The organism is Micromonospora sp. NPDC000442 (assembly GCF_042898635.1).
Lineage (GTDB): Bacteria > Actinomycetota > Actinomycetes > Mycobacteriales > Micromonosporaceae > Micromonospora.
This window is the reverse complement of record NZ_JBIAYZ010000002.1, coordinates 226,221-283,891: the sequence shown is the minus strand read 5'-3', so window position 1 is coordinate 283,891 and position 57,671 is coordinate 226,221. Positions and strand designations below refer to the sequence as shown.

Annotated in this window: 45 protein-coding genes (1 of these 45 only partly in view); 16 read left to right on the top strand and 29 right to left on the bottom strand. The window is 70.5% G+C overall.

Annotated features, from left to right (window positions below):
* Nucleotides 1–1,062: the 5' portion of a heparinase II/III family protein gene (locus ACFY2A_RS04010; RefSeq protein WP_387168096.1), read on the bottom strand. The gene continues 942 nt to the left of window position 1, outside the view; 1,062 of the gene's 2,004 nt are visible here — the first part of the coding sequence; its start codon is at nucleotides 1,060–1,062; its stop codon lies off the left edge, out of view.
* A 518-nt stretch (nucleotides 1,063–1,580) separates the two neighbouring features.
* Here ACFY2A_RS04010 and ACFY2A_RS04005 point away from each other — a divergent pair.
* Nucleotides 1,581–3,038, top strand: coding sequence for a hypothetical protein (locus ACFY2A_RS04005; RefSeq protein WP_387168093.1), 1,458 nt, complete (start codon nucleotides 1,581–1,583; stop codon nucleotides 3,036–3,038).
* 97 nt (nucleotides 3,039–3,135) lie between these two features.
* Here ACFY2A_RS04005 and ACFY2A_RS04000 read toward each other — a convergent pair whose 3' ends face one another.
* Both ACFY2A_RS04000 and ACFY2A_RS03995 read right to left on the bottom strand, forming a co-directional pair.
* On the bottom strand, nucleotides 3,136–3,981 hold the full coding sequence (locus tag ACFY2A_RS04000; protein WP_387168090.1) for a glycosyltransferase: 846 nt from the start codon (nucleotides 3,979–3,981) through the stop codon (nucleotides 3,136–3,138).
* A 352-nt stretch (nucleotides 3,982–4,333) separates the two neighbouring features.
* The gene (locus ACFY2A_RS03995) at nucleotides 4,334–5,809 is read right to left on the bottom strand and encodes a lipopolysaccharide biosynthesis protein (RefSeq protein WP_387168087.1); all 1,476 of its coding nucleotides are present in this window, start codon (nucleotides 5,807–5,809) and stop codon (nucleotides 4,334–4,336) included.
* 404 nt (nucleotides 5,810–6,213) lie between these two features.
* Between ACFY2A_RS03995 and ACFY2A_RS03990 the strand changes: the two genes are divergently transcribed.
* The 3 genes from ACFY2A_RS03990 to wecB are packed head-to-tail and all read left to right on the top strand — an operon-like array spanning nucleotide 6,214 to nucleotide 9,543.
* Complete coding sequence (locus ACFY2A_RS03990; RefSeq protein ID WP_387168084.1) at nucleotides 6,214–7,254, top strand: polysaccharide biosynthesis protein; 1,041 nt, start codon at nucleotides 6,214–6,216, stop codon at nucleotides 7,252–7,254.
* A complete protein-coding gene (locus tag ACFY2A_RS03985; protein WP_387168081.1) occupies nucleotides 7,248–8,375 on the top strand; it encodes an NAD-dependent epimerase/dehydratase family protein in 1,128 nt (375 codons plus the stop codon). The genes ACFY2A_RS03990 and ACFY2A_RS03985 overlap by 7 nt, the downstream gene beginning before the upstream one ends.
* A gap of 43 nt (nucleotides 8,376–8,418) precedes the next feature.
* Nucleotides 8,419–9,543: a non-hydrolyzing UDP-N-acetylglucosamine 2-epimerase gene (wecB, locus tag ACFY2A_RS03980; RefSeq protein ID WP_387168078.1), complete on the top strand. Its 1,125-nt coding sequence runs from the start codon at nucleotides 8,419–8,421 to the stop codon at nucleotides 9,541–9,543.
* A 73-nt stretch (nucleotides 9,544–9,616) separates the two neighbouring features.
* On the opposite strand, the gene ACFY2A_RS03975 is transcribed toward wecB, so the two are convergent.
* The 6 genes from ACFY2A_RS03975 to ACFY2A_RS03950 form a co-directional block, all read right to left on the bottom strand.
* On the bottom strand, nucleotides 9,617–11,488 hold the full coding sequence (locus ACFY2A_RS03975) for a polysaccharide biosynthesis protein (RefSeq protein WP_387168075.1): 1,872 nt from the start codon (nucleotides 11,486–11,488) through the stop codon (nucleotides 9,617–9,619).
* A gap of 171 nt (nucleotides 11,489–11,659) precedes the next feature.
* Nucleotides 11,660–12,304, bottom strand: a complete 645-nt coding sequence (locus ACFY2A_RS03970) for a NeuD/PglB/VioB family sugar acetyltransferase (RefSeq protein WP_387168073.1) — start codon at nucleotides 12,302–12,304, stop codon at nucleotides 11,660–11,662.
* Nucleotides 12,301–13,449, bottom strand: coding sequence for an aminotransferase class I/II-fold pyridoxal phosphate-dependent enzyme (locus ACFY2A_RS03965; protein WP_387168070.1), 1,149 nt, complete (start codon nucleotides 13,447–13,449; stop codon nucleotides 12,301–12,303). Before ACFY2A_RS03965 ends, ACFY2A_RS03970 begins: the two co-directional genes overlap by 4 nt.
* Nucleotides 13,446–14,099: a sugar transferase gene (locus ACFY2A_RS03960; protein ID WP_387168067.1), complete on the bottom strand. Its 654-nt coding sequence runs from the start codon at nucleotides 14,097–14,099 to the stop codon at nucleotides 13,446–13,448. The genes ACFY2A_RS03965 and ACFY2A_RS03960 overlap by 4 nt, the downstream gene beginning before the upstream one ends.
* 182 nt (nucleotides 14,100–14,281) lie before the next feature.
* Nucleotides 14,282–14,716 (bottom strand): hypothetical protein, encoded by a 435-nt coding sequence (locus ACFY2A_RS03955; protein ID WP_387168064.1) that lies wholly within the window; start codon nucleotides 14,714–14,716, stop codon nucleotides 14,282–14,284.
* Nucleotides 14,717–15,082: 366 nt separating this feature from the next.
* Nucleotides 15,083–17,506, bottom strand: coding sequence for a Tex family protein (locus ACFY2A_RS03950; protein WP_387168061.1), 2,424 nt, complete (start codon nucleotides 17,504–17,506; stop codon nucleotides 15,083–15,085).
* A gap of 62 nt (nucleotides 17,507–17,568) precedes the next feature.
* On the opposite strand from ACFY2A_RS03950, the gene ACFY2A_RS03945 reads away from it, so the two are divergent.
* Nucleotides 17,569–19,080, top strand: coding sequence for a deoxyguanosinetriphosphate triphosphohydrolase family protein (locus ACFY2A_RS03945; protein WP_387168059.1), 1,512 nt, complete (start codon nucleotides 17,569–17,571; stop codon nucleotides 19,078–19,080).
* Nucleotides 19,081–19,114: 34 nt separating this feature from the next.
* On the opposite strand, the gene ACFY2A_RS03940 is transcribed toward ACFY2A_RS03945, so the two are convergent.
* The 6 genes from ACFY2A_RS03940 to ACFY2A_RS03915 form a co-directional block, all read right to left on the bottom strand.
* Complete coding sequence (locus ACFY2A_RS03940; protein WP_387168057.1) at nucleotides 19,115–20,266, bottom strand: MBL fold metallo-hydrolase; 1,152 nt, start codon at nucleotides 20,264–20,266, stop codon at nucleotides 19,115–19,117.
* A gap of 52 nt (nucleotides 20,267–20,318) precedes the next feature.
* Nucleotides 20,319–21,329: a serine hydrolase gene (locus ACFY2A_RS03935; protein WP_387168054.1), complete on the bottom strand. Its 1,011-nt coding sequence runs from the start codon at nucleotides 21,327–21,329 to the stop codon at nucleotides 20,319–20,321.
* Between the two features lie 93 nt (nucleotides 21,330–21,422).
* The gene (locus ACFY2A_RS03930; RefSeq protein ID WP_387168051.1) at nucleotides 21,423–22,604 is read right to left on the bottom strand and encodes a zinc-dependent alcohol dehydrogenase; all 1,182 of its coding nucleotides are present in this window, start codon (nucleotides 22,602–22,604) and stop codon (nucleotides 21,423–21,425) included.
* Between the two features lie 165 nt (nucleotides 22,605–22,769).
* Nucleotides 22,770–23,531 (bottom strand): succinate dehydrogenase/fumarate reductase iron-sulfur subunit, encoded by a 762-nt coding sequence (locus ACFY2A_RS03925; protein ID WP_357588946.1) that lies wholly within the window; start codon nucleotides 23,529–23,531, stop codon nucleotides 22,770–22,772.
* Complete coding sequence (locus ACFY2A_RS03920) at nucleotides 23,528–25,465, bottom strand: fumarate reductase/succinate dehydrogenase flavoprotein subunit (RefSeq protein WP_387168048.1); 1,938 nt, start codon at nucleotides 25,463–25,465, stop codon at nucleotides 23,528–23,530. Before ACFY2A_RS03920 ends, ACFY2A_RS03925 begins: the two co-directional genes overlap by 4 nt.
* A gap of 2 nt (nucleotides 25,466–25,467) precedes the next feature.
* Nucleotides 25,468–26,160: a succinate dehydrogenase cytochrome b subunit gene (locus ACFY2A_RS03915; protein ID WP_363919005.1), complete on the bottom strand. Its 693-nt coding sequence runs from the start codon at nucleotides 26,158–26,160 to the stop codon at nucleotides 25,468–25,470.
* Nucleotides 26,161–26,237: 77 nt separating this feature from the next.
* Here ACFY2A_RS03915 and ACFY2A_RS03910 point away from each other — a divergent pair, with 77 nt between their 5' ends.
* Complete coding sequence (locus ACFY2A_RS03910) at nucleotides 26,238–27,170, top strand: LysR family transcriptional regulator (protein ID WP_387168044.1); 933 nt, start codon at nucleotides 26,238–26,240, stop codon at nucleotides 27,168–27,170.
* A 35-nt stretch (nucleotides 27,171–27,205) separates the two neighbouring features.
* On the opposite strand, the gene hrpA is transcribed toward ACFY2A_RS03910, so the two are convergent.
* A complete protein-coding gene (gene hrpA / locus ACFY2A_RS03905; protein ID WP_387168041.1) occupies nucleotides 27,206–31,264 on the bottom strand; it encodes an ATP-dependent RNA helicase HrpA in 4,059 nt (1,352 codons plus the stop codon).
* Nucleotides 31,265–31,620: 356 nt separating this feature from the next.
* Between hrpA and ACFY2A_RS03900 the strand changes: the two genes are divergently transcribed.
* On the top strand, nucleotides 31,621–32,028 hold the full coding sequence (locus ACFY2A_RS03900; RefSeq protein ID WP_363918997.1) for a cytidine deaminase: 408 nt from the start codon (nucleotides 31,621–31,623) through the stop codon (nucleotides 32,026–32,028).
* A 211-nt stretch (nucleotides 32,029–32,239) separates the two neighbouring features.
* Here the strand turns inward: ACFY2A_RS03900 and ACFY2A_RS03895 are convergent, their stop codons facing one another.
* The 3 genes from ACFY2A_RS03895 to trmB form a co-directional block, all read right to left on the bottom strand.
* Nucleotides 32,240–32,884 carry a hypothetical protein gene (locus ACFY2A_RS03895; RefSeq protein ID WP_387168038.1) on the bottom strand — a complete coding sequence of 215 codons (645 nt, stop codon included), beginning with the start codon at nucleotides 32,882–32,884 and terminating at the stop codon, nucleotides 32,240–32,242.
* Nucleotides 32,885–33,004: 120 nt separating this feature from the next.
* Complete coding sequence (locus ACFY2A_RS03890; protein WP_387168035.1) at nucleotides 33,005–35,509, bottom strand: DEAD/DEAH box helicase; 2,505 nt, start codon at nucleotides 35,507–35,509, stop codon at nucleotides 33,005–33,007.
* Between the two features lie 127 nt (nucleotides 35,510–35,636).
* Entirely contained in the window at nucleotides 35,637–36,344 is a 708-nt protein-coding gene (gene trmB / locus ACFY2A_RS03885) for a tRNA (guanosine(46)-N7)-methyltransferase TrmB (RefSeq protein ID WP_387168033.1), read from the bottom strand.
* A gap of 136 nt (nucleotides 36,345–36,480) precedes the next feature.
* Between trmB and ACFY2A_RS03880 the strand changes: the two genes are divergently transcribed.
* Together ACFY2A_RS03880 and ACFY2A_RS03875 are read left to right on the top strand one after the other, a co-directional pair.
* Nucleotides 36,481–37,104 carry a hypothetical protein gene (locus tag ACFY2A_RS03880; protein WP_387168030.1) on the top strand — a complete coding sequence of 208 codons (624 nt, stop codon included), beginning with the start codon at nucleotides 36,481–36,483 and terminating at the stop codon, nucleotides 37,102–37,104.
* Between the two features lie 237 nt (nucleotides 37,105–37,341).
* Nucleotides 37,342–38,136, top strand: a complete 795-nt coding sequence (locus ACFY2A_RS03875) for a class F sortase (protein WP_387168563.1) — start codon at nucleotides 37,342–37,344, stop codon at nucleotides 38,134–38,136.
* A 49-nt stretch (nucleotides 38,137–38,185) separates the two neighbouring features.
* Here ACFY2A_RS03875 and ACFY2A_RS03870 read toward each other — a convergent pair whose 3' ends face one another.
* From ACFY2A_RS03870 to ACFY2A_RS03855, 4 genes are all read right to left on the bottom strand, one after another.
* Complete coding sequence (locus tag ACFY2A_RS03870; protein WP_387168027.1) at nucleotides 38,186–38,497, bottom strand: antibiotic biosynthesis monooxygenase family protein; 312 nt, start codon at nucleotides 38,495–38,497, stop codon at nucleotides 38,186–38,188.
* Between the two features lie 150 nt (nucleotides 38,498–38,647).
* On the bottom strand, nucleotides 38,648–39,826 hold the full coding sequence (locus tag ACFY2A_RS03865) for a PASTA domain-containing protein (RefSeq protein ID WP_387168024.1): 1,179 nt from the start codon (nucleotides 39,824–39,826) through the stop codon (nucleotides 38,648–38,650).
* Nucleotides 39,827–39,974: 148 nt separating this feature from the next.
* A complete protein-coding gene (locus ACFY2A_RS03860; RefSeq protein WP_387168021.1) occupies nucleotides 39,975–40,772 on the bottom strand; it encodes an exodeoxyribonuclease III in 798 nt (265 codons plus the stop codon).
* 74 nt (nucleotides 40,773–40,846) lie between these two features.
* Nucleotides 40,847–41,770 carry a proteasome assembly chaperone family protein gene (locus ACFY2A_RS03855; RefSeq protein WP_387168018.1) on the bottom strand — a complete coding sequence of 308 codons (924 nt, stop codon included), beginning with the start codon at nucleotides 41,768–41,770 and terminating at the stop codon, nucleotides 40,847–40,849.
* Nucleotides 41,771–41,962: 192 nt separating this feature from the next.
* Between ACFY2A_RS03855 and ACFY2A_RS03850 the strand changes: the two genes are divergently transcribed.
* On the top strand, nucleotides 41,963–42,727 hold the full coding sequence (locus tag ACFY2A_RS03850) for an EcsC family protein (protein ID WP_387168015.1): 765 nt from the start codon (nucleotides 41,963–41,965) through the stop codon (nucleotides 42,725–42,727).
* On the opposite strand, the gene ACFY2A_RS03845 is transcribed toward ACFY2A_RS03850, so the two are convergent.
* Nucleotides 42,715–43,566 (bottom strand): GDSL-type esterase/lipase family protein, encoded by an 852-nt coding sequence (locus tag ACFY2A_RS03845; RefSeq protein WP_387168012.1) that lies wholly within the window; start codon nucleotides 43,564–43,566, stop codon nucleotides 42,715–42,717. The genes ACFY2A_RS03850 and ACFY2A_RS03845 overlap by 13 nt on opposite strands.
* Nucleotides 43,567–43,706: 140 nt before the next feature.
* Nucleotides 43,707–44,303 (bottom strand): antibiotic biosynthesis monooxygenase, encoded by a 597-nt coding sequence (locus ACFY2A_RS03840; RefSeq protein WP_363918981.1) that lies wholly within the window; start codon nucleotides 44,301–44,303, stop codon nucleotides 43,707–43,709.
* Nucleotides 44,304–44,483: 180 nt separating this feature from the next.
* On the opposite strand from ACFY2A_RS03840, the gene ACFY2A_RS03835 reads away from it, so the two are divergent.
* From ACFY2A_RS03835 to ACFY2A_RS03820, 4 genes are all read left to right on the top strand, one after another.
* Nucleotides 44,484–45,305, top strand: a complete 822-nt coding sequence (locus ACFY2A_RS03835) for an NAD(P)H-binding protein (protein ID WP_387168008.1) — start codon at nucleotides 44,484–44,486, stop codon at nucleotides 45,303–45,305.
* 89 nt (nucleotides 45,306–45,394) lie between these two features.
* Nucleotides 45,395–45,658: a DUF6343 family protein gene (locus tag ACFY2A_RS03830; RefSeq protein WP_210935265.1), complete on the top strand. Its 264-nt coding sequence runs from the start codon at nucleotides 45,395–45,397 to the stop codon at nucleotides 45,656–45,658.
* A gap of 14 nt (nucleotides 45,659–45,672) precedes the next feature.
* Entirely contained in the window at nucleotides 45,673–47,085 is a 1,413-nt protein-coding gene (locus ACFY2A_RS03825) for an NADP-dependent succinic semialdehyde dehydrogenase (protein ID WP_387168005.1), read from the top strand.
* Nucleotides 47,086–47,127: 42 nt separating this feature from the next.
* Complete coding sequence (locus ACFY2A_RS03820; RefSeq protein WP_363918974.1) at nucleotides 47,128–48,087, top strand: TIGR03885 family FMN-dependent LLM class oxidoreductase; 960 nt, start codon at nucleotides 47,128–47,130, stop codon at nucleotides 48,085–48,087.
* 81 nt (nucleotides 48,088–48,168) lie between these two features.
* Here the strand turns inward: ACFY2A_RS03820 and ACFY2A_RS03815 are convergent, their stop codons facing one another.
* Nucleotides 48,169–48,711: a GNAT family N-acetyltransferase gene (locus ACFY2A_RS03815; protein ID WP_387168002.1), complete on the bottom strand. Its 543-nt coding sequence runs from the start codon at nucleotides 48,709–48,711 to the stop codon at nucleotides 48,169–48,171.
* A 160-nt stretch (nucleotides 48,712–48,871) separates the two neighbouring features.
* Entirely contained in the window at nucleotides 48,872–51,481 is a 2,610-nt protein-coding gene (locus ACFY2A_RS03810) for a glycoside hydrolase family 9 protein (protein ID WP_387167999.1), read from the bottom strand.
* A gap of 220 nt (nucleotides 51,482–51,701) precedes the next feature.
* On the opposite strand from ACFY2A_RS03810, the gene ACFY2A_RS03805 reads away from it, so the two are divergent.
* The gene (locus ACFY2A_RS03805; RefSeq protein WP_363918968.1) at nucleotides 51,702–52,430 is read left to right on the top strand and encodes a protein phosphatase 2C domain-containing protein; all 729 of its coding nucleotides are present in this window, start codon (nucleotides 51,702–51,704) and stop codon (nucleotides 52,428–52,430) included.
* A 4-nt stretch (nucleotides 52,431–52,434) separates the two neighbouring features.
* On the opposite strand, the gene hrpB is transcribed toward ACFY2A_RS03805, so the two are convergent.
* Both hrpB and ACFY2A_RS03795 read right to left on the bottom strand, forming a co-directional pair.
* Nucleotides 52,435–55,032, bottom strand: coding sequence for an ATP-dependent helicase HrpB (gene hrpB / locus ACFY2A_RS03800; protein ID WP_387168560.1), 2,598 nt, complete (start codon nucleotides 55,030–55,032; stop codon nucleotides 52,435–52,437).
* Between the two features lie 453 nt (nucleotides 55,033–55,485).
* Complete coding sequence (locus tag ACFY2A_RS03795) at nucleotides 55,486–55,806, bottom strand: peptidase inhibitor family I36 protein (RefSeq protein WP_387167996.1); 321 nt, start codon at nucleotides 55,804–55,806, stop codon at nucleotides 55,486–55,488.
* Nucleotides 55,807–56,069: 263 nt separating this feature from the next.
* On the opposite strand from ACFY2A_RS03795, the gene ACFY2A_RS03790 reads away from it, so the two are divergent.
* On the top strand, nucleotides 56,070–57,527 hold the full coding sequence (locus ACFY2A_RS03790; RefSeq protein WP_387167993.1) for a PLP-dependent aminotransferase family protein: 1,458 nt from the start codon (nucleotides 56,070–56,072) through the stop codon (nucleotides 57,525–57,527).
* Nucleotides 57,528–57,671: the final 144 nt, after the last annotated feature.

The following is a 57,671-nucleotide window of genomic DNA, read 5'->3' as shown; positions in this document are numbered from 1 at the left end:
CGCGACGGAGCCAGCCACGTCGAGCGCGTCACCGGAAGACGCCAACACGCGCCCCTCGTCCCAGTCGCCGTACTGGGGAATGTCGCCGTCAAACACGCCCAACCTAGCCAGGTGATGGCTGGCGGCGTACAGGCCACGCTGCACGTCGGCCGGCGCGTTCCCCAGCATTGCGCGCACGATGAGCATTTCCAGCACGAAACGGTGGTACGACAAAGAGTCCTCCACCATGCGGCCGTCGGACTCGATGTGCCGCTGCCACTGCGCCGCGAACATCTTCTCGCCGGTGCGCGCCCACCAGGCGGCTCGCCGAGCGGTGGGGAACATGCGCGACAGCAGGATCAGCCCGAGTGCGTCGCCGAGCATGTGGTTGTTGCGCATGCTGCTCAACGTGTAGGGCAGCTCGATCACCAGGTGTCGGGCGCTGGCCAGTAGCAGCCGCTCCATGGCGACCACCAGGTCACCGGGGAGCCGGTCACCCGCCAGTGTCAGGATCTGGTTCCAGGCGATTGCCCGCAGCGCGAGTTCGAGGCTGGAGTACCAGTTCACACCCCGCTCCGGCGGTGCCTGCTCGCACCAGCTACGCAGCAGGTCGGTGAGCGTGTCCTGCCACGGTCCTGGCGGGTCGAGACGGGCAGCCCGGGCCAGCACGACAAGGTCCCGGTGGCGTGCTGCCTCCCAGACGTACTTCACGTCGGACAGCCGTGCCTCGGACCGGATGTCGATGCGCCACCACGGCTGCTGCGCCGGCCACTGCCGCCCCGTCAGCGGGTCGCTGCTCCAAGGCGCCGACACACCCGTCGACACTCGCCGCCCGAAGACACGTACGCCCTCGAGCAGCACGCGCTGGGCGTCGTCAAGGCACCGCCGCCGGGCCTCGTCGCCGGCCGGCGACATGTTGGTCAGCGGCACTGAGGTGGCCGGATGGTGCCGATGTGCCCCACCGCGGAACAGGACGAGATGGAAACCGCTGCGCTTCGATGCCTCGTACGCGGCGCGCATCGGCGCCGACAGACCCAGGGCGCGCGTGTCCGCGGCGATCGTGCGCAGTACCGTTTTTCCCATCCACTTCCCCTTGGCCGCGGCGACCGAGTCGATCTCGGTCTGTAGGGCTGACAGCTTCTCCGTCGATCTGTCTATCCGGTAAACCCGCCGGCTGGTCACGGCCCTGTCGGCAGACGCCCGACAATCACCGTAAAGAAGTGCCGGAGTTGGGGGAAAGATGAACGTGAAGCATTGTCGTTCATGTCGAACGCACCACGTGCGCAACTTCATGGGATGTTGATTCGTTGAATGTGCGCGCACTGGCATGTCGACAGGGGCTCAGATCGCCTTTTCTGCGAGGTTAGGTGCTCGCGCTGCAACTGGTGAGCATGCTCGCGCCTTTCAGCTCTGCGGCGTCGGCGTCTGATTGCTGTATTTCGGCGTGACTCCCGGCCGTGTCTGATACAAATTCTGCACAGGGAGGTTAGGTTGATCAGTGCGGAGGCGTCGCAAGTGAACTCACTCGATCACATCCGTCTCCGGGTGCGACGGTCGGTGGTGGTCCGTTCGGTAGAACAGCCATCCGGTAGCGGGCTCCAGTGACCGCCACCGACGGATTCATCGGTAAGCGACAGCCGGCGTCGTCATCCAGGGCGGCCACAGAGTCTGCGTTCCTGCCCTCCGGTCCTGGACGAGACGGACGTCAGGCGCAGGCGCCGATTCCCGCGCGGTCCAACCGCGCAGCGGTGGCGTGGCTCCCGCTTTGGGTGGCGCTGTTCTGGCTGCTCGGCACCTTCGGCGCCTTCTGGCTGACCGGGTTGGCCCGTTATGTCAAAAACCCGGACCAGCTCTGCCTCTTTGTCCTCGGCGCGACCACCCTATTCGCCGCAGGGTATGCAGTGCAGATCTCCCGCCGTCCGCCTTCCCGGGTCGTTGCCCCAACCGACCAGGGCAAGCGTCTCCGGCTTGTGCGATATCTGGTCCTCATCGCTGCGACCTACTACGCGGTGCGAAGTCTGGCCCGCCTGTGGGAGTTCGGCGCAACCGGCCCGGGAAGTGTCTGGGCAAGCCTTCAGAACCCCGCGACCGGTTATGCGAACAAGCTAGATCTGCTGGCCCAGGACGCAGGCGAAGTGAGCCCTTTGATGTGGCTGCTGGCGCTGGTCGGCGTGCTGGGCACCGCACTGGTGCCGTTGCTGGCGCTCTACTGGCGTAGCCTACCCGTGAGCGCCCGGATCGCGGGAATAGCGGGGATAGCTCTACATGTTGCGTTCTTCCTCTTCATCGGCACCATGAAAGGTCTGGGTGACCTTGTTCTCATGATGCTGGGCGGGCTACTGATAGCGCGGGCGACGATGAAACGTCGGCGCCGTGTCCGCTCCAAGCGCCGATCGGCTCTCATATTGATGAGCGGGGCGTTCGCGCTCTTTCTGCTGTATATGACATATATCCACGCGGCGCGGTCCGCTGAGTTCGGTGTCGGCGAGTACATTCGTCCGAGCCCGGCTGTCTCGGAGCTCGTGGGAGAACGTGCAGCGGAGGGCATCGCCAGTACCCTGTTCTACCCGACACATGGCTATCTAGGGCTCTCTCACAACCTCCAAACTCCGTTTGAATGGTCCTATGGCCTGGGCAGTTCACATTCTGCGTCGATGTTCGGCGAACAGGCTCTAGGTGTGGACCCGATGGACCATCCTGCCTATCCGTACCGCACAGAAGCACGAAGCGGGTGGCCAGCGCTCATGTACTGGGCCACCATCTATCCCTGGCTCGCCTCGGATCTGACATTCCCCGGAGCGGCGTTGTTTATGGGTTTCGTCGGATGGCTCTTTGCGCGTGCGTGGTCCGATGCCGTCTCGACCAGGCGGGTGCTGCCGACATTGGTCTTTACTCAACTCTGCCTTCTCATCGCCTACGTGCCTGCGAATAATCAGCTCGGGCTTTCTCCAGATGCTACTGCGGGGACGGCCACGCTCCTGGCACTGTACGCAGCCTCCTCCCTCTTCGGGAGGCGCCGTCCGGAGGTACAACCGCAGCCGGTTATCTACGCCCGCTAGGTGTTGAAGCCGGACGTCCACCCGGGCCGTTGCGCTTTATGGGCGCCGAGAGGTAGGTCGGGGATGAGTGCCCGCAGCGGGTGCAGTGGGTGGAGTGTCAATCCCATTGCCGGAGGAAAGCCCCGAGCGGCTCGGCGTAGGCCCGGTAGTCGAAAGATTCGAGCGCTCGGCTTCGCGCAGCCTGGCGCATGAGGCTGCGCTGTGCGGTGCTCAGTCGGACAGCAGCTCGGAATACCTCGGTGACTTCTGCCAAGGTATGGTCCCGGCAGACCAGACCCTCCAGGTTGTGATGCAGGTACTTGCCCAGGTCGCTGGTGAGGTTGGCGATCACCGGGGTGCCGCTGGCCAGGCTTTCGCAGAATTTGGTCGAGAAGCCGGCCTCCGTGGCCCGCTCTGACCGGCGAACGAGGACGGTGAAGTCTGCCTCCTGCAGGGCGTCCGCCACCTCGGGTTGCGGTAGGCGGCCAAGGCAGCGCACCCCTTTCGGCAGCGCCCGCCGACCCAGGAGGTGACGCACCTCGTCAACCGTCGGTCCGTAGATTCGCAGTTCGATGCTCGCCCCCTCATCCTCGACGCGCCGTACCGCCTCGATGACGGTCGCCAGGAGGTCCTTCTTGTTTCCGTGCGGATTGCCCGCGTAGGCAAGCGTGAGGCCGGACGAGTCACCTGTCCTGTGCCTGGCCTGGACCGTGAGGTTCTTGACGTCCAGGGTGGGCGGAACCCGTAGAACCGGCTTACCGGTGCGGCGGTAGTGGGACTCCAGGTAGGAGCTGATGGCGACGATTCCGTCGCAACGTGGGTAGTAGTAGTGCAGCGCGAGCTTCATGCTGACGTGCAGCGGGCCGAAGTAGCCGCCTCGCACGTAGCTCCCGTTGTACCAGTCGACCACATCAACGATCAGGGGTACATCATTGCGCCGGCACCACTGCTGGAGATGAATCATGTACTGCGCCTGGCCGCCGTGTACGAGAACGTGGGAAGGCCTCGTCGGTTGGGCGTCCAGCCACCGGACCGTCCGCCGACCCCAGCGCACCAACGTCTGGATGCTGCTCGTGACCAGCCCGGCTCCTCGGGGTGGTGCTTCACTCAACCCGATGTGGGATACCGCTCCCGGTCCGTCGAACTCATGTAGCGACGTCACGGTCAGCGGTTCATGCCCGCCGCTGGCGACCACCACGTCGCGCCCGGCGGCGGCCAGGGATGCTACGAGACCGAAGGCTCGTCGTGACCCCGCCTCTCCCCAGGGAAACGGAAACGGGCCTACGAAGGCAACCCATCTGGCTCGGCGTTTCATGTCACTCCTTGACATCTCTGGGCGAAGTTCCGACGAGTGTGCTTGGCGCCGCCGCGGCTGTGGTCGGCTGTGTCGCCAACACCCGCCGGTAGCCGTAGACGGCTGCAGGGGCCACGGTCAGGGCATAGACGGCGACGCCGATGTACGGCGTCGCGGATATCCCGAGCCGGTGTACGCCGTACAGCTTTCCGAGCACGGAAAGCGGGAGATACAGCGAATACCCCAGGAGTTGTGGACGGAGGAGTCCGGCTGCGTTCTGCACCATGAACCGGGGAGAGATTGCCGCCATCGTGATCCACCAACAGGCCAGCCCGAGCAGCAGCGAACGACTTCCCACCGGGACGGGTAGCCATGCCGCGAAGAGCCGGTCCCCGAACAGCACCAAAAAGGTCGATGGCAGCAGCGCGATGAGCACGGAGACGAACGTCATCCGGCGAACCGTCCTGCGTATCCAGGAAACGTCCCCACGAGCCAGCGCCTCGCCGTACATGGGCCATAGTGGCTGATTTACCAGCATCACCAGCGGTCCGAGTTGGGTCAGCAGCTTTGCCGGCACGGCATACGCAGTGACGCTCGCCAGGCCCAAGACATGTGCGATGATCAATGGATCGGCATTGTCTGCCAGAGTCATCACCAGTGTCGTGAGGAAGAACAGGCCACCGAGGTGTAGCAGGTCGCGTACAGTCCGCTGCCCGACGTACCGCAGGCGAGGTGCCAGCTGGGGCAGGCGCCAGCCGTACGTCCATAGAGTGTTGATCACGTTTACCAAGGGGGGGCACACAGCAACGGCGGCGATGACCGCGATGGGCGGCAGGTCGGCGAGCACCGCGCCCAGCGCGGCCAGCAGGGCGGCTACGCTCGCGGCAGCCTGCCAGGCGTTGCTGGCCACCACTTGGTGGTATGCGTACTGAACGCGGTATACCAAGTACAGCGGAATGTTCAGCAGCGCGGCGGTCAGGCAGACCAACGCGACGATCTGCCCATCTCGTGCAGTCGGCCCGCTGACGTTGAAGACCAACGACCACGGGATGACGCCCGCGAGGAGCCAGAGCAGCCCGCACAGGAAGAGAACCCCGGCCGACACGACCGCATAGGCGCTGGAGATGTACCGTCGGGCGGTATCCACGTCGTCGGAGACCCTGAGTGGTGCGAGCCGGGTCATCAGCCCGAGGCCGACCCCCAGGTCAGCGAACGCCATCATGGCGGTGATCGCGATGACCGCAGTCCACAACCCGTACAGTTCGGTGCCGAGGTGCGACAAGGTCACGGGGATCAGGGCGAGCGGGACAAGCGCGCTGACCGCCCGACTCAGCGTCGCGGTGGTTATCCAGGACAGCAGTTGACGACCGCGGCTTGGGCCGGGGCGTGCTGGGGTCGGTGGTACGGGACGTTCGACAGTTTCGACGGCCTGCTCGGATCCGTCCCATGCCGTTGCAGCCTGTTGGCCCCGCCCGAACTTGCTATCGGAAACCGGCATTTCCGGTCCTAATCGATCTGCGATGCGAAGGTGGCCCGGTCGCCCGCCGGGAGGAAGCTCGGCGTGGCCGGTGATTCCCCATGTTCACGACGTGAACGTAGGGTCGACGGTCAGTCACGCTCGCGTCTCCAGGAATTGGGTTCATAGGTGCGGTGCGGAGCCGCCGGGTCTGGGCAAGTTCCCCAAGAAGCGTTATATCAGACCTTCGTACTGACATCTGCGTTTTGCATGACTCATATAGATATTCTGCCCTATAGTCTGATGAGCATCACATCAACGTGTATGAGGATTTTTCGGGCGTTTCTTGGACGTGGGCGGGTTCGTTGCCCGTCACGTGGCCGGTCGGGACGACCCAATCAGGTCAACGCCGCCGCCACCCAAACGTGACGAAAAGGAGCTGACCCGTGGGATTCCTGCCTTCCGGCCGCCGGGTGCTGATTACCGGCGGCACCGGTTCGTTCGGCCAGACGATGGTTCGCCGGCTGCTCGACCGCGATGTCGGTGAGGTTCGGGTGCTGAGCCGGGACGAGGCCAAACAGGACGCGATGCGACGTGTGCTCGGCGACGACCGGGTGCGCTACTACGTCGGTGACGTGCGGGACTACGACACGGTGTTGCGCGCAACACGCGGTGTCGACTTCGTGTTCCACGCCGCCGCACTCAAGCAGGTGCCGTCGTGCGAGTTCTTCCCGTTGGAGGCGGTTCGTACCAACGTGTTGGGAAGCGCGAACGTTGTCGAGGCGGCCGAGCGCAACGCGGTGCGTTCGGTGGTCATGCTCGGCACCGACAAGGCCGTCTATCCGGTGAACGCGATGGGCATGTCCAAGGCGTTGATGGAGAAGGTGGCCCAGGCCCACTCGAGGAACAACCCCGGCAGCCCGACCACGATCTCCAGTGTCCGGTACGGCAATGTGATGTTCTCCCGTGGCTCGGTGATTCCACTGTTCATCGAGCAGATCAAGGCCGGCCGCGCGCCGACGGTCACCAACACGTCGATGACCCGGTTCCTGATGACTCTGCAGGACTCCGTGGACCTGGTGGAGCACGCCTTCCAGCACGCGCGCCCGGGCGACATCTTCATCCGCAAGGCGAGCGCGTGCACCATCGGGGACCTGGCGGTCGCGCTTTGTCAACTCTTCGACGTGCCGGCGAAGCTGGATCCCATCGGGGTACGGCACGGCGAAAAGTTGCACGAGACCCTTGCCAGCCGCGAGGAGTTGGCCCGAGCCGACGACTTCGGGGCTTTCTTCCGGGTGCCCGTTGACGACCGGGACCTCAACTATGCCCTTTACGTCACCGAAGGTGAGCTCGACGTCGCGCCCGACGACGACTTCAACTCCGCCAATGCACCGCAACTCGCCGTGCCGCAGATTATCGACCTGCTGCTCACCTTGCCTGAAGTGCGAGCGGAGTTGGCCCAGCGAGACCCGGTGCTGGCGTGCTGAGCCTCGCAATCACTGGTGGCAACGGCTTCCTTGGGTGGCACACCCGGGTACTGGCCCGAGCGCTCGGCTGGCCGGAGCCCGTTCTGCTCACCCGGGCTGATCTGGCCGATCCTGTGGTGCTGGCGGCGAAGGTCGCCGGGGTGGATCGGGTACTTCACCTGGCGGGGGTGAATCGTGGTGACCCGGTCGAGGTGGCTACCGGCAACGTGGAACTGGCTGCCGCCCTTGCCCGAGGGCTGAACCAGTGTCCAATGCCACCCCGGACCGTCGTCTTCGCGAATTCGGTACAGGCGGGCAACGGCACTCCCTATGGCGACGCCAAGGCGGTCGCGGCGGAGACTCTCGCCGGCACCGGCCTCGACTTCGTCGATGCCCGGCTGGCCAACCTGTACGGCGAACACGGGCGGCCCTTCTACAACTCGGTGACGGCGACGTTCTGCCGGGTGCTCGCCGAGGGCCGCCGTCCGGAGGTGCACGAAGACCGCGAGTTGCACCTGGTGCACGCCACCGACGCCGCTGCCCATCTGCTCGGGGTGGCTACGGGAGGCAGTTGGGATGCCGAGATGCCTCCGCTGCGTACCGGGGTGCGCGAGCTTGCTGACCGCCTGGCCGATTACGCCGCGCTCTACCGCCGTGGGGAGATACCTCCGTTGCCGGACCGGCACGCGGTGAGGCTGTTCAACGCCTACCGGTCGCACTGCTTCCCTGCGCACTACCCGCTTCCGCTGCCCCGACATGCTGACTCCCGGGGCGAGTTGACCGAGGTGGTGAAGTCCCACGGCGGACAGGGGCAGACCTTCAGCTCCACCTCACACCCGAAGGTCACCCGCGGACAGCACTTCCACCTGGCCAAGATGGAGCGCTTCGTCGTTCTTTGCGGCAGCGCCGAGATCAGCCTGCGACGCGTCGGTCACGGCGACGTTGTCCGATTTGCGGTCGACGGCGAAACCCCGATGGTGGTCGACATGCCGACGATGTGGGTTCACAAGATCACCAATACCGGGCCCGGGGAGTTGTTGACTCTCTTCTGGGTGAACGAGCTGTTCGATCCGGAGCGGCCCGACACGTACGCCGAGCCGGTCGAGAGCGGTCGGCGAGAACCGGTCAAGGCGCTGGCATGACCGGCGGCATGCCGGTCGAGCTGAGTGCGGAACGGAGGGACCGATGACCAAGGTGATGACCGTGGTCGGCACCCGACCAGAGATCATCCGTTTGTCCCGGGTGCTGGCCAGGCTGAATCGTACGGTCGATCATGTGTTGGTCCACACCGGGCAGAACTGGGACAGCACCCTATCGGACGTCTTCTTCAACGAACTGCGACTACGGCCGCCGGACCGTTTCCTGCGGGTGGACACGACCTCGCTGGGGCGGGTGCTGGGCGGCGTGCTCGTCGGGATCGAGGAGACGATTGCTGAGGTGCGGCCGGACGCGCTCCTCGTGCTCGGCGACACCAACAGCTGCATCGCCGCGTTGATGGCCCGAAGGATGCGGGTGCCGGTCTACCACATGGAGGCCGGTAACCGTTGCTTCGACCTGAACGTGCCGGAGGAGACGAACCGCCGGCTGGTTGACCACGTCGCCGACTTCAACCTCGTCTACACCGAGCATGCCCGACGCAACCTGCTCGCAGAGGGCCTGCATCCACGCCGCATCCTGCACACTGGCTCGCCGATGCGTGAGGTGCTCGAGCACTACCAGCCAGAAATCGACAGCTCTCAGATTCTCAACCAGCTCGACCTGACCCCGGGCCGCTACGTGATGGTGAGCGCGCACCGGGAGGAGAATGTCGACCAGCCGGCCCGGTTGCGGCGGCTACTCGATTGTCTCGCCGCCGTCCGGGACCGATGGGGCCACCCGGTGTTGGTCTCCACCCATCCGCGTACCCGCAAACGGCTTGAGGCCCTGGCGCCCGACGGCACGGTGCTGGACGGCATCGCGTTCCACGAACCATTCGGGCTGATCGACTACGTACACCTGCAGTCCCACGCCTTCTGCACCCTGTCGGACAGCGGGACCATAAGTGAGGAATCCGCGATCCTCGGCTTCCCGGCGGTCACGCTGCGGGAGTCGATTGAGCGTCCTGAGGCGCTGGACGCCGGCGGCATCATCATGACCGGGCTGGATCCGGCCGGCGTGGTCGAGGCCGTGGAAGTCACCGTTGCGCAGGTCGCCGCCGACGGAGTGCCTTGTCCTGCCGACTACCGGGTGCCGGACACCTCCCGGCGGGTGGTGGATTTCATCTTGTCCACAGTGCGACGGCACCACGAGTGGGCGGGCATCCGCCGCTAGACCGCGTTTCACAAGACTGGGGCCGGCGATCCGAATGGTCGCCGGCCCCTTTGGCATGCCGTCAGGTACCGGATCAGCGGGGCGCGGGTAGCCCGACAGCACCATCCTGGACCGGGCCGGCAGCCGGTTGGCCACAGAGGCGGGCCAGTTCGGCGATGACCTTCTCCGGGTCGTCGAACGGGTCGAGGCCGCTGATCTCCAGCGGGTCGAGTGGGGGCACCGCGACGTGCGACACCAGCGGGTGCAGCGGGCGGGCGTCGGTCTCGCCGGTGCCGAGCAGGTCTTCGTGCAGCTTCTCGCCCGGGCGCAGCCCGGTGTAGACGATCGGTACGTCGCTGCCGGCCTGTTCGGCCATCTGCCGGGCCAGGTCAGCGATGCGTACCGGCTCGCCCATGTCGAGCACCAGTGCTTCGCCGTCGCGGCCGATCTCGGCGGCCTGGAGCACCAGGTGCACCGCCTCCTGCATGGTCATCAGGTACCGGGTCACCTCGGGGTGGGTGACGGTGAGCGGGTTACCCGCCTCGATCTGCCGCTGGAAGGCGGTGACCACGGAACCACGGCTGCTCAGCACGTTGCCGAAGCGCACGCTGAGGAAGGTGCCGGGAAAGCGTGAGGCGGCGTGCGCGGTGAGCCGTTCGGTGATCCGCTTGGAGTAGCCCAGGACGCTGATCGGGTCGGCGGCCTTGTCGGTGGAGATGTTCACGAACTTCGCCACGTCCTGGCAGGCGTCGAGTACCGAGAGGGTGCCCCACACGTTGGTCTTGACCGCCTCGCCGGGGTGCCGTTCGAGCAGGGTGAGGTGCTTGAGCGCCGCAGCGTGGAAGATGATCTCCGGGCGGCGATCCCGGATGATCCGCCGGATCGCCTCGTCGTCGCGCAGGTCGGCCAGGATCAGCTCGGGTCCGTCCAGCATCGCCCGGCCGTTGAGCGACATCTGGAGGGCGTGCAGCGCCGATTCGTCGCGGTCGAGCATCATCAGCTCGCCCGGGTCGGCCTTCATCACCTGTCGGCACAGTTCGGAGCCGATCGAGCCGCCGGCGCCGGTGACCAGGATCCGTCGGCCGGTGAGGCCGTTGGTCCGTACCGCCATCTCGGCGACCACCTGCCGGCGGCCGAGCAGGTCGCTGATCCGCACGTCGCGTACGTCGGTCACGGTGATCCGGTGGTCGACCAGGTCGCGGACCGGGGGGAGCACCTTGAACGCCGCGCCGGTGTTCAGGGTGGCCTCCCGGATCTGCCGGATGAGCGCGGCGTCGGCGTTGGCGACCGAGAAGATCACCGTGGTGGCGCCGGTGCGGCGTACCGCCTCGGCGACGTCACCGCGCCCACCGAGCACCCGGACGCCGTCGACGCAGAGGTTGCGCTTGTCCGGATCGTCGTCGAGGGCCCCGACGGGCCGGTAGCGGCTGCGCGGGTCGGTGAGCAGCGCGCGGAGCAGCCCCTGGCCGGCGTCGCCCATCCCGAACAGCAGCACCGGGGCCGACGAGCGGACGTCCGGGCGTAGGGCCAGGTCGCGCCGGTGCCGGTAGACGAACCGGACGGCGAGCATGAACAGCAGGGCGAGCGCGCCGCCGACCAGCGGGGTGCTGGCCGGCACCGGTCGTTCCGGAGCCGGCAGTACGCCGAGCAGGACGATCGCGACGGTGGTGAGGGCGGTTCCGGCCAGCCCTCGAACCTCCTGGAGGCTGCCGAGCGGGTGACGTCCCGAGCGCACCCGGCGTGCCCCGGCCACCGCTACGTGCAGCCCGGCGGCGATCAGTCCACAGCCGGCGGCGCGGGTCAGTTGGGTGGTGGTCAGGGCGAACTCGTAGCGGGTCCAGGCGGCAGCGACGAATCCACCCACCCAGGCCGTGGCGTCGGCGGCGAGGAACGCCAGGGTGCGCCACCGGATCCTGCTCCGGCGCGCGGTCGGGTCCGGGTGCCGGCTGGTCTGTGTGTCCCGCATCTGCGGCTCCTGTGCTGTCGACCACTTCCGCCCGGGGCGAGCGGAAGGAGCAATGCGCTCTTGTCCTTGTTACATGCCGTATGAGTGTTTTGTAGGCTTTTCGGCGATTGATGGCGGATCGCTGCGGACCCGGTGACCGGCCGGATCATCGGTTCTGGCGACCGGGCCGGATCAGCGGGCCGGTACGCCCTTGACCACGACGCCGACGGGCACGTCACGAACCACGCAGGCACCTGCGCCGATGATGCTGTCCCGACCCACCCGCAACCCCTGCAACACGGCGGCGGTGGTGCCGACGAGTACGCCCTCCGCCAGCCGGCACTCCCCGGAGATAGCGGCCAGCGGGTTCACCGACACGTGGTCGGCCAACTCGCAGTCGTGCCCGACGGTGCAGTTCTGGTTGAGATGCACGTGCCGCCCGAGAGTCACGTTTGTGGTGACCCGAGCCCCGGCGAAGGCGACCAGACCGGGGCCGTGCCGCAGGTCGGAGCCGAGCGTGGCGTCGGGGTGCACGAGACTGGCCGCCGGTACCCCGTACCTGTCGATCCGTTCGGCGACCGCCCGTCGGACCCGCGGGTCACCGATGCCGATGACGTGATGGGTGTCGGCGGGTGCCTCGGAGAACCAGGACACCCCGCCGAGGTACGGCACGTCGAGTCGCTGCACCCGCTTGAGGTTCACCTCGTTCGGACGGTCGTCGACGAAGCCCAGCACCTGCCACCGGGGCAGAAGAGCGGCGGCGTTCACGGCACGGGCGATGGTCAGGACCTCCCGACCGTGCCCGCCGCAGCCGACGATGACCAGGGGTACCGTCACGCCGTCGGGACTCCGGTCCGCGCCGCCAGGAACTCGTCGATCGCCGAGAGCACGGCGGTGACCTGCGCTTCGGTGAGGGCGCTGCCGCTGGGCAGAGTCAACCCCTCGGCATAGAGACGCTCGGCGGCCCCGGTGAGCCGGCTCTCCGCGTCTGCGTACGCCGGTTGCAGGTGCATCGGCTTCCACACCGGACGGGTCTCGATGCTCCGGGCGGCCAGGTGGGCGGCCAGGTCCGCCGCGGTCCAGCCGGAGCGGCGCGGGTCGACCCGGATGCTGGTGAGCCAGCAGTTCGAACCGGCGTCCTCGGCACCGACCAGGTCGGCTCCCGGCACCGGGGCGAAGAGTTTGGCGTACCGGTCGCGCAGCCGCCGTCGGCGATCGATCATCCCGTCCAGCCGAACAAGCTGCGCCCGGCCCAACGCCGCGAGCAGGTTGCTCAACCGGTAGTTGTAACCGGTCTCCCGGTGCTCGTAGTGGGGGACCGGCTCGCGTGCCTGGGTGGACAGGTGCCGCGCCCGGTCGAGCAGCGTCACGTCGTCGCCGACGAGCATGCCACCACCGGAGGTGGTCATGATCTTGTTTCCGTTGAAGGAGAGGGCACCCACCCGGCCGAAGGAACCGGCCGGCCGGCCGAGGTGGGTGGCGCCGAGTGCCTCCGCGGCGTCCTCGATCACCGCAACGTCGGCGGCGGCGCAGATCGGCAGCAAGGCGGTGTAGTCGGCGCAGCTGCCGAACATGTCGACCGGGATCACCGCGCCGATCCGCTCCCCACGCGAGTGCAACTCCTGTAGCAGCCCAGCGACGAGGGCGACGTCGATGTTGCCCGTGCGCGGGTCGCAGTCGACGAAGACTGGTCGGGCCCCGGTGTAGCGGACCGCGTTGGCGGTGGCGACGAAGGTCAGCGTCGGAACCAGTACCACGTCGCCCGGGCCGACACCCAGCCCCAGCAGCGCCAGGTGCAGCGCGGCGGTGCCGGAGCTGACCGCCACCGCGCCCCGGGTGCCCACCCGGGCGGCGACCTCCCGTTCGAAGGCGTCGAGATCCGGGCCGACCGGCGCCACCCAGCCGGAGCGCAGCGCCGCGATCAGGTACGACTCCTCCAACGGGCCGATGTCCGGCGAGGACAGATGGATGGTGTCAGTCATCGCCGGCTCCCGAGGAACTCGGGCATGGTGGCGTTGCCGTCGGCCGAGATGCCGTCCCGGCGCAGCACCGTGCCGACGGTGGCGGCCAGGATCGACAGGTCGAGGCGGAGGCTGCGGCTGGTCACGTACTCCACGTCGAGCGAGAACTTGGCGTCCCAGTCGAGGCTGTTGCGCCCGCGTACCTGGGCCAGCCCGGTGATGCCCGGGCGGACCTCGTGCCGTCGCGCCTGGGTGGGGGAGTACCTGCTCAGATACTCCGGCAGCAGCGGTCGGGGACCGACGATGCTCATGTCACCCCGCAGCACGCACCAGAGTGTCGGCAGCTCGTCCAGGCTGGTGGCCCGTAGCCAACGGCCGAGCGGGGTGAGCCGGTCGGCGTCGGTCAGCAACCCCCGGGCCGGGTCAGGCGCCCGCATGGTGCGAAATTTGATCAACTCGAACGGTCGGTCGTTCCGCCCGATGCGGCACTGCCGGAAGAGCATCGGTCGGCCCAGCCGCACCGCGATCGCCGCCGCGACTGCCGCCATCAGCGGCGCGGTCAGCAGCAGCAGCGCGGTCGCGACGACCACGTCGAACAGCCGTTTGACCGGGTCGCCCGGCCGCGTGGGCCGGGGCGGGCGTATCGGCGCGGTCACCGAGGATACGGGCACCGTTCTGACCTCCGTACGTCAACCGGTCATAGCAGACAAACGGGTTGTATCAGACTGATCACTCGTGACATCGGAAAATAGCGACAGTCGACACGGATCCCGACACGTCAACCTGCGAGGACGCGCAAAAGACACGCGTCCCGGCGTGCCGCGTCACTCCGGGTGTGTCGCGTAGTCGCTGGTCAGAGGTCTGCGTCGACCGCGTCGAGCCGCCGCTGCAACATGATCCGCAGCGGTAGCGACTCGCCGTCCCGAGCGCCTTCGCCGACGATCAGCGGGGCCGGATCGGGCTGTGGGTCGGCGCCAAAAAGCCGGGCGCGCAGCGAGCGCGGCACGGTCAGCAGGTGAAAACGACCGTCCACGTCGACCGCCCGGCTGCGCGCCCGATCGATGTACCAGCCGTGCAGGCCGGTCCGGTAGCGGGCCCGGCCGTCATGTGACCGGGCGACAAGTCGGGTGGTGGCCAGGCCGCGCCGCCGCGCCTCGGCGACGAACGCGCTGACCAGCGCCGCCGCCTCCGCCTGCTCGGCCTCCCGGCGCCGCTGCGCGGCCGCCGCGTGTGCCAGCACCGCCTGCTGCCGCGTCTCCCGCCAGTCCGGGCCGCCGTCGCTCACCACGACCCGACGGTACGCCACCCGCTACCGCCCCTTGGCGCTCGCTCCCCGCTCGGCTGCCATCGGTGTACGGCTTCAACGGCGGTCTCCGGTGTACGGGCTCAGGCACCCGCGCTGGCTCAACAGCCGCATCCTTGAGGGTCGTCTCCCACCCACAGCGGTCCGTTTCGGCCGGGGGCCGGCGTATGCGGGTTGACGCCCTTTGCTCTGCTTCAACCCACGCACCAGCGGTGCGCCAAAACCGTTGCGTCCGTTGAAGCAGAGCAAAGGGCGCGAGGTGGTATATGCCTCGGCTGGTGCCAACGGCCGTGTCCAGCGGGACTGGGCACGCGTCCCGCCGGACGCGGCCGTTGGCGAGGGAGGCTCGCTCTAGAGCAGGCCGGCGCGGCGGAGCGCGTCGGCCATCGCACCGTCGGCGGGTGCTGCACCGCTGCGTCCCTGGCGCACCTGCCCGCCCTGCGCACCACGGCCCTGCCCGCCCTGACCGGCACGCCCCTGCCCACCCTGACCGGCCCTGCCCTGCCCGCCGTGGCCCTGGCTGCTCTGCCGGCCACGTCCCTGCTGGCCTGCGTCACCCCGGCCGCCGGCACGCCCTGCGCCGGGCTCCGCTTCGTCGTCGAGGCGGAGGGTCAGCGAGATCCGCTTGCGCGGCACGTCGACGTCCAGCACCTTGACCTTGACCACGTCGCCGGACTTGACCACGTCGCGGGGGTCCTTCACGAAGGTGCGGGACATCGCCGACACGTGCACCAGCCCGTCCTGGTGCACCCCGACGTCCACGAACGCGCCGAACGCCGCCACGTTGGTGACCACACCTTCCAGGACCATCCCCGGCGTCAGGTCACTGATCTTCTCCACGCCCTCGACGAAGGTCGCGGTTTTGAACTCCGGCCGTGGGTCGCGGCCCGGCTTCTCCAACTCGGCGAGGATGTCGGTGACCGTGGGCAGGCCGAACGTGTCGTCGACGAAGTCGGTGGCGCGCAGGCCCCGCAGGATGGTGCTCTTGCCGATGATGGACCGCAGATCCTGGCCGGTGCTGGCCAGGATCCGGCGCACCACCGGGTACGCCTCGGGGTGCACGCTTGAGGAGTCCAGCGGGTCGTCGCCGCCGGGGATGCGCAGGAAGCCGGCGCACTGCTCGAACGCCTTCGGGCCGAGTCGGGCCACCTTCTTCAGCTCGGCCCGGGTGCGGAACGGGCCGTTGGCGTCCCGGTGCAGCACGATGTTCTCGGCCAGCCCGGCGCCGATGCCGGAGACCCGGGTCAGCAGCGGCGCGGACGCCGTGTTGACGTCGACGCCGACGCCGTTGACGCAGTCCTCCACCACCGCGTCCAGCGACCGGGAGAGCTTCACCTCGGACAGGTCGTGCTGGTACTGCCCGACGCCGATGGAGCGCGGGTCGATCTTCACCAGTTCGGCGAGCGGGTCCTGCAGCCGGCGGGCGATGGAGACCGCGCCGCGCAGCGACACGTCCAGGCCCGGCAGTTCCTGGGCGGCGTACGCGGAGGCCGAGTAGACCGACGCGCCGGCCTCGGAGACCACCACCTTGGTCAGCTTCAGCTCCGGGTGCCGCTTGATCAGGTCACCGGCCAGCTTGTCGGTCTCCCGGCTGGCGGTGCCGTTGCCGATCGCGACCAGCTCGACCCTGTGCGCGGCGGCCAGCGTGGCGAGGGTGTGCAGGGACGCGTCCCACTGCCGGCGCGGCTCGTGCGGGTAGATCGTGTCGGTGGCGACCACCTTGCCGGTGGCGTCCACCACGGCCACCTTCACCCCGGTCCGCAGGCCCGGGTCCAACCCCATGGTGGGCCGGGCGCCGGCTGGCGCGGCCAGCAGCAGGTCCCGCAGGTTCGTGGCGAAGACCCGGACGGCCTCCTCCTCGGCCGCCTGCCAGAGTCGCATCCGCAGGTCGGCACCGAGGTGGATGAGGATCCGGGTACGCCACGCCCAGCGGACCGTGTCGGCGAGCCACCGGTCGGCGGGCCGCCCCTGGTCGCTCACCCCGAACCGGCCGGCGATGGCGGCCTCGTAACGGGTGGGCCCGGTGACCACCGCGTCGAGGTCGCCCTCGGTCTCCGGGTCCATGGTCAGGTCGAGCACGCCCTCCTTCTCGCCCCGGAACATGGCCAGGATGCGGTGCGAGGGCAGCTTCGGGTACGGCTCGGCGAAGTCGAAGTAGTCGGCGAACTTCGCTCCGGCGCTCTCCTGTCCTTCGCGTACCCGGGACACCAGCCGGCCCCGCGACCACATCTGCTCGCGCAGCGTGCCGATCAGGTCGGCGTCCTCGGCGAACCGCTCGATCAGGATGGCCCGCGCCCCGTCCAGCGCGGCGGCGGCGTCGGCCACGCCCTTGTCGGCGTCGACGAACGCCGCCGCCACCGTACGGGGATCCTGCGTCGGGTCGCCGAGCAGCGTGTCGGCGAGGGGCTCCAGCCCGGCCTCGCGGGCGATCTGCGCCCGGGTCCGCCGCTTCGGCTTGTACGGCAGGTAGATGTCCTCCAGGCGGGACTTCGAGTCGGCCGCCATGATCTGTGCTTCCAGGGCCTCGTCGAGCTTGCCCTGGGAGCGGATGGACTCCAGCACCGCCGCGCGCCGCTCGTCCAGCTCGCGCAGGTACCGCAGGCGCTCCTCCAGGGTGCGCAACTGGGTGTCGTCGAGCAGGCCGGTGGCCTCCTTCCGGTACCGCGCGATGAACGGCACGGTGGCACCACCGTCGAGCAGTTCCACGGCCGCGCGTACCTGGCGCTCGGCGACGCCGAGTTCCTCGGCGATGCGCTGATGAACAGAGAGGGTCACGATGTCGCTCCGCCTTCGGGTGTGGGTTCCGTGGTGCATTCTGCCGGGCTACCGTGGCGATCATGGAACCACCTGCGGACCCCCGGGCGCGCCGACTCTTCGGCGGCAGCGCGCGGACCCTCGGCGACCTGGCGACCAGCCCGTTCCGGGCCGACCGGGACCGCATCGTCGGCTCGCCGTTCTTCACCCGGCTCGGCGGCGTCACCCAGGTGGTCAGCCCGGGCGGGTCCGGGCTGCTGGTGCACAACCGGCTGACCCACAGCCTGAAGGTCGCCCAGGTGGCCCGGGCGATCGCCGAGCGGCTCACCGCCGACGACCACCAACGCGACCTGGTGGAGAAGCTCGGCGGCTGCGACCCGGACGTGGTGGAGGCCGCCGCGCTCGCCCACGATCTCGGGCATCCGCCCTTCGGGCATCTGGGGGAGCGGGTGCTGGACCGGCTGGCCCGGCACCGGCTCGGCCTGACCGACGGGTTCGAGGGCAACGCCCAGTCGTACCGGATCGTCACCTCGACCGAGATCCGGGGCGCGGCGACCACCGGCCTGGACCTGACCGCCGCGGTGCGGGCGGCGATGCTGAAGTACCCGTGGACCCGGCTGGACCACCCCGACCCGCACCCCCGGACGATGGATCCGCCGCCGCGCGGGGCGACCCCGCCGCCGGACGATCCGGACAGCGGCTCGCTGAAGTTTGGGGCGTACCGCACCGAACTGGACGACCTGCGGCAGGCCCGGGCACCGTTCGCCGGCCGGATCGCCGACTGGCAGCAGACCGTCGAGGCGTCGGTGATGGACACCGCCGACGACATCGCGTACGCCATCCACGACGTGGAGGATTTCTACCGGGTCGGTGTGCTCCAGCAGGGCGCGGTGGCCGCCGAGCTGATGGCCTGGCAGCGCGAGGGCGGCCATCTGCGGGCGATCACCGACTCCGCGCTGGCCACCTCGGCCCGTCGGCCCGGCTCGTCGATCGAGCGGCTGCGTCGCCAACTGCACCACAAGGACGCCTGGATCGCCGACGACGAGGCGTTCGCCGCCGCCGTCGAGCATGTCCGGGAGGAACTGGTCGAGGGGCTGCTCGCGTTGCCGTTCGACGGTTCGATCGAGGCGGAGCAGTACGTGGCCCGCTTCTCCGCCCGGTGGACCACCCGGTTCGTGGACGCGATCACCGTCGTCGAGCAGCCCGCCGTGCGCTCCGGGCACGTGCTGCTGGCCCCGGCGCAGTGGCACGAGGTGCAGGTGCTCAAGTTCGTGCACCACCGGTTCGTGCTGGCCCGTCCGGACCTGGCGTTGCACCAGCGTGGGCAGGCGCGGTTGCTCGACACCCTGGTCGAGGCGCTGCGGGAGTGGCTGCTGGATCCGGAGGAGGAGTCCCGGCTGCCCCGGCGGCTGCACGACCTGGTGGAACTGGCCGAGGCGGAACTGCATCCGCGTACCCCGGACCGGCTCGGCAAGGCGCGCGGCCGGGCCATCGTGGACTTCGTCGCCCAGCTCACCGACGGCCAGGCGGTGGCGATGCTGGATGCGCTCTCCGGCCGCTCCGGCGCCCTCTGGACCGACGCGTTCGTCCTCTGAGGCGGCGGCTCGGACCCGTCGGGTCACCGCCCGATCAGGCGATGGCCTGCCACCAGCCGTCGACCGGCGGCGGGTCGTCGACCACCACCCGCTCGCCGGGGCGCGGCACGGCCAGCCGCACGTCGCGGGCCTTCGCCTCGGCCCAGAGCCGGTCCACCGGCTCGGACCAGTCGTGCAGGGCGAGATTGAACGTGGCCCAGTGCACCGGCAGGAAGAGCCCGCCGCGCAGGTCCAGGTGGGCGGCGACCGCCTCCTCCGGGAACATGTGGATGCCCGGCCAGGCATGGTCGTACGCGCCGATCTGCATCAGCGTCACGTCGAACGGGCCGTGTGCGGCGCCGATCTCGGCGTACCCGCCGAAGTAGCCGGAGTCTCCGGTGTAGTAGACGCGGCGCTGCTGACCGGCCACCACCCAGGAACTCCACAGCGTGCCGTTGCGGCGCAGGCCCCGGCCGGAGAAGTGCTGGGCGGCGGTGCAGGTGATCTCCAGCTCGGCCACCCGGTGGGTCTGCGACCAGTCCAACTCGATGATCCGCTCCGCCGGTACGCCCCAGCGGTCGAGGTGGGCACCGACCCCGAGCGGCACCAGGAACGGTGCCGACTGCCGGGCGGTCAGCTCCCGCACCGTACCCATGTCGAGGTGGTCGTAGTGGTCGTGGGAGATCAGGATCGCGTCGAGGTGGGGCAGTTCGTCGAGGCGTACCGGCGGTTCGTGCAGCCGGCGCGGGCCGACCGCCGTCGAGGGGGAGCACCTGTCACTCCACACCGGGTCCAGCAGCACCCGTCGACCCTCGATCTCGATCAGGGCGGAGGCGTGGCCGTACCAGACGACGTTCAGCTCGCGCGCCGGGTCGATTCCGGTCTCGGCGGCCGGCCGCAGCAGCGGCACGGGTGCGCCCGGCCGACGCTTCTGCTTGCCGAAGAGCAGTTCCCGGAACAGGTTGCGGTCGCTGACGGGCACCATCGTGCGGGTGTCCGTCCGGTTGTGGAAGGTGCCGTCGCGGAACTGTGGTGACCGCGCCGCCCGTTCGGCGCGAGCGCCGGCCAGCCGGCCGCCGATCGCGGCCGGCACGTTCCGCGCGGCCCAGGCCGCTCCGGCGAGCCCGGCCAACGCGGCCAGGCCCGCCACCGACCCGGTGATCCGCCGACCGGTGGTACGTCCGCTCGGCTCGTTCGGCGCCCGCATGGTTCCCCCTTGGTTGATCCCCGAGGTCCACGGTAGCCGTCACCGGCAGGGTTCAGCCGCCGTTGCTGGGGCGGTACGTGTGCTTGCGGTGGGTGGTGCCGGTGCCGCCGAAACCGGCGGTGAGGTCCATGACCCGCCGGCCCCACCGGGCCCGTGCCTGCACGGCGGGGTGGGTGGCGCCGAAGTCGTCCGCGCCGGCCTGCCCGTCGGCGAAGAGGGCGTACGTCACAAGTGGCGCGCCGGCGGTGTCGAAGATCACGCCAGCTTCGTGTCGGGCGTCGACGAACCAGCCGGCCTTGGTGGCGACGCGGGCCCGTTCGGCGGAGGACATCTCGCGCCGTACGCCGTCGGTGAAGGCCACCGGCGAGCGCAGCAGCCGCAGCACCCGGTCGGTCGAGGCGGGGGAGAGCAGGGTGCCGGCGACAAGCGCCCGCAGCAGGTCGTGGGTCTCCCGTGGCGTGCTGGTACCCAGGAAGAAGCGGTTCGGGTTGGCCACCGGCTGCACCTGGGTGTTCGGGAAGCCCTTCGCGACCAGGATCTGGTTGACCTCGGCGGCCGGGCAGACCAGCCCGCAGAGCCGTACCGCGGTGTCGTCGGAGACGGTAAGCAGGTTCGCCAGGACGTGGCCGACGGTGACGAGGCTGGGGTAGGCGCCGTCCAGGCTGAAGATGCCGTCGCCACCAGGCACCACGATCGCCTCGGTCACCTCCACCTGGTGGTCGAGGGTGAGCAGACCCCGGTCGACCTTGTCCAGCACCGCGACCGCCACGGCGATCTTGTTGACGCTGTACGCCTCGATCCGCAGGTCCGCCGACTCGTCCACCGCCACCAGCGGCCCGTCCGGGCCGGCCAGGCTGACGTACGCCTGCCAGTTGCCGCCGGCCCGGCTGCTCTCCCGCTGGAAGACGGCGGCGATGCGGGCGGCGAACCGTTCGCGGTCGCCGCGCGGCACGCCTCCCGTGGTCGCCGCCGCTGCGGGGTCAGCGGCGGCGGGCACCGCGGTGCCGAACACGGTGCCGGCCGTCGCCACGGTGCCCAGGCCGAGCGCGGTCCTGCGGTCCATCCGGATGGCCACTCGTCTCTCCCGTCGGTCCCCTGGTGTGTCCACGACACACCCTAGGCCGAAGGATCGACGTGCGTGATCCCGTGGCCGGGCTCACGGGGTGAGGACGACCTTCACGCAGCCGTCCTGCTTCTTCTGGAACATCTCGTACGCCTGTGGCGCCTCCTCCAGCGGCAGCCGGTGGGTACGCAGGTCGGCCACGCCGAGCGGGTCGTCGTCGGTGAGCAGCGGGATGATCTCGTCGGTCCAGCGCCGCACGTGGCACTGACCCATCCGCACCTGGATGCCCCGGTCGAACATCTCCATCAGCGGCAACGGGTCGACCTCGCCGCCGTACACCCCGGAGATGGAGACGGTGCCGCCGCGTCGGACGGCCTTGAGTGCGGCCTTGAGCGCGACCAGCCGGTCCACCCCGATCTTGTCAATCATCGGCTGGGCAATCTTGTCCGGCAGCAGTCCGGCGGCGGCCTGAGCCATCTTGCCCAGCGGCGCGCCGTGCGACTCCATCCCGACCGCGTCGATCACGGCGTCCGGCCCGCGTCCGTCCACCAGGTCGATCAACGTGCCGGGCACGTCGTCGAGCTGGGAGATGTCGAGCACCTCCACACCGTGCCGGCGGGCCATCTCCAGCCGCTCCGGCACCACGTCGAGGCCGATCACCCGCTCGGCGCCGAGGTGGCGGCCGATGCGGGCGCAGAACTGGCCGACCGGCCCCAGCCCGAAGACCGCCAGGGTGCCGCCGCGCGGCGTGTCGGCGTACTTCACCGCCTGCCAGGCGGTCGGCAGAATGTCGGAGAGGTAGAGCCACCGCTCGTCCGGCCCGTCGGCCGGCACCTTGATCGGGCCGAACTCGGCGTGCGGGACGCGGAGGAGCTGGGCCTGCCCGCCGGGCACCGCGCCGTAGAGGGAGGTGTAGCCGAACAGGGCGGCGCCCTTGCCCTCGGCGGTGACCTGGGTGGTCTCGCACTGGGCGTAGAGCTGCCGCTGGCACATCCAGCAGGATCCGCAGGCGATGTTGAACGGCACCACCACCCGGTCGCCGGGCTTGAGGCGGGTCACCCCGCGCCCGACCTCCTCGACGATGCCCATCGGTTCGTGGCCGAGGATGTCACCCGGCTTGAGGTAGGGCCCCAGGACTTCGTACAGGTGCAGGTCGGAGCCGCAGATGGCGGTGGAGGTGATCCGCACGATCGCGTCGGTCGGGTCCTCGATCCTCGGGTCGGGCACCTCCTCGACCCGTACGTCCCGCTTGCCGTGCCAGGTAAGTGCCCGCATGCCGCCTCCTCCTCGCCGCCGTCCCCAACCCTCTACCCCCAAACCGACAAACCCCACCTCCCGATGTGTTGATCATGAGGTTGGCGGCAGTCGTTGATCTTCAAACTGCCGCCAACCTCATGATCAACGGAGGAGATGGGTGGGGGTGGGGGTGGGGTGGGTGGGTCAGGTGCCGGGGGTGTCGGCGTGGCGGGTGGTGGCGGCCAGGTAGTCGCGGTTGAGGCGGCCGATGGTGGTCAGCGGGATGCCCTTCGGGCAGACCACGGTGCACTCGCCGGCGTTGGTGCAGCCGCCGAAGCCGGCCTCGTCGTGCGCGTCGACCATGCCGATCACCCGGGTGTAGCGCTCCGGCTGGCCCTGCGGCAGCAGCGACAGCTGGGTGACCTTGGCGGCGGTGAACAGCATGCCGGAGCCGTTCGGGCAGGCCGCCACGCAGGCGCCGCAGCCGATGCAGGCGGCGGACTCGAAGGCCGAGTCGGCATCGGCCTTGGCCACCGGCACGGAGTGCGCCTCCGGGGCGCTGCCGGTCGGCGCGGTGACGTACCCACCGGCAGCGATGATCTTGTCGAAGGCGTTGCGGTTGACCACCAGGTCCTTGATGACCGGGAAGGCCCGGGCCCGCCACGGCTCGATGTCGATGGTGTCGCCGTCTTTGAACTGCCGCATGTGCAGCTGACAGGCGGTGGTGCCGCGCTGCGGGCCGTGCGCGTCCCCGTTGATCATGAGGCCGCACATGCCGCAGATGCCCTCACGGCAGTCGTGGTCGAAGGCCACCGGCTCCTCACCGGCGAGGATGAGCCGCTCGTTGAGCACGTCGAGCATCTCCAGGAACGACATGTCCGGGGAGACGTCGTCGACCTGGTACTTCACCATCCGACCCTTGTCCTGGGGGCCGGACTGGCGCCAGATGCGCAGGGTCAGGTTCACTTGTAGCTCCGCTGCGTGGGGTGGACGTATTCGAAGTTCAGGTTTTCCTTGTGCAGCACCGAGAGTTCGCCCGTGGCGGTGAACTCCCAGGCCGCGACGTACGCGAACCGCTCGTCGTCGCGCTGGGCCTCGCCCTCGGGAGTCTGGTGCTCGGCGCGGAAGTGGCCGCCGCAGGACTCCTCGCGGTGCAGGGCGTCGATGCACATCAGCTCGGCCAGCTCGAAGAAGTCGGCGACCCGGCCGGCCTTCTCCAGCGACTGGTTCAGCCCTTCGCCGTTGCCCGGCACCCGTACCCGCTGCCAGAACTGCTCACGCAGGGCACGGATCTCGTCGATGGCCTTGCGCAGCCCGGCCTCGGAGCGCTCCATGCCGCAGTGCTCCCACATGATCTGGCCCAGCTCACGGTGGAACGAGTCCACCGTGCGGTCACCGTTGATCGCGAGGAGACGCTGGATGCGGTCCTCCACGTCGCGACGGGCCTCGACGGCCGCCGGGTGGGTCGCGTCGACCTTCTCGAACGGACCGTCGGCGAGGTAGTTGGCGACCGTGTTGGGCAGCACGAAGTACCCGTCGGCCAGGCCCTGCATCAGCGCCGAGGCGCCGAGCCGGTTCGCGCCGTGGTCGGAGAAGTTCGCCTCACCGATGACGAACAGGCCGGGGATCGTCGACTGGAGGTCGTAATCGACCCAGAGGCCGCCCATCGTGTAGTGCACGGCGGGGTAGATCCGCATCGGGACCTCGTACGGGTCCTCGCCGGTGATCCGCTCGTACATCTCGAAGAGGTTGCCGTACTTGGCCTCGATGGCCTTGCGGCCCAGCCGGTCGATGGCGTCGGCGAAGTCGAGGTAGACCCCGAGCTTCGTCGGGCCCACGCCCCGGCCCTCGTCGCAGACGTTCTTCGCGGCGCGGGAGGCGATGTCGCGGGGCACCAGGTTGCCGAAGGACGGGTAGATGCGCTCCAGGTAGTAGTCGCGCTCGTCTTCGGGGATGTCGCGGGGGTCGCGGTCGTCGTCCTTGGCCTTCGGCACCCACACCCGGCCGTCGTTGCGCAGCGACTCGCTCATCAGGGTCAGCTTCGACTGGTGGTCGCCGGAAACCGGGATGCAGGTCGGGTGGATCTGGGTGTAGCAGGGGTTGGCGAAGTACGCGCCCTTGCGGTGCGCCCGCCAGGTGGCGGTGACGTTGCAGCCCTTCGCGTTTGTGGAGAGGTAGAAGACGTTGCCGTAGCCGCCGGAGGCGAGCACCACGGCGTCGGCGAACTCCGTGGTGATCTCGCCGGTGACCATGTCCCGGACCACGATGCCCCGGGCCTTGCCGTCGACGACGATCAGCTCCAGCATCTCGTGCCGGGAGTTCATCTCCACGTTGCCCAGGCCGATCTGCCGCTCCACCGCCTGGTACGCCCCGAGCAGCAGCTGCTGGCCCGTCTGGCCCCGGGCGTAGAAGGTGCGCTGCACCTGCGCGCCGCCGAACGACCGGGTGTCGAGCAGGCCGCCGTACTCGCGGGCGAACGGCACACCCTGGGCGACGCACTGGTCGATGATGTTGACCGAGACCTCGGCCAGCCGGTGCACGTTCGACTCGCGGGAGCGGAAGTCACCGCCCTTGACGGTGTCGTAGAAGAGCCGGTGCACCGAGTCGCCGTCGTTGCGGTAGTTCTTGGCGGCGTTGATGCCGCCCTGCGCGGCGATCGAGTGCGCCCGGCGGGGGCTGTCCTGGTAGCAGTAGGACTTGACCCGGTAGCCCTGTTCGGCGAGCGTGGCGGCGGCGGAGCCGCCGGCCAGGCCGGTGCCGACCACGATGACTGTCATCTTGCGGCGGTTGGCCGGGTTGACCAGCTTCGCCTCGAAGCGGCGACGTTCCCAGCGGGTCTCGATCGGTCCGTCGGGAGCCCTGGTGTCGGCGATCGGGTCGCCCTCGGTGAACAGATCCATGGTCAGGACACCAATCCGGTGAGTACGGCGAACGGGACCACGAGGTAGCCGGCACAGAGCACGACGGCGAAGACCAGCGCCACCGCCCGGGCCCGCTGCTCGCCGCTCGGGGTCTGCTGGCCGAGGCTGCGCAGCGCGCTGAACACGCCGTGCCGCAGGTGGAAGCCGAGCGCGACGACCGCCACGGCGTAGAAGAGCGTGACGTACCAGCGCTCCGGGGCGAAGTCGGCGACCACATTCGCGTACGGCCGAGACGGGTCACCGACCGGGTTCAGCGTGCCGGTGGTCAGGTCGAGGATGTGGTAGACCACGAAGAGCAGGATGATCACGCCGCCCCAGCGCATGGTGCGGGCCGCGTAGCTGCCCCGGACCTTCTTGCGGTGGGCGTAGCGCACCGGCCGGGCGGCCCGGGCGCGCAGCGCCAGGACCGTGGCGGCCCAGATGTGCAGCAGCACCGCCGCCAGCAGGCCGACCCGTTGGATCCACAGGAACCCGGCGCTGGGCAGCAGCGGGACGCCGAGTTCACGCAGCCAGTGCGCGTAGTGGTCGAACGATGTCGCGCCCGAGAAGATCTTCAGGTTGCCCAGCATGTGGGCGATGAGGAACAGCACCAGCAGGATGCCCGTCACCGCCATGACGGCCTTGAGGCCGACATTGGATCGGATGGGCGACCGGGTTCTCGTCGTGACTACCACTCGACCGACGCTAGGAGCACTTTGATCAGTCGTCCAATGCATCGACACCGCAGGCTTGATAGCCATAAGCTATGTAGATGCAGCTCCATCAGCTGAAGTACTTCGTCGCGGTGGCTGAAGTACGACATTTCACCCAGGCGGCCGACATCGTGGGCATCACCCAGCCCTCATTGAGTAAGCAAATTCACGCACTGGAGGACACCCTCGGTGCGCCCCTGTTCGAGCGGGTAAGGGGCAACATAACGCTCACCGCGGCGGGGGAGGTGCTGCTGCCGCTGGCCAAGCGGATCCTGGCCGACGTCGAGACCGCCACCCGGGAGGTGCAGGAACTGGTCGGCCTGCGGCGCGGCCGGGTACGCCTCGGTGCCACCCCCAGCCTCGCCACCTCGCTCGCCCCGCCGGTGCTCCGCCGGTTCCGCGACGCCCACCCCACCGTCGACCTGCGGATGGAGGAGGGCGGCTCGCAGGACCTCGTCCGTGACCTGCTCCGCGGCGACCTCGACCTGGCGCTGATCATCATGCCCGCCCAGGGCACCGACCCCGGCCTGCGAGCCGACCCGATCCTCACCGAGAGTCTGGTGGTCGCCTCGGTAGACCCGGTGCCCACCGCCACGCCCGGTGCCGACCTGCGCATCACCGACCTGCGCGACCAGCCGATGGTGATGTTCCGCGAGGGTTACGACCTGCGCGACGCCACCCTCCAGGCGTGCCGGGACGCCGGCTTCGAACCGACCCTGTCGGTGGACGGCGGTGAGATGGACGCAGTGCTCAGCTTCGTCGAGGCCGGGCTGGGCATCGCCGTGGTACCCGGCATGGTGGTGGCCCGCCGGGCCGGCATTCGCGTCACCCGGCTCGCCCCACCCGGCGTACGCCGGACCATCGCCGTGGCCCGTCGCCGGGACGCGGTGCCCACCCACGCTGGCCGCGAGCTACGCCGCATCCTGCTCGACTACGTCCACACCGCCACCGCCACCGCCCAACTCCCACCCGGCGTCGAACCCCTACCCTGACCCGCTCTCCACGATCTTGCGGGACAGGGGTGGGGTCAGTGGGCTTCGGCGTTGTCCATGGCGCGGTAGATGCGTTGTTCGGAGACGGGGTAGGGGGTGCCTAGGGCCTGGGCGAAGATGCTGACCCGTAGCTCCTCGATCATCCAGCGGATCTGGCGCACCGCCTGAGACGAGCGTCGCGCCGGGGGCAGCGCGGCCAGCAGCTCGTCGTACTCGCGCTGCACCACCGTGACGCGGTCCTGCTGCTGCTTGTCCCGCGCCGGGTTACCGGGCAGCCGGTCCAGCCGGCGCTCGATCGCGGTCAGGTAGCGCAGCAGGTCGGGCAGCCGGGCGTACCCGGCCTCGGTGATGAAACCGGCGTGCACGAGGCCGGTGAGCTGGTTGCGGATGTCGGCCAGGGCGGCCACCACGGCCAGGTTCCGCGTCGCGCCGAGGCGCTGCTGCACCGCGTACGCGATGGCGAGCACCGCCCGGACCCGGTCCATCACCGCCACCACCGTGTCGACCAGCTCGGCCCGGACCATTTCGCGCAGCGCGGCGAAACCCACCTCGTCCCAGGCCGGACCGCCCGCGTCGATGATCAGCTTGTCGATGGCCGCGCCGGCCGCGTCCTCGATCAACGCCTGCACCCCGCCGTGCGGGTTACGGGACAACGCCAGCTTCGCCTCGTTGGTCAGCCGCCCCTGAAGGAACTTCGCCGGCGACGGCACGGTCAGCCGCAGCAGCCGACGGGTGCCGGCCCAGTGCGCGGCCTCCTGCTCGGCCGGGGAGTCGAACACCTTCACCCCGACCGTGGCGCCCTCGTCCACAAGCGCCGGGTAGGCAGTCACCCCGTACCCGGCCCGTACCTGCTCGATGGTGCGCGGCAGCGTACCGATCTCCCAGCCGGTCAGCCCCGAACGGGACACCTCCGGCGCGGCGGCGGCCACCACCTGGCGTACCTCCGCCTTGAGTTGGCGTTGCAGGGCCGGCAGGTCCTTGCCCTCGGCGACCGGTTTGTCGTCGTCACCGAGCACCCGGAAGGTGACCCGCAGGTGCGGCGGCAGCTTGCCCAGATCCCAGGCGTCCCGGGGCACGGTGACCCCGGTCATCCGTCGCAACTGCCGGGTCAACGCGTCCAGCAGCGGCTCCTCTCCGGGGGTGATCGCGGCCAGCGCGGCGCGGGCGTAGTCGGGCACCGGCACGAAATTGCGCCGGATCGGCTTCGGCAGCGACCGGATCAGCGCGACGACCAGTTCCTCACGCAGCCCCGGCACCTGCCAGTCGAAGCTCTCGGCGGGCACCTGGTTGAGCAACGGCAACGGGATGTCCACCGTCACACCGTCGGTCGCCGTACCCGGGTCGAACGTGTACGTCAGCGGCAGCGCCACCCCGTCGGCCCGCCACTCGTCGGGGTAGTCGGCCTCGTCCAGCCCGCCCCGGCCCGCGTTGACAAGCAGCTCCCGGGTGAAGGTGAGTAGTTCTGGCCGCTCCCGCCGGGTCGTCTTCCACCAGCTGTCGAAGTGCCGCCCGGAGACCACCTCGGCCGGGATCCGCTCGTCGTAGAACTGGAAGATCGTTTCGTCGTCGACCAGGATGTCGCGTCGCCGGGCGCGGTTCTCCAACTCCTCGATCTCGGTCAGGAGCCGCTGGTTGTCCCGCCAGAACTGGTGGTGGGTGGACCAGTCGCCCTCCACCAGCGCGTGCCGGATGAACAGCTCCCGGCTCAGCGTCGGGTCGATCCGACCGAAGTTGACCTTCCGGGAGGTGACAAGCGGGACGCCGAAGAGGGTGACCTTCTCGTACGCCATCACCGCCGCCTGCCTCTTCTCCCAGTGCGGCTCGCTGTAGCTGCGCTTGACCAGGTGCTGGGCGAGCGGTTCGACCCACTCCGGTTCGATCCGCCCATTCACCCGCCCCCACAGCCGGGAGGTCTCCACCAGCTCGGCGGCCATCACCCAGCGGGGTGGCTTGCGGAACAGCGCCGAACCCGGGAACAGGGCGAACTTCGCCCCGCGCGCTCCCAGGTACTCGTGCTTCTGCGCGTCCTTGAGGCCGATGTGCGACAGCAGACCGGGCAGCAGCGACTGGTGCACCTTCGGTGTGTCGATCTCCTCAGGCAGGTCCGCGCCGGCCTGGCGTCGCCCGCCGCCGTCGGGCGCGCCGTCCGTGGCGCCCCGCCGGCCGCGTCCCCGGTTCTTGTCGTCAGGGGTACGCAGCACCTGCCGCAACTGACTGACGATGTCCTGCCACTCCCGGACCCGCAGGTAGTTGAGGTACTCGGCCCGACACATCCGGCGGAACGCGCTGGAGGAGAGCGCCCGCTGCTGCTCCCGCAGGTACCGCCACAGGTTGAGGTACGCGACGAAGTCGGACTCCTTGTCGGCGAACCGGGCGTGCGCCTGGTCGGCCTGGGCCTGCTTGTCCGCCGGCCGCTCACGCGGATCCTGGATCGACAGGGCCGCGGCGATCACCATCACCTCGCTGGCGCAGCCGTTGCGTTCGCCCTCCAGCACCATCCGGGCCAGCCGGGGGTCGACCGGCAACTGGGCCAGCCGCCGGCCGAGGGTGGTGAGCCGTTTCGCCGGCTCGGTTTCGGCCGGGTCGATCGCGCCCAACTCGTGCAGCAGGTTCACCCCGTCGGTGATGTTGCGACGGTCCGGCGGGTCGATGAACGGGAACGCGGCGATGTCGCCCAGGCCGATGGCGGTCATCTGGAGGATGACCGAGGCCAGGTTGGTCCGCAGGATCTCCGGGTCGGTGAACTCGGGACGGGAGTCGAAGTCCTGCTCGTCGTAGAGCCGGACGCAGATGCCGTCCGAGGTACGCCCGCAGCGGCCCTTGCGCTGGTTGGCGCTGGCCTGGGAGATCGCCTCGATCGGCAGCCGCTGCACCTTCAGCCGCTGCGAGTAGCGGGAGATCCGGGCGGTGCCGGGATCCACCACGTACTTGATGCCGGGTACGGTCAGCGAGGTCTCCGCCACGTTTGTGGCCAGCACCACCCGCCGCCCGCCGTGCGGGGCGAAGACCCGGTGCTGCTCGGCGACGCTGAGTCGGGCGTACAGCGGCAGGATCTCGGTGCCGAGCAGCGACCGCTTGTTCTGCACCAGCTTGCCCAGCGCCTCGGCGGTGTCCCGGATCTCCCGCTCACCGCTGAGGAAGACCAGGATGTCGCCCGGCCCCTCGGCGGCCAGCTCCTCGACGGCGTCGCCGATGGCCTGGATCTGATCGCGGACGTTCTCCTCGTCCGCGTCCTCCTCGTCGCCTTCGGCGACCTCGACCAGTGGCCGGTAGCGCACCTCGACCGGGTAGGTCCGGCCGGAGACCTCCACCACCGGTGCCGGCTCGCCGTCGGGATGCTCGGCGGTCGGTGGCCCGGCGAAGTGCCGCGCGAACCGGTCGGTCTCGATGGTCGCCGAGGTGATGATCATCTTGAGGTCGGGACGGCGCGGCAGGAGCTGCCTGAGGTACCCGAGAATGAAGTCGATGTTGAGGCTGCGCTCGTGCGCCTCGTCAATGATCAGCGTGTCGTACTGGCGCAGCATCCGGTCGGTCTGCAACTCGGCCAGCAGGATGCCGTCGGTCATCAGCTTGACCAGGCTGTTCTCGCTCACCTGATCGGTGAAGCGCACCTTGTAGCCGACCACGTCACCGAGTTCGGTCCCCAACTCCTCGGCGATCCGGTCGGCCACCGTACGCGCGGCCAGCCGCCGGGGCTGGGTGTGGCCGATCAACCCGTGCACCCCGCGCCCCAGCTCCAGGCAGATCTTCGGTAGCTGGGTGGTCTTGCCCGAGCCGGTCTCGCCTGCCACGATCACCACCTGGTGGTCGCGGATCGCGGCGGCGATGTCGTCCTTGCGCTCGCTGACCGGCAGACTGGCCGGGTAGACGATCTTCGGGACCGCGGCTTTCCGCCGCTCCAGCCGGCCCTCCGCCGCAGCCGTCTCGGCGACGATCTCCGCCAGCACCGACTCGCGTCGCTGCGGGTCGCGTAGCTTCCGCAACCCGTCGAGTCGACGGCGCAGGTGACGCTGGTCGCGGAACATCAGCGGAGAGAGGCGACGCTGCAACTCCCGAACGGGATCGGTCGCGGCGGGTGAGGCTGGATTCTGCATGTCGTGGCCAAGGATAGGCAGCCGCTGCCCGGTCCGCCTCCTGGTTACCCACGCCCTGCTCCGGCTTGCTCCGGCCGGGCTGCGCTGGCTGGGCCGGCCGGCCGGGCTGCGCTGGCTGGGCCGGCCGGGCTGGGTCGGCCTCGGGGAGGTCGGAGACCGGGCTGGTCGGGCGCGCGGTGGTGTCCGGCCTGAGGTTGACCCCTGTGCCCCCTTTGCTCTGCTTCACTCGGCGCAACGGTTGTGGCCTCGAACCGATGCGTGGGTTGAAGCAGAGCAAAGGGGGGCGGCGGTGTGGCACCAGCGCGGCGGAGGTCTATCGTTGAGCGCCGAGTTGGGAGCGGAACACGGGGACGCCGATGACGATGCGCGACACCGACCGGGCACTGGTGCAGGCCGCCAGCGCGGTGGCGAAGCTGCGTTGCCGCAGCGCAGCCCACACTCTCGCGACGGCGGCCCGTACCGCTGACGGCCGGGTGATCTCCGCCGTGAACGTGGCGCGCGCGACCGGCGGGGCCTGCCCCGAGGTGGTGGCTCTCGCGACCGCCGCCACCCAGGGCGTGGGGGAACTGGAGACCATCGTCACCGTCGGCGACCGGGGCAGGATCGTGGTCACCCCCTGCGACGCCTGCAGTCACCTGCTGCTCGACCACTTCCCCGCGTTACGCGTCATCGTCGGTCCGCCCGAGAACCCAAAGGTCCTGCCCCTCGCCGACCTGCCCCAGCACCCTGGACGAGCGGGGTCGGGCGTCGCTGCCCCTGGATAACTCCGGAACGCGGCGGGCCGGCCGGGGCGACGTGACCGCGCGGCGCGGTGGGCGGACCGGTGGTGGAGGGCTGCACCTGGGCCCGAGCGGGGGGTGGCTGGGCCCAGGTGCGGGCCGGGTGGCGGGGCCTAGAGCGGCCGGGTCGGGTCGAGAGCTCTGAATGGGACAGTCCCGCCTCGCCCACCGGACATCCGGCCGCGGCCGGTGGTCGCTAAGCGGCGGCGGACCAGATGGCGCGGAAGGCGGCGGCCTCGCCGGCGAGCCAGCGTTCGATCTCGTCGGGCCGGGCGTTGTCGGGCATCCGGTGGGTGATGCCTCGACGCACGTCGACCAGGACCGGCTCGGCGTGCGGGAGAACGGCGTCCATGTGACGGGTGGTCAGGTGCAGTGCCGCCAGTGTCGCCTCCTCGCTGGGCGGGGCCTCGTCGAAGTGCAGGCGCACCGCCTCGGCGCGACCGTCGGCGTACCGGATGCCGAAGTGGGGGTTGATCTTGATGGGGAGGTCGCCGAGCATGGCCAGTGCGTCGCGGGTCTGGGCCAGGTCGACCCCGGCAGGCTCGCCGAGCGAGTGCAGCCACGCCGTCGCGCCGGGCACGAGCGCCTGGTAGAGCGGGCGCCACCGGGGCTTGACCACGTCGACCACCTGCGCGAGGTGGGTGCCGCCGGTGTGGAAGGCGATGTCGGCCTTGAGGGCCTTGACGAACTGGCCGTGCGGGTTGAACCCGGAGCGGCTCGCCCGCTGCCGGCGCAGGCCGCCGACGAAGCTGGCCTTGGTCGGCCCGGTGCGGTCGACGTATCGGGTGAAACCGAGGAGGGTGGCGTACGGCGTGAGGGGGGCGGAGATGGGCGCGGTCACGAGCATCCTCCCAGGTCAGGAACTCGATTAGTACATACATTCTAATCGACGGTCCTGACATCGCCCAGGGTACGAAAGGGGCCGCCCGGGCATCCCGGACGGCCTCTCGTACGAAAAATTTCAGAGCTGGCCGACGTCGGTGATCCGCACGACGGCGGCGCCCGCCTCGTCGGAGGCGGCCAGGTCGACCTCGGCGCTGATGCCCCAGTCGTGGTCGCCCTCCGGGTCGTCCAGGATCTGCCGCACCGTCCAGCGCTCCCGACCCTGCTCGATCATCAGCAGCGCCGGGCCGCGGGCGTCCGGGCCCGTCCCGATGCCGTCGTACGACTCGAAGTAGGGCTCCAGCGCGTCGGCCCAGGCGTCGGCGGGCCAACCGGAGTCCGCGTCCAACTCGCCCAGCGCGTCCCAGTGCCGTAGCGCGGCCAACTCCACCCGCCGGAACAGGGCGTTGCGCACCAGTACCCGGAACGCCCGCAGGTTGCGGGTCACCGCCGCCGGGCGGTCGTCCAGTGCGGCGGCCACCTCGGGCAGGTCGGTCGGGTTGCGCAGCCGCTCCCACTCGTCGATGAGGCTGGAGTCGACCTGGCGGACGAGCTCACCCAACCATTCGATCAGGTCGACAAGTTCCTCGGTCTTGGCCTCCTCGGGCACCGTCTGCCGCAGCGTCTTGTACGCGTCGGCCAGGTAGCGCAGCACCAGGCCCTCCGAGCGGGTCAGCCCGTAGAACTGCACGAACTCGGTGAAGGTCATCGCCCGCTCGTACATGTCCCGCACGACCGACTTGGGGGAGAGCTGGTGATCGGCCACCCAGGGGTGCCCGCGCCGGTACATCTCGTAGGCGTTCTCCAGCAGCTCGGCGAGCGGCTTGGGCCAGGTCACCTCGTCGAGCAGTTCGAGCCGGGCCTCGTACTCGATGCCCTCGGCCTTCATCGCGGCGACCGCCTCGCCGCGGGCCTTGAACTGTTGGGCGGAGAGCACCTGGCGCGGGTCGTCGAGGATCGACTCGATCACCGACAGCACATCCAGGGCGTACGACGGTGACTCGCTGTCCAGCAGCTCGATGGTGGCCAGCGCGAGCGGTGACAGCGGCTGGTTGAGCGCGAAGTCGAGTTGCAGGTCGACGGTGAGCCGGACCCGGCGCCCGGTCTCGTCCGGCTCGGGCAGTTCCTCGACCACGCCGCCGGCCCGCAACGCCCGGTAGATGGCGATGGCCCGGCGGATGTGCCGGCGCTGCGCCGCCGCGTCCTCGTGGTTGTCGGTGAGCAGGTGCCGCATGGCCGCGAACGCGTCGCCGGGGCGGCCGATGACGTTGAGCAGCATCGAGTGGCTGACCTGGAAGCTGGAGGTGAGCGGCTCCGGTTCGGCCTCCACCAGGCGGTCGAAGGTGGGCTTGCCCCAGCCGATGGAGCCCTCCGGGGGCTTCTTGCGGACCACCTTGCGCCGCTTCTTCGGGTCGTCACCGGCCTTGGCGAGCGCCTTCTCGTTCTCGATGACGTGTTCGGGCGCCTGTACGACGACCCGGCCGATGGTGTCGAAGCCGGCTCGTCCGGCCCGGCCGGCGATCTGGTGGAACTCGCGGGCCTTGAGCAGCCGGGTGCGTACCCCGTCGTACTTGGACAGGCCGGTGAACAGCACCGTGCGGATCGGCACGTTGATGCCGACGCCGAGGGTGTCCGTACCGCAGATGACCTTGAGCAGCCCGGCCTGGGCGAGGGTCTCCACCAGCCGGCGGTACTTGGGCAGCATCCCGGCGTGGTGCACACCGATGCCGTGCCGGACCAGTCGGGACAGGGTCTTGCCGAAGCCGGAGGTGAACCGGAACCCACCGATGGCAGCCGCGATCATGTCCTTCTCGGCCCGGGTGCAGACGTTGACGCTCATCAGCGCCTGGGCGCGTTCCAGGGCGGCGGCCTGGGTGAAGTGCACGACGTACACCGGGGCCTGCTTGGTCTCCAGCAGCTCCTCAAGGGTCTCGTGCAGCGGAGTCATCGCGTACGAGAAGAGCAGCGGGACCGGCCGCTCGGCCGAGCGGACGACGGCGGTCGGCCGGCCGGTACGCCGGGCCAGATCGTCGACGAACCGGGTGGTGTCGCCAAGCGTGGCCGACATCAGCACGAACTGCGCCTGCGGCAGCTCGATCAGCGGCACCTGCCAGGCCCAGCCCCGGTCGGGTTCGGCGTAGAAGTGGAACTCGTCCATGACCACCTGACCGACGTCGGCCCGGCTGCCCTCGCGTAGCGCCAGGTTGGCCAGGATCTCCGCGGTACAGCAGATGATCGGGGCGTCGGCGTTGACGCTGGCGTCGCCGGTAAGCATGCCGACGTTCTCGGCGCCGAAGACCTCACAGAGTGCGAAGAACTTCTCCGACACCAGCGCCTTGATCGGCGCGGTGTAGAAGGTCGTCCGGCTGTCGGCCAGGGCGGCGAAGTGCGCGGCGATGGCGACCAGGCTCTTGCCCGAGCCGGTCGGCGTATTCATGATCACGTTTGCCCCGGAGACGATCTCGATGACCGCCTCCTCCTGGTGGGGGTAGAGGTCCAGGCCGCGCTCGGACGCCCAACTGGCGAACGCGTCGTAGAGGGTGTCGGGGTCGGCGGTCTTCGGCAGCGCGGCGGTGAGTGTCATGGCCGGTCCATGGTGCCTGGATCACGCGCCGGGACGCCAACCGGGGAGGCCGGGCACCGGTCGTGGACGCCGGCCGGGGAGGGTCTGGCAGCGGGCGCGGGGGCCGGCTTGCCGTCGTCGCGCCACCTCAGCGGCGGCGGTAGATCAGGTCGGCGACCGGGCGGCCGGCGCGCAGCGCCCGCCGCTCGAACCGGGTCACCGGCCGGTACGCGGGCCGGGGAGCGTACCCGTCGTAGGCGTTGACCAGGCCCGGGTCGGCGTCAAGCGTCGCCCGCATCGACTCGGCGTACTCCGCCCAGTCGGTGGCGCAGTGCAGCGTGCCGCCGACAGCCAACCGGGAACGCAACCGCGCCACATGCGTCGGCTGGATCAGCCGCCGCTTGTGGTGGCGGGACTTCGGCCACGGGTCCGGGAAGAAGACGTGTACCGCGTCCAGCGAGGCGGCTGGCAGCAGATCGAGCAACTCCACGGCGTCGCCCTCGACGATCCGGACATTGCCCAGGTCACGAAGGTGGACCAGGTCCAGCAGGTTCGCGATTCCCGGGGTGTGCACCTCGATCGCCAGATAATCTCGATCCGGGTCGGCGGCGGCCATCTCGGCGGTCGTGTCGCCCATGCCGGAGCCGATCTCGACCACCAGTGGGGCCCGGCGGCCGAACAGGCCGACGGGGTCGAACGGGTCGACGTCGGCGACGCGCAGCCCGTACCGGGGCCAGAGCTGTTCCAACGCCGCCACCTGCCGGCCGCTCATCCGGCCGCGACGCGGGTGGTAGGTGCGAATGGCCCGCGCCAGGTGCGGCGCGGCGACGGCGGGAGTCGGGTCGGTGGAGGTCACAACGCACCGAGCCTACGCGAGCACCGCGCCGGACCGGATGTGATGTACGCCCGGTGGTGAGACCATCATCGGGAAAGGCAGGACCGGGTGTCCGGCAGTGCCCGGCGACCGCACCGGCGCACCGGGAGGGGGCATCGTGTCAGCAGCGACCCAGACTCGTCCGGCCCTGTCCGCTGCTCCGCTGCGTACTCTCGTGGCCTTCGCTCCGCTGCTCGTGATCGCCCTGGCCACCCCGCTGCTGACGGCGGCACCGGCCGTGGCGGCGCCCGTCCGGGCCGTCGTCGCGCCGCTCGTCGCCGGGCAACCCGGCGGTGGGCAACCCGGTGCCCCCGCGGGCGCACCGCAGCCGGGCCCGACCGTGTTCGTGGAGGTCTCGCCGAGCATGGTGGAACCGGGCCATCTGGTCGGGCTCCGGGCCAGCTGCCACGACAACTCGGTGGGCGCCATCGTCGTCTCGGACGCGTTCGGCCGGGTCGCCGTGCAGCCGCAGCGTGGGCTGCTGACCGGCACGGCGATGGTCAAGGAGCGGGTGCTCCCCGGCAACTACCGGGTCAAGCTGGAATGCCGGGGCGGCGAGACCGCGTCCACCATGATCCAGGTCGTACGCCAGATGAAGCCCAGTCGAGGGCCGGCGACCGGATTCGGCGGTGGTGCCGGCAACATCAGCGCCAGTCTGCTGCTCCCCGGCGGTCTGGCGCTGACCGTCACCGGCATGGTCCTCTGGGTCACCGCGACCCGCCGTCGCGGCAGCCGACGGTGAGCCGCCATGACCGCCGCCCGCACACCTCGCCCCACAAACGTCACCGGTACGCCGGCACGCACCGGCTCCGGCCGGGCCACCCCGCGAACCGGCTCCGGCCTACCGGCCCGCCCCACCGGTAGCCCACCCCGCCCCAGCTATCGACCCGACCTGTTCGTACCCTCGGCGAGCCCGCCACCGGCCCCCGACGACCGTTCGGGCATGCCCCGGAACGACGACCGTTCGGGCCCCGGTTCCATGCCGCGTAACGGCGACCGTTCGGTGGGCCCCGACTCGATGCGGCCTCCGCAGGGTCGGGCGGCCGTGCCGGACACCACCTCCCGTCGCGCTCGTGCCGCGGCACCGTTCACCGATCGACGCCGTGCACCACGCAGTGCCGGCGGGTCCGGCCGCGCGGCGCACTCCGGGCGCAGTCCGTGGTCGCTGCCGCTCGCGGTGGTGCTCGTGCTGGCCGGCGTGTTCGCCACCGGTGCCGGCCTCGGGCACACCGTCGGAGGACCCCTCGACTGGACCGCCACCGGCGGTGAAGGTGGCTCCGGCGGAGCGTCGACGGTATCCGCCGGGCGTACCGCCGCGCGGCCGGTGAGCCTGTCCATCCCGTCGATCGACGTCTCGGCACCGGTGAAGCCGGTCGGCGACGCACCGGACGGCTCGATCGCCGTGCCGCCCCTGAGTCGGCACGAGGAAACCGGGTGGTACGACCGTGGACCGGTGCCGGGAGACCCGGGGCCGGCGGTCATCGTCGGACACGTGGACACCAGGAGCGGCCCGTCGGTCTTCTACAACCTGGGCAAACTGAAGGTGGGAGACACCGTCGAGGTGGCCCGGGAGGACGACTCGGTGGCCGTGTTCACCGTGAACTCGGTGGAACACTTCCCGAAGGAACGGCTGCCCGCCGACCGGGTCTACGGCCACGAGGGCCCGCCCGGCCTGCGGCTGATCACCTGCGGCGGCGAGTGGCTCGGCGGCGGCACCGGCTACGCCGACAACGTCATCGCCTTCGCCACCCTCACCACCACCCGTCCGTCCTGACCTGCCTGTCGCTACCGCTCCGAGCCAGCAGCGGTGAGCGGGCGGTCGGTCAGGGAACCTGCTGCACTACCTCGAATTCGAGGAGGCTGGCGCCGGAGGCGACGGGTGGCCGCCGCTCGGCTCCGGGCGGGGTGGCGTGGGCGGCTCGGGCGGGGCCGGCGGCCCAGTCCTGGTACGCCTGCTCGGTCTCCCACCGGGTGTAGACGAAGTAGCGGTTCTCGCCGGCCACCGGGCGCAGCAGTTCGAAGCCGAGGAAACCGGGGGAGTTCTCCACCGCGCGGGCGCGGGCGGCGAACCGCTTCTCCAACTCCTCGCCGGCACCGGGCGGGACGTCGATCGCGTTGATCTTCACGACTGCCATGGCTTCACCCTAGTACGGCGGCCACCGCCGGGAATCGTGGCCGCAGTACCGAGGCCGCGGGTGTGGCAGGGCCGTCACCTGCGAGGTGGCGGCCCTGCCACCCCACCGTCACCTGCCAGATAGCGGCCCTGCCCTGGCGGATCGGGCGGGTTACGGGAGTGGGCCGGCCTGCATCGTCATGGAGACCGTGCTGTTCGCGACCACCTTCGTCCCACCCGCTGGCGACTGGCTCGCCACCCACGCCGTCGGACTGGTCGACCCGGTGAAGACGGGCACCAGACCGGCGGCCCGTACGGCCTGGTCGGCCTGCTGGCGCAGCCTCTCGCGGACGTTCGGGACGGTCTTGTCCAGCGGCAGGTCCACCGTGAGGGCGACACTGCACGAGGAGGTGGCGTTGAAGGTGGACAGGCCGATGAGATGGCCGCCGGCGTAGAAGCCCTGATCCGGAGGAAGGTTCAGCGGCGGCGGGACGAGGTTGTTGGGGATGCGGCCGGGCAGATCGGGCCACAGCTCCGGCGGCAGGTACCTGGCGAAGAACATGACGAGCAGGTCGTCGGTGGCGATGCCGACGTGTGGGCAGAGCCCGCTGCTCGTCCGGCAGGGCACATTCTGGTTGTACGGGAAGTAGTCGTAGTGGTCGGCCCCGCTGTAGACGGCCCGGTGCCGGGGTTTGGCGATGGCGTTCCAGGTCGGGGCGTCGAGGGTGGCCTGGGGATCGTCGACTCCCCAGGTCAGCAGGCGGGGCACGGTGCCCTGGTGGATGGGCTTGGTGCCGTAGCCGGGCTGCCAGTCGTTCCACACCCCACTGAGCGAGGCGACGGCGGCGACCTGGATGCGGGTGGCGAGAATGCCGGCGTGCAACGCACCGTAGGAGTGGCCGGCGAGACCGGTCTTCGCGGCGGGAAGTAGCACGGACTTGCCGGGCCAGCCCTGTCGCATCCAGGTCACGGTGCTGGCGAGCACCTGCTGGGTGCCGGGGCTCTGCGCCGGGTGCACGTGGATGTTCGGCATCTCGGGTACGGCGACGATGTAACCGGACCGGGCCAGCGCCGCCGGGGTGCGCATCCAGCGCTGGTAGTGGTTGCTGTCCTGCTCGCAGTAGCCGTGGGCGAACACGATGAGCGGGTATTTGCCGCAGCCGCTGAGCAACTTCGCCGTGTTCGGGGTGGGATCGATGCTCGGATGGAACACCCGCACCCGGCTGGGCGCGCCGTCGGTCGGCCCGTATTCGTGCCAGCCCCAGAAGACGGGGGCCAGGGCGCTGGGCTGCCAGCCGAGGGCGCAACTGGACGGTGGGGTGAGGGCGGCGGGTCGGATCTCGTCGGTCACGGGGTACTCCTCGCCGTGCGGACGTTCTGTCAGCGGCATTTCACGCACCGCTCAACCCAGCGTATTGTCGCAGTTCAGGCCCTGTCGCCTGGGTTCCGCCGTTCTGCCGTCGATCCGACAGAGCACAGTGGTCGGGCGCGGCGTGCGCTCAGAAGGACTCGACGGTGGGGATGAGGTCCGCGTCGACGACGATGGGGGCGTGGTCCGAGGGGCCCTTGCCCTTGCGGGCCTCCCGATCCACGTACGCCGACCGGACGGTACGGGCCAGCGGGGCCGAGGCGTACACCAGGTCGATGCGCATGCCCTTGTTCTGGTGGAACATGCCGGCCCGGTAGTCCCAGTAGGTGAACGGGTGCGGGCCCTTCATCGGGGTGGGCACCACATCGGTGAGACCGAGGTCGCGCAGCGCCGCCAGGGCGGCCCGCTCGGGCGGCGTGACGTGGGTGGAGTTGACGAACAGCGCCGGATCCCACACGTCGTCGTCGGTGGGTGCCACGTTGAAGTCACCGCAGACGGCCAGCGGCGCCCGGTTGGTCAGTTCGGTGTCCAGCGCGTCCCGCAGCGCCGCCAACCAGGCCAACTTGTACGCGTAGTGCGGGTCGTCGGGCGTGCGGCCGTTCGGCACGTACACCGACCAGACCCGCAGCCCGCCGCAGGTGGCCGAGATCGCCCGGGCCTCCGGCTCGGGGAAGCCGGGCTCGCCGGGAAACCCGACGGTGACGTCGGCCAGACCGACCCGGGACAGGATGGCGACCCCGTTCCACCGGCCGTCGCTGTGGCTGGCCACCGTGTACCCCAGCTCACCCACATCGGTCGCCGGGAAGGCGCCGTCCGGGCACTTGGTCTCCTGGAGGCACACCACGTCCGGCCCGGTGCCGGCCAGCCAGTCGAGCAGCCGGGGCAGCCGGGCCTTCACCGAGTTCACGTTCCACGTCGCCAGGCGCATGACGCCAGCCTGCCCCATCCCGGCCCGACCCGCGCGGCAGCCACGCTGCCCGCCGCCGACCGGGAGGTCGGTTGTCAGCCGCCGGGGGTGTCGTTGTTCGGGCGGGTCTGCTCGGCGAGGAAACGCTCCAATTCGGCGCCGAGTTCCTCGGCCGTGGGCAGCGGACCGTTCTCCGTGGCGAGCAGGTTCTTCTCACCCCGACCCCGGGCGTACGCGTCGTACTGCTCCTCAAGGGCCTGGACCAGGGTGCTGGCCTCGTCGCTCTGCGCGACCTGTCGGTCGATCTCCACCCGTACCACCTCGGCGGCCGAGCGCAGCCCGTCCCGGGGCAGCAGCAGCCCGGTGCTGCGGGACACCGACGCCAGCAGCACCTCGGCGGCGGCCGGGTACTCGGCCTGCGCCACGTAGTGCGGCACGTGCGCGGCGAAGCCCAGCGCGTCGCGGCCCGCCTCGCCGAGGCGGAACTCCAGCAGGTGGCCGACGCTGCCGGGGACCTGCACCCGTTGCAGCCACGGTTCGTAGCCGGCGATCAGGTCACGCCGGGTGGCGTGCGCGGTCACGCCGGTCGGCCGGGTGTGCGGTACCGCCATCGGGATCGCGTTGAGCCCGACGGTAAGCCGTACGTCAAGCCGGGCGGCGAGCCCGGCGACGGCGGCGGTGAACCGTTCCCACTGCAGGTCGGGCTCCGGCCCGGTGAGCAGCAGGAAGGGGGTCTCGTCGTCGTCGTGGAGCAGGTGCAGCTCCAACTCCGGGTCGTCGTAGCTCTCCCAGTGGTCCTCGACGAAGGTCATCACCGGGCGGCGGGAGCGGTAGTCGAAGAGCTGGTCCAGGTCGAACCGGGCGATCGGGCGGGACTCCAGCGATGTGAGCAGCTGTTCGCGGGCGAGCCGGCTCGCGTTACCGGCGTCGACGAAACCGGTGAGCGCCTGGATCAGGACCGGCTGACCGAGGTCGGGCAGATCGTCGGTGAGTTCGTAGAGCTCGTGTGGGTCGAGCACCGGTGCGGCCTCCCTGCATGTGCGTAACGGGGCCACCGGATTGACGGTGCCCCGATCGCAGAACGTACCTGCCATCCTCGTGCATTCCTGTCGCGCCGGTCCGGCCGGCCCGGCGTCGCCGTGCGATCGGCCGACGGTACGCCGTTGCCCCGGCGGGGTACACATGGATGCGCGCCACCGAAAGGAGAGGTGATGAGCGATCCCGTGCCTGCCGAGGGCCAACCGGTCACCCCGGCCCCGTCGACGCCGGGCAGCCGGGTCGTCGAGGCGCCGCCGGCCACGCTGTGGGACCGGATGCGCCAGGATCCGCAGTACGCTCCCGAGCACCTCGCGCTCGAGGCGGTGCGCCGGCTCGGCCCGGAGGCAGCGCAGTGGGCGCAGCGGATCCGGGCCGCGCAGCCCGGGATCAGCGCCGAGACCCTGGCGGAGCAGGCGGTACGTCGGTTCGTCAACCAGGCCCGGCTCTCCGGGGCCGTCTCCGGTGCGGCCGGGCTGCCCGGTGCGGTGATCGACGTCGGCGTGCTGGCCTGGACCCAGTCCCGCATGGTCCTGCACGTGGCCGCCGCATACGGTGCTGACCCGACGCATTCCGACCGCGCCACCGACCTGCTGGTGCTCCAGAAGGTGCACAAGGCCGCTGCGAGCGCCCGGGTGGCGCTGGGGGTGGCGGCCGGGCGCGAGCGGGCGGGCGCGCTGTTCGGCGGGGGCGGGCAGGCACCGCTCGGCCGGGTGATGCTGCACCTCGGGGTCCGGCTCGCCCAGATGGCCGGGGTGCGCGCGGCGAAACGGCTCTTCGCCAAGGTGGTCCCCGGAGCGGCGATCATCCTCGGCACCTGGGCGAACTCCTCGGCCACCAAGAAACTGGCCGAGCGTTCCCGGGCGCTCTACCGCCAGCACGGCGACGCCCGGATCCCGTTGCCCCGTCATCCCGATGAGGCGGGCGATCAGTCGGCGTAGCCGGAGGCACGCCAGGTCACCTCGGCGAGGCGGGACTGACCGGCCGTGTTGGGGTGGAAGTAGTCCAGCGGGTTGACCAGGTCCAGGTCGAAGCGGACCCGGTGCGCGGCGCCGCCGTCGTAGCGGCATCGGGAGCCGTAGGCCCGGCAGGCCGCCTTCAGTTGACTGTTGTACGCGGCGACCCGTTCCCGGAACGCCGCCCGGCGGCTCCGATCCGCCGGTGCGGTCGACGTCGCCTCGGCCAGCAGCGCCGGACACACGCCCCGCCGCCAGGCGCGCACCGCCCGGGGCTCGTCGTGGCCGACCTCCCAGAGCCGGTACAGGTTCGGAATGCTGACGACCAGGACGCGGGCCTTCGGCCGCCCCTCGCGCAGCACCCGCAGCCCTCGGTTGATCTCGGCCCGGAAGTCGGCCACCGGGGTCATCGCGTCGATCGTGGTGCGGCAGGCGTCGTTGGCGCCGACCAGCACCGTGACGTAGTCGGCGCGGTCGCGTACCGCCGCCTCCGCCTGGCCGGCCAGCGCGGCGGCCCGAGCCCCCGCCCGGGCGTGGTTGTGCGCCTTGCCGCGCAGGCCCGGGTTCCGGTCGAGCAGCCGACGGTAGTGGCTGTCGACCCGCAGTCCGTCCCCCGTCGACCAGGAGTTGCGCTGGCACGAGGTGAGGACCAGGCAGGACCCGAAGCCGGTGGTGATCGAGTCACCGAGGGCGGCGACGACACGGGGAGAGCCGGGCTGGGCCGTGCCCCCCGACGGTCGCGGTGCCGCGTCCCCACCCGCCTCGCAGGCCAACGCGACGAGTGCGAGCAGGCAGACGGCGGCGGTGGTCCAACGTCCAGGCATTACTTCCCCAGCCTCACAGCGCAGAGCGATGGCACGATGACTCTACGCGCGTGGACTGGGCTGGTCCTGCGCTGCTGTCGGGGATGCGGCAGTGCCCTGTCGCGTCCCGGGCCGACATGCTAAGTGGGCTCGGCCGCCGCCTACCTGTGCCAGGGCGCCCGCTGGCCGTGCAGCCACCAGTGCAGCGCCCGGGTGATCCGCGGCAATACCAGGTAGGTCATCAGCGGGGTCAGGGTGAGCGTCATGACCAGCACCCGCGCCGGAGTCGGCAGCCCCGGCAGGAACTGGCCGGTCAGCAGCGTGGCGGTCAGGCTGAGCGGGAAGAACGCCAGCCAGATCGTCACCGCCTGCTTCCAGCGCGGGGGCGACGGCGGCACGGTCGGTTCCGCGTCCAGCGGCTCGACGGCCGCCGCGTGCGGCGGGTCGAACCAGCCCTCGATGCCGGTCCGCCGCTCGACGTGGGTGTGCTCCACGATGCCCTGCGCCGACGTCAGCCACCAGTGTCGCTGCGGCGATTCCTCCCAGCGGCGCAGGGTGTCCGGGTCGGCGAACCGGTACAGCATGTGCCAGTCGCCGGATCCGGGGGCGCGGCGCACCCAACCCGCGCCCAGGAAACCCGGGAACGCCTCGGCCAGCGCCGTGCCGGCCCGCATCCACGCCACCATCTCGTCGGTACGGGCGGGGTCGGCTCGGCGGGCGACGGCGACGGTCACCGGCTCGGCGTGGCTCACGGTCATGCGTCCATGGTCCCCGCCGACGCCCGGAAAGGCCGGGTCCGGCCTGACCGGTGTAACGCAACGCACGGCGGTGCCAAGAGGCGCGGCAGTTCCGCAATGCACGGGCCGTTCCGCAACCCGTGGTGTCGGGGCCTTGCTGGCCGGCCGGGCTTTGTCACAGGCGACTGCTCGACTGATCCCATGACGAACCAGGACATGATTCTTGTGCTCGGCGCCACCGGTACGACCGGTCGGCGGGTGGTCCGCCGGCTGCGGGACGCCGGTCACCCGGTCCGATCCGCCTCCCGCTCCGGGGAGCCGCGGTTCGACTGGACCGATCCGAGTTCCTGGCGCACCGCCGTGACCGGGGTCACCGCGATGTACCTGATGGCTCCGCACGACCGACCGATCGAGTCCGATTTCGTCCGGCTGGCGGTGGAGCAGGGAGTGCGCCGCCTGGTGCTGCTCTCCAGCCGGGCGATCGAGGCGATGGGTGACGAGCGACTGATGGCCGCGGAGGAGACGGTACGCACCAGCGGCGCGCAGTGGACGATCCTGCGCCCCGACTGGTTCGACCAGAACTTCGACGAGGGCTTCTTCCGGGAGGCCGTGCTCGCCGGGGAGATCGCCGTGCCGGTGGGCGACGCCCGCCAGTGCTTCGTCGACACGGACGACATCGCCGACGTCGCGGTCGCCGCCCTCACCGGTGCCGGACACGCCGGCCGGACGTACGAGATCACCGGCCCGGACGCGCTCTCCTTCGGCGAGGCTGCGGAGATCCTCACCGAGAGGGTCGGCCGGCCGGTGCGTCATCTCGGTACGGCCGACGACTACCGGGCGGTGATGCTCGCACTGGGTGTGCCGGCCGAGCAGGTGGCGGGCGAGATCGCCGCGTTCGGGGCGCTCCGTGACCTGGGCGACGGCCAGCCGACCGGGACGGTCCGGCAGGTCACCGGCCACGACCCGACGAGCTTCGCCGCGTACGCCGCCGAGGCGGCCGCCCGCGGCGCCTGGGCTTCCTGACTGGCCGCGGCGGCCCGCCCCGCCATCGCGGCGGGGCGGAAAGGGCGCAGGCGACGGTTAGCTCTGGCGGCGCGGGGTAGGTGGGGGTGATGACGAGATCACAGCCCCGGCGTGCCCGTGGCACGGTCGGTCACGCGTACAGCGCACTGAACCTGCGGCTGGCGTTGGCCAGCTTCGGGCTCGTCACCATGACCGTTTTCGCGGTGTTGGCGTTCCGTGCCGACGTGGCCTGGTTGGGTGTCGTCTGCGCCGTCTTCGCGGTGGTTGCCGTGGTCGACCTGATCATCATTCAACGTCGTCGCGCCGCCCGCCGCCGGGAGGAGCCCGGCGCGCGGCACTCGCTCTTCGAGTGACGGGAGAAGCCCTGATGACCATCGCCACCACCAATCCGGTCAACGGCCAGGTGCTCAAGACGTACGAGGCGATGTCCGACGAGCAGATCGACGGCGCGATCGAGCGGACCGACCTGGCGTACCGGCAGCTGCGCGGCACCACGATCGAGCAGCGCGGGCGGTGGCTGACCGCGGCGGCCGACCTGCTGGAGGCGGAACGGGACGACACCGCCCGGCTGATGACCACCGAGATGGGCAAGACGCTCGCCGCCGCCAAGGCCGAGGTCACCAAGTGCGCCGCCGCCTGCCGCTTCTACGCCGGCCGGGCGGCGGAGTTCCTCGCCGACGAGCCGGCCGACCCCGAGGCGGTCTCGGCGACTCGGGCGTTCGTCCGCTACCAGCCGATCGGTCCGGTGCTGGCGGTGATGCCGTGGAACTTTCCCCTCTGGCAGGTGATGCGTTTCGCCGCGCCGGCCCTGATGGCCGGCAACACCGGCCTGCTCAAGCACGCCTCGAACGTGCCGCAGACCGCGCTGCTGCTGGAAGACCTGTTCCGGCGGGCCGGCTTCCCCGAGGGTGCGTTCACCACCCTGCTGGTCGGCTCCGAGGCGGTGGACCGGATCCTGAGCGATCCCCGGGTACGCGCCGCCACGCTGACCGGCAGCGAGGTCGCCGGCCGGTCGATCGCGCAGATCGCCGGCCGGGAGCTGAAGAAGACGGTGCTGGAGCTGGGTGGCAGCGACCCGTTCGTGGTGATGCCCTCCGCCGACGTGGAACTGGCCGCGCAGGTGGCCACCACCGCCCGCTGTCAGAACAACGGCCAGTCCTGCATCGCGGCCAAGCGGTTCATCGTGCACACCGACGTCTACGACGCCTTCGCCGAGGCGTTCGCGCATCGCATGTCGGCGCTGCGGGTGGGTGACCCGATGGACGACGACACCGATGTCGGCCCGCTGGCCTCCGAGCGGGGCCGCGACGAGGTCGACGCGCAGGTCCGTGACGCCGTCGACAAGGGAGCGACGGTGCTCTGTGGTGGGGAGAAGCCGACCGGGGCGGGCTGGTTCTACCCACCGACTGTGGTGACGGATCTGCACCCGGGCATGCGGATGTGGGCCGAGGAGGTGTTCGGGCCGGTCGCCGGGCTGTACCGGGTCTCGTCGTACGACGAGGCGATCGAGTTGGCCAACGGCACCAGCTTCGGGCTCGGCTCGAACGCCTGGACGCGCGACCCGCAGGAGCAGCAGCGGTTCGCCACCGACCTGGAGGCCGGGGCTGTCTTCATCAACGGGATGACGACGTCCTACCCGGAGCTGCCCTTCGGCGGGGTCAAGAACTCCGGCTACGGCCGGGAACTCTCCGCCCAGGGCATGCACGAGTTCTGCAACGTCAAGACGGTCTGGGTGGGGGAGGGCGCGGCCACTGCCGGCGCCGGCAGCCACTCCGAGTAGCTGCTGCTTACTCCTGCCGCCGGGTGGGTAGTGAAGCGCGGCATGACGGCGATCGCGTTTCACGCTTCCCACGAGCAGATCCACCCGCGTGAGCTGCTGGCGGCGGTGGTCCACGCCGAGCAGGTCGGCTTCGACGCCGCCATGTGTTCCGACCACTTCGCCCCCTGGAGCGAGCGTCAGGGCCACTCCGGATTCGCCTGGTCCTGGCTCGGGTCGGCGTTGCAGGCCACCGGCCTGTCGTTCGGGGTGGTCAACGCGCCGGGGCAGCGCTACCACCCGGCGATCATCGCGCAGGCGATCGGCACACTCGCCGCCATGTATCCGGGCCGGTTCTGGGCGGCCCTGGGCTCCGGGGAAGCCGCCAACGAGCACATCACCGGCGACGCGTGGCCGCGCAAGGACGTACGCAACGCCCGGCTGCGCGAGTGCGTGGACGTCATCCGCGCCCTGCTGGCCGGCGAGGAGGTCAGCCACGACGGCCTGGTCCGGGTCGACCGGGCGAAGCTGTGGAGCCGCCCGGAGCAGCCACCGGCGTTGGTCGGGGCCGCCGTCAGCGTCGCCACCGCCCGCTGGTGTGCCGAGTGGGCGGACGGCCTGATCACGGTCAACGCGCCGACCGACCACCTGCGTCGCATGATCGACGCCTACCGGGAGGCCGGAGGTCGTGGACCGGTGCACCTTCAGGTGCACCTGAGCTGGGCGCCCGCCCAGGCCGAGGCCGAGGCGATCGCCTACGACCAGTGGCGCAGCAACGTCTTCGCGCCGCCGGTCTGCTGGGACCTGACCACCCCGGAGCACTTCGACGTGGTCTCCGCCGAGGTGCCGATGGCCCGGCTCGCCGAGGTGGTCAACATCTCCGCCGACCTGGGCCGGCACGTGGCCTGGCTGGAGGAGTACGTGGCGCTCGGCTTCGACCAGATCGCCCTCCACCACGTAGGTCAAGACCAACGTCCCTTCCTCGACACCTTCGCCGACCAGGTCCTCCCCAAACTCCGCCCCTGACCCCCGGGCACGCCGCGTTGATCATGAGGTTAGCGGTACTTCGAAGATCGATAACTGCCGCTAACCTCATGATCAACCTGGTCAGTGGGTGGGTCGGAGGCGGCGGGTGAGGAGTTGGCCGGGCCAGGGGAGACGGTTGGGGCGGTCGACCGTGAACGGGGCGGTGGGGGTGAAGCCCTGGCGTTCGTACCAGCGCATCAGGGCACCGTCGTCGCCGGCGTAGCAGTCCACCCGCAACAGCCCGACCCCGCGTTCGTGGGCCAGGTCGGCGGCGTGCGCCAGCAGCCGCCCACCGATTCCCCGCCCGGCGTACGCCCGGTCGGTGACCAGCAGGTTGACGTACAGCTCCGGCTCGGTCGCGGGTGGCACGTACTCGGTGGCCGTACCCACGACCAGCGCGCCGACCGGACGGTCTTCCGCCTGGGCCAGCCACAGCCCGCCACCGGTGGCCCACGCCTCGGCCTGGGCGATCCGACGGGGATCCGTCGAGGCGGGCTCGGTGCCCCACTGCCCGCTCCGACCCCGCGCTACCAGCCAGGCGGTCGCGTCGTCGAGCAGCCGCAGCACCGCCCCCGCGTCCGCCGGACCACCACTGCGCAGCACCACCCCGCCGAGATCACCCACGCCCCCATCCTGCCGCACGGTGCCGACCCCGCCACCCGTGCCAGATGACCAAGAAGTTCTGGTCCGAATCCGTCACGGATCCGGACCAGAACTTCTTGATCACTTCATCGGGGTGGGGGCCGGGTGGGGTGCCGGTCGCCGACGGCACCCCACCCGGGGATCAGGACACGGTGCAGGGCGCGCCGTTGACCGTGACCAGGTTGGGGGCGGGGTTTGCGAGGCCGGCGGTGGTGGCGTTGAAACCGAACATCACCGAGCCACCCGGGTTGATCCGCGAGTTGTACGACTCGCTCTTCGCGGTCACCGTGGCCCCGGACTGCGTCACCTTGGCCATCCACGCCTCGCGCACCTTGGCGTCACCGGTGAAGGCGAACCGGGCGGTCCAACCGTTCACCGCGGCGGTGCCGGTGTTGCGGATGTTCACCTGGGCGGTGAAGCCGGTGCCGCCCTGCCACGAGCCGTAGTTGGTGTACGACACCGTGCAGGTGGGCGCCGGCACCGCGCCGGAATCACCCTGGTCGGCCAGGAACGAGGCGATCCAGGCCAGCGCCGAGTTCCAGTTGATCGCCACCTCGTTGGTGGAGTACGAGGCGATGTCGTCGACGAAGCAGAACATCGGCGCGCAGCCCTCGAGCAGCTGCTCCACGAACGGGTCCTGGAGCGCGGCGTTCGGACCACCGGCGATCGAACCGGCCGGCGGCTTCGGCATGCTCGGGTCGAGCTGGAAGCCGAAGATCCGGCTGTGCTGGTTCTCCGCCGCGTGCTCACCCCACCCGGTCACGTACGAGATGTTCAGCGCGTTGCGGCCGAGGATGTAGTCCATCGTCTGTACCGCGCCGTCGCGGTACTTCGCCGCTCCGGTCAGGTCGAACGCGGTGGCCAGCACGACCGCGTTGTTGATGATGGCACCGTTGCCACCCCAGAAGTAGCTGTTCGGGTCGCCGGGCATGGGCAGCCCGTACGCCTGCCGGCGGATCTCGTCGAGGTAGCCGTCAGCGGCGGCGATGACCGACTGGCGGATCCGGGTCTGCTCGGCGGCCGGCAGCCCGTTCGGCACGGTGGCCAGGTCGAGGCGGCCCAGCGCGGCCACGCTCTGCCAGCCGAAGCCACGGACGTCGAAGACGTCGCCGGTGTGGTGCGGCGAGGCGGTCAGATCGGTCAGGTAGGTGCGCTCGCCGGTGGTCAGGTACAGCTCGGCGGCCGCCCAGTAGAACTCGTCGGTGACGTTGGTGTCGTCGTACGGGCCACCGCCGTTGCCGGTCGACGGGGCGTACCGGGTCGGGTTGGCCTTGGCCGCCGCGTAGGCGGTCTTCGCCGCGCTGCCGCAGCGCTGCGCGAACTCCTTGTCGTACGGGGCGAACAGCCGGGCGCACTGGGCGGCGGTGGCGGCCAGGTTCAGGGTGGCGGCGGTGGACGGCGGGTGCAGCTCGCGCGGCTCCGGGTCGTCCTCGGGCTGCATCGGCAGGCCGGTCCAGTTCCGGTCGTGGATCTTGTGGTGGGCCATGCCGGCCAGTGGCTTGCCGGCCGGCACCTGCATCCGCATCAGGAACTCCAGCTCCCAGCGGGCCTCGTCGAGGACGTCCGGCACCCCGTTGTCCCGCTCGGGCAGCCGCAGCGTCCCGTCGCCGAGGTCGGCGCCGAAACCGGCCGTGGCGGCGTTCTTGGTCCGCTCGAAGGCGCTCAGCAGCTGGTAGGTGGCGATACCACCGTTGACCACGTACTTGCCGTGGTCGCCCGCGTCGTACCAGCCGCCGCGCACGTCGAGGCGGTAGTCGCAGGCTCCGGCGGCACAGGGCACGTCGGTGTCGCCCTGGTTCGGCGCGACGTCGAGGTGACCGGCGGGTCGGGCGTACTCCTCGCCGACCAGGTCACCGTCGATGGCGATGCCGCTGCGCTGGATGTAGAAGAACTGCAGAGCGTCCGACCGCAACTGGTCGTAGAGCGTGCCGGAGATGTCGAACGGGTGGCTGACCTCGCCGTCCACGGCCAGCGTCAGCCCCTGTCCCGGGGTGCGGTACGAGGAGAAGTCCAGCGAGTGCACGTTCTGCGCCGACGCCTGGTCGACTCCGCGGGGCGTGGTGGTGCCGCTGGCCAGCACGGCTCCGGAGGCGGAGTGCAGCTCCCAGGGCAGCGCCTCGGTGGCCTCGGTGACCACGGTGGCGTTCTTCGGCCCGCCGGGCAGGTAACCGACCTGGTTCACCCGGACGCGGGGGCCGGTGTCCGGCACGTACGGCTCGGGCGGGTTGCCGCCGCGCAGCGAGACGTTGTCCAGGCAGACGGTCTGCGCCTCGGCGGCGCCGCCGACCTGGAAGATCAGCTGGGCGCGATCGTCGTCGTTCGGGGCGACGAAGGTGCGCTCGACGCGCTGCTGGGTCGGCGTTGCGGCGGCGGTGACCGAGTAGTAGCCGGTGTAGGGCTCGCTGCCGAGTTGCAGCACGGCGGAGACCGAGCCGCCGGGGGTGGCGGTGACGTCGAAGCCGAGGGTGTACTCGGCGCCGGCGATCAGCGGAAGCGCGTCGTGGCCGATGCCGGCGTCCCAGGGGTTGGCCAGGCCGCCGGCCACCGTGGCGCAGAGCTGGCCGTCAACGACGCCGAGCGTGTTGGTGCCGTACGAGAACCAGGGCGACGAGCCGTCGCTGAAGTCACCGTTGCGGATCTGTTCGGGTGCGTCGGCGGGTGGATCTGCGAACGCGGTGCCGGCGCTAACGCCGACCAGCGCCACGGCGGTCGCCGCGGCGAGCACCGCGAGACGACGTCGGGATGGCGTCACGGGGGAGTCCTTCCGACGAGCGGGACGGAATAGGCGAAGTGAAGGTGTGGACCTGGGAGCGCTCCCAGGTATCGGGCATGTTTCCAGGACACGCAGGACATGTCAATCGATCGCATCCGATGGGAATTCACGTTCACTGTCAGTGAGATTCGCCGCGCCACGCCGGGCGGTCCTGATCTCCTAGAGACAACCGAGCCCTACTCCTGGCAGGCTGCGTGCCATGACCCTGAAGCTGCGTTCCGCCGGGACGAGCGACCGTGGGCTGATCCGCAGCGGAAACCAGGACGCGTTGCACTCCGGCACTTGGCTGGTCGCCGTCGCCGACGGCATGGGCGGCATGGCCGCCGGGGACCTGGCCAGCGCCATCGCCATCGGGGCGGTGGCCCCGCTCGATGTGGAGACGCCGGAGGACGTGCTGGTCGCCGCGTTGCAGAACGGCATTCAGCTGGCCACCGAACGGATCCGTCAGGCGGTTGCCGAGGACCCCCAGCGGCAGGGCATGGGCACCACGCTGACCGCCCTGCTGTTCGCGCGTACCGGCAGCTGCCTGGCGCTGGCCCACGTGGGTGACTCCCGGGCCTACCTGTTCCGCGACGGTGTACTCAAGCAGATCACCCGGGACGACACCTTCGTGCAGATGCTCGTCGACCAGGGGCTGATCACGCCGGACCAGGCCGGCAGCCATCCCCGCCGGGCCGTGGTGACCCAGGCGTTGCAGGGCGACGACGTCTCCCCGACGTACGCGACGATGGTGCCCCGAGCCGGTGACCGCTGGCTGCTGTGCAGCGACGGGCTGTCAAACGTCGTACGCGCCGACACCCTGGCCGAGGTGCTGGCCGGCCAGCCGGAGCGGGACGCCTGCGGGCGCCGACTCATCGACCTGGCGTTGCAGGCCGGTGGGCCGGACAACATCACTGTCGTCATCGCCGACGTGGTCGACGAGCCGTGAGCAGTCAGGAGCGCCGCCCGGCCCGCCGGGTCGGCGTGGCCGTGGTCGGGTCCTCCGGCCAGGGGTGGCGCGGATAGCGTCCGCGCAGTTCGGCGCGAACCTGGCGGTAGCCGGAACGCCAGAACGAGGCGAGGTCGGCGGTGACCGCCACCGGTCGACCGGCGGGGGAGAGCAGGTGCAGCAGCACGGGCACCCGACCGTCACCGACCCGGGGCGCCTCGGGCCAACCGAAGGTCTCCTGGAGCCGGACCGCGAGGACCGGCGCGGCCGGGTTGGCGTAGTCGACCCGGATCCGCGAACCGCTCGGCACCGCGATCCGCTCCGGTGCCAGTTCGTCCAGCCGCCCGGCCAGCGGCCAGGGCAGCAGCCGGCGTAGCGCGCCGACCACGTCGACGCGAGCCAGGTCGGCCCGGCGTCGGGCACTTGCCAGTTCCGGCCCGAGCCAGTGCGGTGCGCCGGCCAGCAGCGCCTCGTCGGAGACGTCGGGCCAGTCGTCGCCGAGCGCGTACCGGCAGAACGCCAGCCGCTCGCGCAGTGCCCTGGCGGCTGGCGTCCAGGTCAGCACGTCGAGCCCGGTGTCGCGCAGTCCGGTCAGCAGCGCGGCGGCCACCGCGTCCCGATCGGGTCGGGCCAGCGGGCGGTCGACCAGCTCGACGGCGCCCAGTCGGAGCACCTCCCTGGCCACCACGTCCCCACCCGACCAGCCGATCTCCCGCTCGGTGCGCAACAGCGAACCGGCCGCCTCGCGGGCGGTCGCCTCGTCGAGGACGGCGGCGAGCCGGATTCGGGCGGCCGGTGCGCCGGGAGCACGGTCGGCCACCGCGACGGCCAACCAGTCGACGCCCACCAGCCCCGACCCGGGCGTCAGCTCCGCCGCGGTCCCACCACTCATCAGGTACGCCGAACCGCCCGGCCGCCGCACCCGGGCCAACCGTTCCGGGTACGCCAACCCGACCAGTAGCCCGGCGGCGAGCTCGTCGGGCAACCACGCCATCCGCTCGCGGTCAACCCGGCCGTCACCCGCCAGCCCACCAGCGGCCCACGCGCCGTCCGCCTGGCGCTCGCCTGCTCGGCCGTCGCGCGCCTGGGCTGCCTCGGCGGTTGGCAGGGCGGCGCGCAGCCGGCGTACCTCCGCACGCCAGCGGTCGGTGGCGGCCGGGTCGGTGCCGGCGCGCAACCGACGCCAGACGGCACCGAGATCGTCGCCGGAGCCGGCCACGGTCGACTCGGCGAGCAGCGCCATCACCTGTGCGGCACGATCGGCACCGACCCGGTCGGCCCCGTCGAGCAGTGCCCGGGCCAGCCGGGGATGCGCTCCGACGGCGACGACGGCCCGGCCCCGCTCGGTGATCCGTCCGTTCGCGTCGATCGCGCCGAGGGCGGTAAGGGTCTCGGACGCCACTGTCATCGCCGCCGCCGGAGGCGGATCGGGCAGCGCGAGCCCGGTCCCGCCCGGGGCACCCCAGGCGGCCAGTTCAAGGGCGAACCCGGTCAGATCGGCGGTGGCGATCTCCGGTTCCGGCTGCGCGGGCAACCGCTCGTGCGTCGCCGGCGACCAGCAGCGGTACACCTGGCCGGGTGCCTCCCGCCCGGCCCGGCCGGCCCGCTGGGTCGCCGCCGCACGGGAAACCGGCACGGTGACCAGCGCGCCCAGTCCTCGGGTCAGGTCCAGCCGAGCCACCCGGGACAGGCCCGCGTCCACCACCGTTCGGACGCCCGGCACGGTCAGGCTGCTCTCCGCCACCGCCGTGGCCAGCACCACCCGTCGCCGGTCTCCCGATCGCAGTGCGGCATCCTGTTCGGCGCCGCTCTGGCGGCCGTGCAGGCGTAGCACGTCGACGCTGTCGTGCAGTTTGGCCAAGCGGCCGGCGACGGCGGCGATCTCGCCCACGCCGGGCAGGAAGACCAGCAGGTCGCCCTCCTGTTCGACGAGGGCCCGCCGGACGGTGGCCGCGACGTGGTCGAGCAGTGCCCGGTCCACCGGGCCCGCACCGGGCGGTGCCACCGGACGGGGCGGTGGTGTCCAGATGCGGGTCACCGGATGCAGTGCCGACGAGGCTTGAACCACCGGTGCCGGCACTGTGCCGCCGAGCAGGGCGGCGAAGCGATCCGCCTCCGGGGTCGCCGACATGGCCAGCAGCCACAGCTCCGGCCGCAGGGTCGCCCGGGACTCGACGCTGAAGGCGAGCGCCAGGTCGGCGTCGAGCTGACGTTCGTGGATCTCGTCGAGCAGCACCGCGTCGACACCGGCCAACTCCGGATCGCGATGCATCCGACGGACCAGCAGCCCGGTGGTCACCACCTCGATCCGGGTACGAGGTCCGGCCCGTCGCTCACCCCGAACCGCGTAGCCGACCCGCCCGCCGACCGGCTCCCCGAGCAGGGCCGCCATCCGGCGGGCGGCGGCCCGGGCTGCCACCCGGCGGGGCTGGGCGACGATCACCCGGCCGGCCACCGCGTCGGCCACAGCGAGCGGGGCGAGGCTGGTCTTACCGGTGCCCGGCGGGGCGACCAGGACCGCGCTGCCGGCCGAATCCAGCGCCGCCACCAGCGCCGGCAGCACCGCCCGCACCGGCAGGTCGATAGACACGTCGGAGAGCACGGCCCAGTCTCGCACCGCCCGCGCTCCCGGCCGCCGCCCCGCCCCTGGCTCCTGCCCGACCCGAACGTCACGTCACCCCGGCCGAAACACCCAGTCGCCCTCGCCAATCCGGGCGGCGTTCCGCAACTGTGCCCTGCGCCGGCAGGCGTCCGCGTCGATGTACCGCGCCGGCAGGCGTCCGCGCCGGTCCCGCGCCCGAATGCTCTGGACTGCCGGGCGTTCTCCGCGTCGATGCCACCCAACCGCCCAGGCTCGTCCCGTCGATGCTCATCGACCCGGGGTGCCCGTCACAGTTCGTAGCCGTCTTCCCGCGCCCCTGCATAAGGTCCCTCGCAGCTTTGCTCTGCTTCAACCCACGCAACGATTACTTTCCGCGACGGTCGGCCCGTTGCGCTGTTGGCCAGGTCCCGCCGGAGCACGGCGGCGTCGGGGCGATCGTGGTCACCGGGTGAACTACCGGAATCGCAGGCACCCGATCACGTAGGTGCCAGCAAGAGTGCCCTGGCTTCGAGCCGAAGTGCTCCCGATCCGGCCGCTGCCGCAATTGTGTGACTTGTAGTAGTGAACACGGAAGCGCGTGTTGTTGTGTACGTACTTTGGACGGTTCATGGCTGCGCACTTGATATTCGGGATGTCGCCCACCTGGCTCCGGCCAAAGCGGCACGGGCTTCCGGTAGGACTGCCTTTGGCTACGCTGGGCCAGAAGCAGATCAACTGGTCCGGACAGTCAGTCAGGATCTCGGCACCTGCCGCCGTCGAGGATGAGCTGGTCATGCTCGTGTCTGCGGAAGCGGGCGCTGTGGCTAGACCGGCTGCGAGAAGCGCAGCCGAAGCGACAACTGCAACGTCTGCCGCGAGACTTCTCATGGAGCGACCTCGCATTGGTAACCCCTTCTTTACGGTGATTTGTTACTCAGAGTAGGGTTGAGGGTTCGAATGGACGAGAGCCAGATCGGTCCCTGTCGTGGTGGGCCAGTCACGCCCGATCGCAGCCGGACTCCCGTATTCGGCGGGCGGCGTGGGTAGCATCGACGGCTGTGGACGTCCACATTAGGATCGAGGGGCCAGAAGGGCTGGCCGTGCAGATCCACCGACAGATCCGCGCGGCGATCATCGACGGGCGACTCCGCGCCGGTGAGCCGATTCCGTCCACCCGGGAGTTGGCGACGCGGCTGATGGTCTCCCGGAACACCGTGGTTGTCGCATACGATCGACTCGCGGCGGAAGGCTTTCTGATCACGCGACAACGGGGGCGCACGTACGTCCTCGGGCATCCAGGGCAACGCCTGCCGGTGCCAGAAATGATGGAGCGGGCGATCCGACCGCGCCCAGTATGGGAACACCAGCCCGAGCCGGTGGACATGGCCGCCGCCACCCCGGCATACGATTTCCGGCCCGGCCTACCCGACGCGAGCCGCTTTCCGTTTGCCACCTGGCGGGCACTGTTGGCCGACACATTTCGCAGAGTGTCGGTCGGTTCCGGGGGCTACCAGGATCCGGCGGGCCATCCGGGTCTGCGCGCCGCCATCGCCCGCCACATCGGCGTAAGCCGATCAATTAGGGCCGGGCCCGACGACATCCTGATCACCAGCGGCAGCCAGCAGGCAGTTGACCTGATCGCTCGGGTGCTGCTCGAACCGGGCCAGGTTGCGGTGGTGGAGAACCCGGGCTGGCCCCCTCCGCGGGCGCTCTTCGAGACCTCCGGCGCGCGGGTGGTGTCCGCACCAGTGGACCGGGAGGGCTTGGTCGTCGAGGCGCTGCCGGATCGTGCACGGGTCCTGTACGTCAGCCCGTCGCACCAGTTCCCGCTCGGCGTGCCATTGTCCGACCGTCGGCGGAAGGCGCTGCTGGAGTGGGCCCGTCGCACCGACGCTGTGATCATTGAGGACGATTACGACAGCGAATTCCGATTCGGTGGTCGCCCGGTGGACCCGCTGCACAGCCTGGATCCGTCCGCCAGGGTGATCTACGTCGGCTCCTTTTCCAAGACCCTGCTACCCACCCTTCGGCTGGGCTTCTGCGTGGTGCCACCGACGCTGTACCCGGCGCTACGCCGGGCGAAGTACGTCGTGGACTGGCACACCGCCTCGCCGATGCAGGCCGCACTAGCACGCTATCTGGACGAAGGGCGGTTCGCGCGGCACATCCGCCGGATGCGCCGCGTCTACCAGGCTCGCCGGGATCGCATCTGTCAACGATTGGACGGGGACCTAGCCGAACTGCTGGAGCCGCTGCCTTCCGTGGCCGGGCTGCACCTGACCGCCTGGCTGCACGCCACGCAGAATACGGCGGAGGGCAGCGGCCCGGCGGCCGACCAGGTGGTAGTCGAGCGCTGCCAGCGTGCCGGTATCGGCCTCTATCCCGTTTCAGACTTCGGGCTGCCCGGCACGGTCCGGCCCGGGCTGGTCCTCGGCTACGGCGCCGTCGACCTGGACCGGATCGACGAAGGGCTCGACCTTCTCCGTCGCTGTCTGGAATGGGGTGGCAGATGGTGACGGTGGGCTGCTCTGGCCACTCGGCCGGACGGAGAGCTTTGCGGCGCGCATCCGTCGGGGCTGGGGCAGCGGCGATGGCCGTGGGGGTGGAGTGGCCGAACGAGCGATCCGAATGGGCGACGACGGGCAGCGTGGGACAGTGCG

Coding starts and splice junctions, on each gene's coding strand:
- ACFY2A_RS03965 (WP_387168070.1), bottom strand. CDS start 13,449: ATGACTGACACCATCCATCTGTCCTCGCCGGACATCGGCCCGTTGGAG.
- ACFY2A_RS03870 (WP_387168027.1), bottom strand. CDS start 38,497: ATGGCAGTCGTGAAGATCAACGCGATCGACGTCCCGCCCGGTGCCGGC.
- ACFY2A_RS03920 (WP_387168048.1), bottom strand. CDS start 25,465: ATGGATCTGTTCACCGAGGGCGACCCGATCGCCGACACCAGGGCTCCC.
- ACFY2A_RS03930 (WP_387168051.1), bottom strand. CDS start 22,604: ATGCGGGCACTTACCTGGCACGGCAAGCGGGACGTACGGGTCGAGGAG.
- ACFY2A_RS03940 (WP_387168057.1), bottom strand. CDS start 20,266: ATGCGGGCGCCGAACGAGCCGAGCGGACGTACCACCGGTCGGCGGATC.
- ACFY2A_RS03945 (WP_387168059.1), top strand. CDS start 17,569: ATGGAACCACCTGCGGACCCCCGGGCGCGCCGACTCTTCGGCGGCAGC.
- ACFY2A_RS03995 (WP_387168087.1), bottom strand. CDS start 5,809: ATGCCGGTTTCCGATAGCAAGTTCGGGCGGGGCCAACAGGCTGCAACG.
- hrpA (WP_387168041.1), bottom strand. CDS start 31,264: ATGCAGAATCCAGCCTCACCCGCCGCGACCGATCCCGTTCGGGAGTTG.
- ACFY2A_RS04000 (WP_387168090.1), bottom strand. CDS start 3,981: ATGATTCATCTCCAGCAGTGGTGCCGGCGCAATGATGTACCCCTGATC.
- ACFY2A_RS03935 (WP_387168054.1), bottom strand. CDS start 21,329: ATGGACCGCAGGACCGCGCTCGGCCTGGGCACCGTGGCGACGGCCGGC.
- ACFY2A_RS03850 (WP_387168015.1), top strand. CDS start 41,963: ATGAGCGATCCCGTGCCTGCCGAGGGCCAACCGGTCACCCCGGCCCCG.
- ACFY2A_RS03975 (WP_387168075.1), bottom strand. CDS start 11,488: ATGCGGGACACACAGACCAGCCGGCACCCGGACCCGACCGCGCGCCGG.
- ACFY2A_RS03910 (WP_387168044.1), top strand. CDS start 26,238: ATGCAGCTCCATCAGCTGAAGTACTTCGTCGCGGTGGCTGAAGTACGA.
- ACFY2A_RS03795 (WP_387167996.1), bottom strand. CDS start 55,806: ATGACCAGCTCATCCTCGACGGCGGCAGGTGCCGAGATCCTGACTGAC.
- ACFY2A_RS03830 (WP_210935265.1), top strand. CDS start 45,395: ATGACGAGATCACAGCCCCGGCGTGCCCGTGGCACGGTCGGTCACGCG.
- ACFY2A_RS03805 (WP_363918968.1), top strand. CDS start 51,702: ATGACCCTGAAGCTGCGTTCCGCCGGGACGAGCGACCGTGGGCTGATC.
- ACFY2A_RS03845 (WP_387168012.1), bottom strand. CDS start 43,566: ATGCCTGGACGTTGGACCACCGCCGCCGTCTGCCTGCTCGCACTCGTC.
- ACFY2A_RS03820 (WP_363918974.1), top strand. CDS start 47,128: ATGACGGCGATCGCGTTTCACGCTTCCCACGAGCAGATCCACCCGCGT.
- ACFY2A_RS03900 (WP_363918997.1), top strand. CDS start 31,621: ATGACGATGCGCGACACCGACCGGGCACTGGTGCAGGCCGCCAGCGCG.
- ACFY2A_RS03835 (WP_387168008.1), top strand. CDS start 44,484: ATGACGAACCAGGACATGATTCTTGTGCTCGGCGCCACCGGTACGACC.
- ACFY2A_RS03875 (WP_387168563.1), top strand. CDS start 37,342: ATGCCGCGTAACGGCGACCGTTCGGTGGGCCCCGACTCGATGCGGCCT.
- ACFY2A_RS03860 (WP_387168021.1), bottom strand. CDS start 40,772: ATGCGCCTGGCGACGTGGAACGTGAACTCGGTGAAGGCCCGGCTGCCC.
- ACFY2A_RS03825 (WP_387168005.1), top strand. CDS start 45,673: ATGACCATCGCCACCACCAATCCGGTCAACGGCCAGGTGCTCAAGACG.
- ACFY2A_RS03840 (WP_363918981.1), bottom strand. CDS start 44,303: ATGACCGTGAGCCACGCCGAGCCGGTGACCGTCGCCGTCGCCCGCCGA.
- wecB (WP_387168078.1), top strand. CDS start 8,419: ATGACCAAGGTGATGACCGTGGTCGGCACCCGACCAGAGATCATCCGT.
- ACFY2A_RS03890 (WP_387168035.1), bottom strand. CDS start 35,509: ATGACACTCACCGCCGCGCTGCCGAAGACCGCCGACCCCGACACCCTC.